General features: G+C 64.2%; 32 protein-coding genes and 2 tRNA genes (1 of these 34 cut by a window edge). 24 read left to right on the top strand and 10 right to left on the bottom strand.

Features of this window, described 5'->3' with window-relative positions; translation table 11 throughout:
* From MTX34_RS11005 to MTX34_RS11035, 7 genes are all read left to right on the top strand, one after another.
* On the top strand, positions 1-1,937 hold the 3' portion of the coding sequence (locus MTX34_RS11005) for a glycoprotein (protein WP_374639353.1). Its footprint begins 469 nt before the window's first position; only the last 1,937 of its 2,406 coding nucleotides appear in the window; its start codon lies off the left edge, out of view; it ends in the stop codon at positions 1,935-1,937.
* Positions 1,934-6,073: a lipid II flippase MurJ gene (locus MTX34_RS11010; protein WP_243609472.1), complete on the top strand. Its 4,140-nt coding sequence runs from the start codon at positions 1,934-1,936 to the stop codon at positions 6,071-6,073. The genes MTX34_RS11005 and MTX34_RS11010 overlap by 4 nt, the downstream gene beginning before the upstream one ends.
* 99 nt (positions 6,074-6,172) lie before the next feature.
* A complete protein-coding gene (sigM, locus tag MTX34_RS11015; protein ID WP_243595680.1) occupies positions 6,173-6,754 on the top strand; it encodes an RNA polymerase sigma factor SigM in 582 nt (193 codons plus the stop codon).
* A 59-nt stretch (positions 6,755-6,813) separates the two neighbouring features.
* On the top strand, positions 6,814-7,545 hold the full coding sequence (locus tag MTX34_RS11020) for a hypothetical protein (protein WP_243609473.1): 732 nt from the start codon (positions 6,814-6,816) through the stop codon (positions 7,543-7,545).
* 125 nt (positions 7,546-7,670) lie between these two features.
* Complete coding sequence (trxB, locus tag MTX34_RS11025; protein WP_243609474.1) at positions 7,671-8,660, top strand: thioredoxin-disulfide reductase; 990 nt, start codon at positions 7,671-7,673, stop codon at positions 8,658-8,660.
* Between the two features lie 34 nt (positions 8,661-8,694).
* On the top strand, positions 8,695-9,027 hold the full coding sequence (gene trxA, locus MTX34_RS11030) for a thioredoxin (protein WP_008711582.1): 333 nt from the start codon (positions 8,695-8,697) through the stop codon (positions 9,025-9,027).
* A gap of 137 nt (positions 9,028-9,164) precedes the next feature.
* Positions 9,165-10,358 carry an N-acetylmuramoyl-L-alanine amidase gene (locus MTX34_RS11035; RefSeq protein ID WP_243595684.1) on the top strand — a complete coding sequence of 398 codons (1,194 nt, stop codon included), beginning with the start codon at positions 9,165-9,167 and terminating at the stop codon, positions 10,356-10,358.
* A 34-nt stretch (positions 10,359-10,392) separates the two neighbouring features.
* Here the strand turns inward: MTX34_RS11035 and MTX34_RS11040 are convergent, their stop codons facing one another.
* From MTX34_RS11040 to rpmH, 9 genes are all read right to left on the bottom strand, one after another.
* On the bottom strand, positions 10,393-11,073 hold the full coding sequence (locus MTX34_RS11040) for a GNAT family N-acetyltransferase (RefSeq protein WP_243595737.1): 681 nt from the start codon (positions 11,071-11,073) through the stop codon (positions 10,393-10,395).
* Positions 11,074-11,337: 264 nt separating this feature from the next.
* Positions 11,338-12,414 (bottom strand): ParB/RepB/Spo0J family partition protein, encoded by a 1,077-nt coding sequence (locus MTX34_RS11045; RefSeq protein WP_243609475.1) that lies wholly within the window; start codon positions 12,412-12,414, stop codon positions 11,338-11,340.
* Positions 12,415-12,418: 4 nt separating this feature from the next.
* Complete coding sequence (locus MTX34_RS11050; protein WP_243609476.1) at positions 12,419-13,429, bottom strand: ParA family protein; 1,011 nt, start codon at positions 13,427-13,429, stop codon at positions 12,419-12,421.
* A 90-nt stretch (positions 13,430-13,519) separates the two neighbouring features.
* A complete protein-coding gene (rsmG, locus tag MTX34_RS11055; RefSeq protein WP_243609508.1) occupies positions 13,520-14,197 on the bottom strand; it encodes a 16S rRNA (guanine(527)-N(7))-methyltransferase RsmG in 678 nt (225 codons plus the stop codon).
* 1,600 nt (positions 14,198-15,797) lie between these two features.
* The gene (locus tag MTX34_RS11060; RefSeq protein ID WP_243609477.1) at positions 15,798-16,475 is read right to left on the bottom strand and encodes a R3H domain-containing nucleic acid-binding protein; all 678 of its coding nucleotides are present in this window, start codon (positions 16,473-16,475) and stop codon (positions 15,798-15,800) included.
* Between the two features lie 25 nt (positions 16,476-16,500).
* Positions 16,501-17,592 carry a membrane protein insertase YidC gene (gene yidC / locus MTX34_RS11065; protein ID WP_243609478.1) on the bottom strand — a complete coding sequence of 364 codons (1,092 nt, stop codon included), beginning with the start codon at positions 17,590-17,592 and terminating at the stop codon, positions 16,501-16,503.
* A 4-nt stretch (positions 17,593-17,596) separates the two neighbouring features.
* A complete protein-coding gene (gene yidD, locus MTX34_RS11070; RefSeq protein WP_243595689.1) occupies positions 17,597-17,926 on the bottom strand; it encodes a membrane protein insertion efficiency factor YidD in 330 nt (109 codons plus the stop codon).
* Positions 17,923-18,303 (bottom strand): ribonuclease P protein component, encoded by a 381-nt coding sequence (gene rnpA / locus MTX34_RS11075; protein WP_243609479.1) that lies wholly within the window; start codon positions 18,301-18,303, stop codon positions 17,923-17,925. The genes yidD and rnpA overlap by 4 nt, the downstream gene beginning before the upstream one ends.
* Before the next feature lie 30 nt (positions 18,304-18,333).
* Complete coding sequence (gene rpmH / locus MTX34_RS11080; RefSeq protein ID WP_026347786.1) at positions 18,334-18,477, bottom strand: 50S ribosomal protein L34; 144 nt, start codon at positions 18,475-18,477, stop codon at positions 18,334-18,336.
* Positions 18,478-19,097: 620 nt separating this feature from the next.
* On the opposite strand from rpmH, the gene dnaA reads away from it, so the two are divergent.
* The 15 genes from dnaA (at position 19,098) to MTX34_RS11155 (ending at position 38,566) form a co-directional block, all read left to right on the top strand.
* On the top strand, positions 19,098-20,630 hold the full coding sequence (gene dnaA, locus MTX34_RS11085; protein WP_243595691.1) for a chromosomal replication initiator protein DnaA: 1,533 nt from the start codon (positions 19,098-19,100) through the stop codon (positions 20,628-20,630).
* A gap of 583 nt (positions 20,631-21,213) precedes the next feature.
* Positions 21,214-22,398, top strand: a complete 1,185-nt coding sequence (gene dnaN / locus MTX34_RS11090) for a DNA polymerase III subunit beta (RefSeq protein WP_243609480.1) — start codon at positions 21,214-21,216, stop codon at positions 22,396-22,398.
* A 114-nt stretch (positions 22,399-22,512) separates the two neighbouring features.
* On the top strand, positions 22,513-23,439 hold the full coding sequence (gene gnd, locus MTX34_RS11095) for a phosphogluconate dehydrogenase (NAD(+)-dependent, decarboxylating) (protein ID WP_243609481.1): 927 nt from the start codon (positions 22,513-22,515) through the stop codon (positions 23,437-23,439).
* Positions 23,440-24,672, top strand: a complete 1,233-nt coding sequence (recF, locus tag MTX34_RS11100; RefSeq protein ID WP_243609482.1) for a DNA replication/repair protein RecF — start codon at positions 23,440-23,442, stop codon at positions 24,670-24,672.
* Positions 24,669-25,229 (top strand): DUF721 family protein, encoded by a 561-nt coding sequence (locus MTX34_RS11105; protein WP_243609483.1) that lies wholly within the window; start codon positions 24,669-24,671, stop codon positions 25,227-25,229. Before recF ends, MTX34_RS11105 begins: the two co-directional genes overlap by 4 nt.
* Positions 25,230-25,396: 167 nt before the next feature.
* On the top strand, positions 25,397-26,314 hold the full coding sequence (locus MTX34_RS11110; protein ID WP_243609484.1) for a metal-dependent hydrolase: 918 nt from the start codon (positions 25,397-25,399) through the stop codon (positions 26,312-26,314).
* The gene (locus tag MTX34_RS11115) at positions 26,311-27,444 is read left to right on the top strand and encodes a PDR/VanB family oxidoreductase (protein WP_243609485.1); all 1,134 of its coding nucleotides are present in this window, start codon (positions 26,311-26,313) and stop codon (positions 27,442-27,444) included. Before MTX34_RS11110 ends, MTX34_RS11115 begins: the two co-directional genes overlap by 4 nt.
* A 255-nt stretch (positions 27,445-27,699) precedes the next feature.
* Positions 27,700-29,742 carry a DNA topoisomerase (ATP-hydrolyzing) subunit B gene (gene gyrB / locus MTX34_RS11120; RefSeq protein WP_243595697.1) on the top strand — a complete coding sequence of 681 codons (2,043 nt, stop codon included), beginning with the start codon at positions 27,700-27,702 and terminating at the stop codon, positions 29,740-29,742.
* 68 nt (positions 29,743-29,810) lie between these two features.
* Complete coding sequence (gene gyrA / locus MTX34_RS11125) at positions 29,811-32,354, top strand: DNA gyrase subunit A (RefSeq protein WP_243595698.1); 2,544 nt, start codon at positions 29,811-29,813, stop codon at positions 32,352-32,354.
* Entirely contained in the window at positions 32,355-33,764 is a 1,410-nt protein-coding gene (locus MTX34_RS25995; protein ID WP_243609486.1) for a DUF3566 domain-containing protein, read from the top strand.
* A 109-nt stretch (positions 33,765-33,873) separates the two neighbouring features.
* Positions 33,874-33,947: transfer RNA gene (locus MTX34_RS11135), tRNA-Ile, on the top strand.
* A gap of 190 nt (positions 33,948-34,137) precedes the next feature.
* Positions 34,138-34,210, top strand: a tRNA-Ala gene (locus MTX34_RS11140).
* Positions 34,211-34,662: 452 nt separating this feature from the next.
* Positions 34,663-35,613, top strand: coding sequence for an acyl-ACP desaturase (locus MTX34_RS11145; protein WP_243609487.1), 951 nt, complete (start codon positions 34,663-34,665; stop codon positions 35,611-35,613).
* A gap of 205 nt (positions 35,614-35,818) precedes the next feature.
* Entirely contained in the window at positions 35,819-36,817 is a 999-nt protein-coding gene (locus MTX34_RS11150; RefSeq protein WP_243609488.1) for a diguanylate cyclase, read from the top strand.
* Between the two features lie 120 nt (positions 36,818-36,937).
* Positions 36,938-38,566, top strand: coding sequence for an alpha/beta hydrolase (locus MTX34_RS11155; protein WP_243609489.1), 1,629 nt, complete (start codon positions 36,938-36,940; stop codon positions 38,564-38,566).
* On the opposite strand, the gene MTX34_RS11160 is transcribed toward MTX34_RS11155, so the two are convergent.
* Positions 38,561-38,977 carry a hypothetical protein gene (locus MTX34_RS11160; RefSeq protein WP_243609490.1) on the bottom strand — a complete coding sequence of 139 codons (417 nt, stop codon included), beginning with the start codon at positions 38,975-38,977 and terminating at the stop codon, positions 38,561-38,563. The two genes, MTX34_RS11155 and MTX34_RS11160, sit on opposite strands and share 6 nt — an antisense overlap.
* Before the next feature lie 94 nt (positions 38,978-39,071).
* On the opposite strand from MTX34_RS11160, the gene MTX34_RS11165 reads away from it, so the two are divergent.
* On the top strand, positions 39,072-39,608 hold the full coding sequence (locus tag MTX34_RS11165; protein WP_094632154.1) for a peptidylprolyl isomerase: 537 nt from the start codon (positions 39,072-39,074) through the stop codon (positions 39,606-39,608).
* A gap of 25 nt (positions 39,609-39,633) precedes the next feature.
* Complete coding sequence (locus MTX34_RS11170; protein ID WP_243609491.1) at positions 39,634-40,563, top strand: rhomboid family intramembrane serine protease; 930 nt, start codon at positions 39,634-39,636, stop codon at positions 40,561-40,563.
* The last annotated feature ends 228 nt before the right edge of the window (positions 40,564-40,791 follow it).

The following is a 40,791-nucleotide window of genomic DNA, read 5'->3' on the forward strand; positions in this document are numbered from 1 at the left end:
TGCGCAGCACAACCGAGCCCTCACTGGGAATCGAGGCACCCGGCGTCTACCCGCTGTTGCTCAACGTCAACGGCACGCCCGAATACGGCGGAACCGCACGGCTCGACGACGCCCGCTTTCTCCTCCCGGTCGTCGGACTACCTCGCAACCCCGGCGAACTGGACCCCACCGCTCCCGACGCGATGCCGCTGCCTCCCAACACTCGCAATCCTGTCGCCATGACGGTGCTGTGGCCGCTGGCCGACATCCCTCGTCTGGCTGCCGGAATTCCCGGCTCGGTCGACGAACGCGTTCGGCTGATCGACGACGAACTCGCCGGTGAACTCGCCGATGGCGGACGTCTCGACACCCTGCTCAAAGCCGTCGAATTCGCGACGCAACCGGGCCTGGATCCCGACGGCAAGTTGGCGTCGAGCCTGTGTATCGGCATCGATCCCGATCTACTCGTCACCGTCTCGAACATGACCCGCGGCTACCTCGTCGTCGACAACCCGGCCGATCCCGCAGGCACGACCCGGGAGGGCACGGGAAGCGCAGCGGCAGCTCAATGGCTGTCCCGACTCGAAACGGTCGCGTCGAGCAGCTGCGTGACGGCGATGCCGTTCGCCCAGACCGATCTGGGGGCGGTGGCCGACATCGGCGATTCCACCCTGCTGAACAGCGCCGTGAGCGCCCCGGCAGACATCGTCGACGGCATCCTCGGCATCAGCTCGACCCGAGGTTTCACCTGGAGCACCACCGGTGGGGTCGACGCCGGCACCGCCGATGCCCTGCGATCGGCCGGCACCGACACCGTGCTGGTCGCCGACAACAGCATCAGCCCGCCCACCTCGGCACCCACGTCACTACTGGTGTCGACCGACACCCAGCCGTCGGAAACCCAGCCGACCGAAACCTTGGCCGCCACCCACTACGACTCGGCCACTGCGGCGGCGTTGGCCGGAGTCGGAGACATCCCGTCCACGCCCGCTCTGACCCCTGCCGAGCAACGCTTCGACCTGGCCGCCGACTCGCGCACCGCACGCCTGCAGGACGCGCTCGGAGCCGTCAACTTCCATGCACTCGTCGGGGCGGATCGCCCTGGACGCAGCGTCACCGTCGCGCCCCCGCAGTACTGGACCGCCGGGGGAGACGAGCCGTCGGCCATTCTGTCGACGGTGTCCTCGCTGCTGCGTTCCGGTCTGGCGACGCCGCGCCCACTGGCCGATCTGCTCGCCGAGCCGACCTCCGGACTACCGGTGACCAGCATCGACGCGGCCACCGAGCTCGACGCCGGAACCATCGACCTGGTGCGATCGCAGAGCTCCCGGATAGACACGCTGATGCAATCGCTCGTCGAGGATCCCCAGTCGGCGCTGACCCCGCGCCTGTACACCGCCCCGCTGCGCGAGGACATGCTGCGCGCACTGTCGACGGCGGGTCGCGCCAGCGCCGTCAGCGAGGAGACCGGAGCCATGGCGCGCGATCGACTGACCGCCACCCGCATCGGACTGGACACCATCTACGGCTCGGTGACCGTGCTGGCACCTGGCGGTGTCTACACCCTCGCCTCTGAACAGAGCCCACTGCTCCTCGTCGCGCGCAACGACCTTCCCGTCCCGGTCAACGTGCTGCTTCGAGTCGATGCGCCGCCGGAGATGACGATCAGTGACGTCGGCGTGAACCAACTTCCGGCCCGCGGATCGCGCACCATCACCGTGCCGGCCGAGGTGGACGACACCCGCAACCTGTCCGTCGACTTCTCGGTCACGACCCTCGACGGTTCCCGGCTCGGTGAAGTGTCGACGGTGTCCGTGCGATCGAACGCATACGGCCAGGCGCTGGCCGTCATTACCGCCTGCGCCGGCGCTCTCCTACTGTTACTTGCAGGTCGACGCCTCTGGCATCGATTCAGAGGTCAACCCGACCCGGCCGACGAAGGGTACGAGAGACCATGACAGGCAACGTCCCGTACGACGGCGACCTGCCGCGGTCGCGGATGCCCGCATCGCAGGTGTTCCGACGCACGACGCCACCGCGGTCCGCACCCTGGGAACGGCAGTCGCGGCCGGAGCTGCGGTCGTACCCGGCACCGCCGCCGCTGGACGGTCAGCCCGCCGCCGACGACGCCGTCACCCAGCTCATTCCGCGGTTCCGCGAGGAGGACTACCCGCAGCAACCGTCCGGCACGGTTCCGCCGACGGAGATTCCGCCGAGCGGACCCGAGTCCGCACCGCGACCGGAACCGAAACCGCAGAAGTCACTGCTGGCCGCGTCGGGCTCGATCGCGGTGGCGACCCTGATCAGCCGCATCACCGGCTTCGCCAAGCAAGTAGCCATGACGGCTACCCTCGGCGCGGCGCTGGCCAGTGCATTCACCGTCTCGACGATTCTGCCGAACATGATCTCCGAGCTCGTTCTCGGCGCGGTATTGGGAGCGATCGTCGTTCCGGTGCTGGTGAGGGCGGAGCAGGAGGACGCCGACGGCGGACGGGCGTTCGTACGACGCCTCTTCACCATCGCGGTGGCGCTGCTCGGAACCGTGGCGCTCGCCGCAACGATCGCAGCCCCGCTGTTGGCGCGACTGATGCTCGACGGCGATCCGAAGGTCAACGAGAACCTGACCATCGCGTTCACCTATCTGGTGCTGCCCGCGCTGATGTTCTACGGGCTCTCCGGCCTACTCACGGCCGTGCTCAACACCCGGCAGAACTTCAAGCCCGGTGCCTGGGCACCGGTGTTCAACAACCTGGTCGTGCTCGCCGTCTTCGCCCTGTACCCCTTCGTGCCGGGCGAGATCACCCTGAACACGATCGAAATGAGCAACCCCAAAATTCTCGTTCTCGGCCTCGGCGTCACCGCCGGTGTCATCACCCAGGTCGTGGCGCTGATCCCGGCGCTGCGCCGTGAACGCATCGACCTGCGTCCTCTGTGGGGATTCGACGAGCGCCTGAAGAAGTTCGGCGCGATGGCCGCGGCGATCGTGCTCTACGTCGTCATCAGCCAGATCGGGCTGATCGTGGCCACCAGGATCGCGTCGGGCACCGACGATGCGAGCAACGTGATCTATTCGCAGGCGTGGATCGTGCTGCAGTTGCCCTACGGCATCCTCGGCGTGACGGTTCTGACGGCCATCATGCCCAGGCTCAGCCGCAACGCCGCCAACGGCGACACCCCGTCCGTCGTCGACGATCTCTCGGTCGCCACCCGCCTGACGATGGTCGCACTGGTGCCGATCGTCGTGTTCCTGACGTTCGCGGGGCCGTGGGTGGGCGAGGCGCTGTACGGCTTCGGCCGGTTCGCCGAGGTCGCACCCAGACTCGGCGAAGCCGTCAGCTGGTCGGCGTTCTCCCTCATCCCGTACGCCCTGGTGCTCATTCACCTCCGGGTCTTCTACGCCCGGGAGAAGGCCTGGACGCCGACGTGGATCATCCTCGGCATCACCGCCGTCAAGATCGGGCTGTCTCTGCTCGCCCCGATCGTTGCGTCCGAACCGGATCAGGTGGTGCTGCTCCTCGGAACGGCCACCGGTCTCGGATACACCGTCGGCGCGATCATCGGCGGATATCTGCTGCACAAGAGCCTGGGCAACCTGCGGATGGCCAACGTCGGCAAGACCATCTGGCTGGTCCTCATCGCCTCGCTCGCCGGTGGTGCGGCCATGCTCGCGATCGACCGGATCCTGGGTCTCGACGCCCTGATGAACGGCTGGGTCGGCAACTTCGCCCGCGTCGCGATCGACGCCGTCATCATGCTCGGCATCACGTTCTCGATCCTCTGGTTCGGCAAGATTCCCGAGGTTCTGGCAGTCACCGTGGCCCTGAGCCGGCTCGTTCGCAGATTCCGCGGGGGGACGGCACCACAGGAGGCGGATCTCGCCGCTGCAGAAACGGGCGTGATTCCGGTTATTCGAACCGAGCCCACATGGGACACTGCGCGGGATCGGCTCCCGTACCCTGGTCATCGGCACCCGGGGGCACAAGCCTCCGCAGGTCGACCGTTCGCAGAACGACACGGGGCATATTCGCCTGAAGGAGTAACAGTGACCGACGACGATGTTGCTGGGGGGCCGGCACAGTCTCCAGCAAACGAAGCCGACCGAACGAGCGGCGGAGTCGAAGTCGACACCCAGGACCGCAGCGAACCCGTGAAGACCCCTGCGTCGACATCACCTGCGTCGAAGTCACCGGCACAGAATGCAGCCACGACTCCCGAGCAGGACGACGAGAAGTCGGCCGACAAGGCGACTCCCGCCGAGGCCACCGAGTCCGCTGACAGCAAGCCTGCTCCGAAGCCGGCCGACAAGACGATTTCCATCTCCAAGGCCGCCCTCGCGGCGCGTCCGACCGACAAGACCGTGTCCATCTCGAAGGCGAAACTGCCGGTCGAAGGCCCCATCGAGAAGAAGGGGACGCAGGAGTCCGAGCCCGAGCCGAAGTCCGAGTCGGACGCCGATTCCGAGAAGACCACGGTGACACCCGCGACGGCGACCGACGCATCCAGCGCGGACAAGTCCGCTGCGGCCGCTCCCGCGAGCGTTCCCGGACGCACCCTCCGCGGCCCCACGCTCATTCCCGGTGCCTCGGTTGCGGGCGGACGATACCGACTGCTGACCCCGCACGGTGGCGCGCGCGGGCTCAAATTCTGGCAGGCCCACGACGTCAAACTCGACCGCGAGGTCGCGCTGACATTCGTCGACGCCGATCAACAGTCCACCGCGTCGACCGACGACCGCACGCAGGGACCGCAGGCCATTCTCTCGCGCACGCTTCGTCTGGGTCGGATCAACTCGCCCGGCCTCGCACGTGTGCTCGACGTGGTGCGCGGCAGCTCCGGCGGCATCGTCGTCGCCGAATGGACGCCCGGCCGATCACTGCGCGAAATGGCCGACACCGTCCCTGCCCCCACCGGCGCTGCTCGCGCGATCAAGGTTCTCGCTGCAGCCGCCGAAGCGGCGCACCGCAGCGGTGGTGCACTGTCGATCGACCACCCGGATCGCGTCCGCATCAGCACCAGCGGCAATGCCGTCCTCGCGTTCCCCGCGACACTGGCCGACGCAGACCCCAGCTCGGACGTCCGCGGACTCGGCGCGATGCTCTACGCCCTGATCACCGCCAGGTGGCCGCTGTCCGAGACCACCGGCGGTGCCGTCGTATCCGGCGATGCAGCTCCGGCCCGCAGCGTCGGCGGTATGCGTCCGGCCGACCGTGACGACAAGGGTGCGCCGCTCGAACCGCGGCAGATCCGTCCGGACGTGCCGTTCGAGATCTCCGCCGTCGCAGTGCGGGCGCTGGAACAGAACAGCGGAATCCGCACCGCTGCCACCGTGCAGCACGTCCTCGATCAAGCAGCCGTCGTCAACGACAAGACCGATCTGATGCCGGCTCTACGGCTGGGCCAGCGGGCACCCGGTGCCAGTGGGCACTCGCTCGCAGATCCCGAGGAAATTGCCGCCGAGAAGGCCAAGTCGATGCGCACCAACATCGCCATCGCGGTACTCGGTGCCCTGACGGTGATCGTTCTCGCGTTCGCCGGCTTCTGGCTGTTCACCTCGATTGCCGGTAACGACACCGACACCCCCCTCGACAGCCAGGAATTCGGCCTGACGACTCCGGCCGAGGCACCGCCCGCGGCCGATCCCGCGGCACCCCCGGCTCCGACCGGTGGACCGGTGGCGATGAACGACGTCGGTGTGTTCTCCCCCCAGGGTTCCGCCGACAACCCGGGCACCGCCTCCAACGTCATCGACAACGACCCCGGTACCGAGTGGACGACCGACTCGTACTTCCAGCAGTTCCCGGCTCTGAAGAACGGCGTCGGGCTGCTCGTGTCCATCCCGTCGTCGACACTGCAGAATGCGTGGATCGAATCGACGTCTCCGGGAACCGTCGTCGAGATCAGGTCGGCCCCCAGCGACTCTCCCAGCCTCAGCGACACCACGCTGCTCGGTGAAGCCACCCTGCAGAACGGTAGAACCGACATCCCTCTCACCGATGCGGAGCCCACCGGAAACGTGCTTGTCTGGATCACGACGCTGTCGGAGCAGGGCGGCCGGATCGCGTCATCGATCTCCGAGATCGGTTTCGACTCCTGAATCCAACTTTCGGTAGCTGAAACGGGTTCGTTTCGTACTTCACGGTCTCGATGGCCTAGGCTCCCCCCAATGCGTTAACACGGGGGGAGCCGTTTTCGTATGACTGAACGTGCCGATTCGGTGCCGGGGGGGCGCACGGATGCGGAACTTCTCGCTGCCCACGCGGCCGGGGAGCCGAACGCCTTCGCCACGCTGATCTACCGACACCACGAACATCTGTGGCTGACGGCCCGCCGCACCAGCTACACGCCGGAGGACGCCTCCGATGCTCTGCAGGAGGCGTTGCTCTCTGCGCACCGCACGGCCGGGTCGTTTCGCGCCGACGCCGCCGTCCGCAGCTGGTTGCACAAGATCGTCGTCAACGCGTGCCTCGACCGGATCCGCCGAAACAAGGCACGGCCCTCGGTTCCTCTGAGCGAGAACGAAAGTCACGAGCCGGTGTCGCCGAGGGACCGAATCTCGGAGACGGAGACGAGCATTCTCGTTCGACAGGCTCTGATGACCTTGCCGCCGGATCAGCGCGCGGCCGTCGTCATCGTGGACATGGAGGGCTACTCGGTGGCCGACGCTGCCGAATTGCTCGGCGTTCCCACCGGTACCGTCAAGAGTCGATGCGCCCGCGGCCGACTCAAACTGTCGACGCAGCTCGCCTACTTGAAAGACGCGGGGAACCGAATCTAGACCCCTCGCGTCTATATCGTGTGAGAGAGAAAGCAGATTCGGCGAAGGGAGGCAGGAACGTGTCGTCGAGCACCGACTCGCTACCCGATGCCCCGTTCTCGCCGGAGCTGCTGGCCGAGCTGCATGCGGACGCGCTTCCCGAGGACGTCAGCGAACGTCTGTGGCCGCTGGTTCGACTCGACGAGGAATCGATGCGCGTACTTGCCGGTCTCGACGCGGTGTCGGCCCGACTGCACGAGATGGGCGAGGATCCGAACGGAACGTTGGCAATTCCGGCCGAGGTCGCTCGGCAGATCGATCGCACGATTCACACGGTCGAACAGTCGACGCCCCCGGTGGGCGTCGTCGTCCCACTCCGTCCGCGACGGCACCGTACGGTACTCCGAATCGCCGCTGCGGCAACACTTCTCGCGGCCGGATCGCTCGCGGCCGTAACGGTCTGGCACACCCCCGAGGAACCCGAGTCGATCGCTGCCGACCCGTCACCGGGTCCGGATTCCGCTCTGGTTCTCGATTCCGCCGATCTCGATTCCGGTGTCGCATTCGGCATCATCGGCAAGCGCGATCCCGGCGCACTGGCCGATCCGGTCGATCTCGCGGCCTGTCTGCGGTCCAACGATGTGGATCCGGCCACCACCGTTCTGGGATCGAGTCAGGTACGGGTCGACGGCCGAGACGGCACTCTGCTGGTCCTCGCCGGAGCGCAGCCCGCACAGTTCATCGCCCTCGCCGTGGGCAACGAGTGTGGCGTGGCCAACCCCGATGTCCTGACGCGCCGCGATATCGGCTGACACATCTCTCACCGGGGAACAACTGCCTCTAGGGTGGTGTTGATCAGATGTACGTCGACCGTCGTGTGCACTGTGCACTCGGGTGTCGACGGCCGTACACGCCGCACAAGATCGGAAGGTCTGCATTGAGTACCCCCAAGGTTCACGATCTCATCATCGTCGGCTCCGGACCGGCCGGTTACACCGCAGGCGTCTACGCCGCACGCGCAGAACTGGAACCGATCCTGTTCGAGGGAACGCAGTTCGGCGGCGCGCTGATGACGACCACCGAGGTCGAGAACTTCCCCGGCTTCCGCGAGGGCATCATGGGCCCCGATCTGATGGAGCAGATGCGCGAGCAGGCCGGCCGATTCGGTGCCGACATCCGCACCGAGGACGTCGAGGAGCTGGACCTGACGGGTCCGATCAAGACGGCCTCCGCAGGCGGTGAGACCTACCGCGCACGCGCGATCATTCTCGCCATGGGCGCAGCAGCTCGCTACCTGTCCATCCCGGGCGAGGAGAAGTTGCTCGGCCGCGGCGTCAGCGCCTGCGCCACCTGCGACGGATTCTTCTTCCGCGATCAGGACATCGCCGTCATCGGTGGTGGCGATTCCGCCATGGAGGAAGCGACCTTCCTCACCCGTTTCGCGCGCAGCGTCACCATCGTGCACCGCCGCAGCGAGTTCCGGGCGTCGCGCATCATGCTCGAGCGCGCCAAGAACAACGACAAGATTCGCTTCCTCACCGACACCAAGGTGCTCGAGGTCCTCGGCGACACCAGCGTCACCGGGATTGCACTCGAGCACGCCGTGACCGGCGAGAAGACGACCCTGGACGTGACCGGGATGTTCGTGGCGATCGGCCACGATCCCCGCAACGAACTGGTCAAGGGCCAGGTCGAGCTGGACGACGGCGGCTACGTCAAGGTCGCCTCGCCGTCCTCGGCCACCTCCATCGAGGGCGTGTTCGCTGCCGGCGACCTCGTCGACCACGTGTATCAGCAGGCCATCACCGCTGCGGGTACGGGTTGCACCGCCTCGATCGACGCCGAGCGCTGGTTGGCCGAGCAAGGCGACATCACCAGCAACACGCTCGAGCACGCCGACCAGCCGGTCGACGCCGTCAACGCCTGACCACCACCGAGTTTCACACATCGAGGAGATACACATGTCCGACGACAAGAGCACAGTCACCATCACCGACGCATCGTTCGTCGACGATGTGCTGACCAGCGAAAAGCCCGTTCTGGTCGACTTCTGGGCCACCTGGTGCGGCCCGTGCAAGATGGTCGCTCCGGTCCTCGAGGAGATCGCGGCCGAGCACAAGGACAAGCTCACCATCGCCAAGCTCGATATCGACGCCAACCCGCAGGCTGCGCGCGACTTCAAGGTCATGTCGATTCCGACGCTCATCCTCTTCCAGGGTGGCAAGCCGGTCAAGCAGATCGTCGGTGCCAAGGGCAAGGCCGCACTGCTCAAGGACCTCGAAGGCGTTATCTGACTCACCCTCGATTGGTGTGGATTGCCGAAGAAGCGCGTCTTTCTGCGACAATCATCTGATGTGCCGATGCTTGGCGTCGGCACATCAGTGCACCGAACCGCGGTAGCCGTCAGGACGATCGAGAGGGTCTTTCCAGCATGCAGGAGCTCAGTCACGGCGATTCCGGACCCGCCGTCGCCGAGGTCCGCGGCACTCTCTCGGCTCTCGGTTTCCTCCACGAGGCCGTGGTCCCGCCCGGCCCGATGGACGACGGCCACTGGACGGCTCCGGGCTCCGTGTTCGACCGAGCTCTCGACGGTGCTGTTCGCGCCTTCCAGCAACACCGCGGCCTCCTGGTCGACGGCGTCGTCGGCCCGGCTACCTACCGCGCGCTGAAAGAAGCGTCGTACCGCCTCGGCGCGCGAACCCTCATCTACCAGTTGTCTGCTCCGCTGTACGGCGATGATGTCGCCTCTCTGCAGACGCGATTGCAGGATCTCGGTTTCTACAGCGAGCGCGTCGACGGCTTCTTCGGTCCTCGTACGCACGAGGGCCTGTCCTCGTTCCAGCGTGAGATCGGCTTGTCGCCTGACGGCATCTGTGGGCCCGCCACCCTGCGTTCGCTCGATCTTCTCGGCACGCGGGTCACGGGCGGCTCCCCGCACGCCATGAGCGAGGAAGAACTCGTCCGCAAGTCCGGACCACAGCTGACCGGCAAGCGCATCGTCATCGATCCCGATCTGGGTGGAGCCGACACCGGCCGTATCGTCGACGGTCCGCTGGGCCGAGTGTCGGAGTCGGAGATTCTGTGGGACCTGGCCAGTCGCCTCGAAGGCCGCATGGCTGCGACCGGAATGGAGACCTTCCTTTCTCGTGCGCGCGGCACCAATCCTTCTGTCGCCGATCGCGCGGAGACGGCCAACGCCTGGGGCGCCGATCTGATGATCTCGTTGCGATGCGCGTCGAGCACCAGTCCGGTGGCCAACGGCGTCGCAAGTTTCCACTTCGGCAATTCGCACGGTTCGACGTCCATGATCGGCCAGGTACTGACCAGTTATGTGCAGCGTGAAATCGTAGCTCGCACACCGCTTCTCGATTGCCGCAGCCACGGCCGGACGTGGGATCTGTTGCGGCTGACCAACATGCCGACCATACAGATCGACCTCGGCTACCTCACCAACGAATCCGACGTCGATGTTCTCAGCGACCCTCGGTACCGCGACATCATCGCCGAGGCAATTCTGATCGCCGTGAAGCGGCTGTACCTGCTGGGTCAGGACGATCAGCCGACCGGAACGTTCACGTTCGCCGAACTTCTGGCCGAAGAGCTCGCCGCAGCCGATCGTCCCTGACCTCGACCCGGTCGACGCGTACGACCGAGTTCTGTCAGCGCGCTCCGACCGTCGACTTCTGCTCGATGTCGACGACGGAGATACTGGCTGCGATCAGCAGTTGTTCGAGCGCCGATTCGACGTCCTGCTTCCATCCGTGATCGCGATCGAGCTCCAGCCTCAGTCTCGGGAATCTGTGATGGGGAGCGATCACCTCGAAGCCGACCTTCTCGAGGAAGTCCGCTTCGATCATGCACGTCGAAGCCGAACACGTCAGCTGTGCGGTGGCGTTCGGAACCACCGACGCAGCATCGTCGGCGTTGCGCCGAATACCGAACGCCTCGAGTGCTCGGACTCCACGATTGACGAGATCACCGACCACTGCCTGAATCAACGTGGCCGAGTGTAGGTCGGCGTCGTCCGGTGAATCGATCCTCAGTTGGGTCAACAGAACGGCGTCGTGGCTGACCGGAGATGTCGGGAACGTCGTTGCGCGAGGGACTGCGCGGGGTGGGCAGTAGAGGGCGCATCCGATCGTGGTGCCGTCGACGGACAGCAACTGCCCACACGACCCCCATTCGAGCATGATGGTCGACAGCCACACTTCGTTCTCGAATTCGAGGTCGACCGAGGAACTCTCCGACGCGGGATCGAGAACCCAGAAGCTGCACCGCCGCGAATGCGTCGGCAAGTGCTCGAACGAACCGAGCGTCACTCCGGTCACCATCGCCGACACCACTTACCTCAGCCTTCGTGCTCTCGTTCTCCGCGAGAATTCTCGATCGGAGCCGATCCGCTCCTCGACCAGGATGTCACACGGGTCGTTCCGCAGGCTACAGTCCTGCGATGCGATCACCTGTCCCGTCGGGTGGAGCCGATCATTCAAATGTGTTGCATCACAATATTTTTCGGTCGAATTGCGAGTTTTCGGGACTGTCTTCGACCGAGCTACGTCACAGTGACGTTTCGACCGCGTATGTCTGGTCCTGAAAATTCGCGGCTACTTTTTCTTCTGAGCTTCCATCATCTCGACGATCCTCTGAAGGTCGTCGACCGACCCGAACTCGACCACGATCTTGCCTTTTCGCTTGCCGAGACTGACCGTCACGCGGGTGTCGAACGAATCCGAGAGCCGATCTGCGACGTCTTGAAGGCCCGGCATCTGGATCGGCTTGCGCCGGGGCGCCGGTTCCGGGCTCGTACCGTCCTCGCGATTGGCGAGTGTGACGGCCTCTTCGGTGGCACGAACGGACAGGCCCTCGGCGACGATGCGCGCCGCCAACGACTCCTGCGCATCCGAACCCGCGTCGAGCGAGAGCAATGCGCGGGCATGTCCGGCCGACAGAACCCCTGCCGCGACTCGTCGCTGAACGGGAATCGGCAGCTTCAACAGACGGATCATGTTGGTGACGACCGGACGTGATCGCCCGATTTTCGCAGCGAGTTCCTCGTGTGTGACGTCGAATTCTTCGAGCAACTGTTGGTACGCGGCCGCTTCTTCGAGCGGATTGAGCTGCACTCGATGGATGTTCTCGAGCAGTGCGTCCCGCAACATCGCGTCGTCTGCAGTCTCCCGAACGATCGCCGGGATCGTTTCGAGGCCGGCTTCTTGGCTTGCACGCCATCGGCGCTCGCCCATGACGAGCTGATATTTCGCGTCTCCGGCAGCAGCGGAACCCGACACGAGACGGACGACGATGGGCTGCATGAGCCCGAATTCGCGGATCGAGTGAACCAGTTCGGCGAGCGATTCGTCGTCGAAGACGTGTCTCGGCTGCTTCGGGTTCGCCTCGATTCGATCCGGTGAGATCTCGCGATAGACGGCACCGACGGGGGAGAGGTCGTCGCCATTGAGCACCGGCGGGGTGGGTGTAGGTGCTGTCGCGACCTCGGTGAGGTCCTCTGCCGGAGCGGTTCGCTTCGGCTTGGTGGATGTATCCGGACGGTCTGGGGCGTTTCGGTCCGCGCCGATTATCACGTCTGCCGCAGCGCTGCCGAGGCGTGGCCCGGCATCGGGTCCGGTGGGGATCAGTGAGGCCAGGCCGCGACCCAGACCACCCTTACGTGTTTGACTCATCTGGCTACTTCTTTCGTGCTTCGTCGATGCCGGCCGAACGTGCAGCGAGCTCTCGTCCGGCGTCCAGGTAGCTCATCGCACCGCGTGAACCGGGGTCGTAGTCGAGCACCGTCATTCCGTATCCGGGTGCCTCCGAGACCTTCACACTCCGAGGAATGACGGCGCGTAGGACGGCGTCCCCGAAGTGCTTGCGTACCTCTTCCGCGACCTGGTCTGCCAACTTCGTGCGCCCGTCGTACATCGTCAGGATCACCGTGGAGACGTGCAGTTCGGGATTGAGATGAGACTGCACCAGTTCGATATTGCGGAGGAGCTGACCGACGCCTTCGAGCGCGTAGTACTCGCACTGAATAGGGATGAGAACCTCGGTCGCAGCCACGAGCGCGTTGACGGTCAACAGACCGAGCGACGGGGGGCAGTCGATCAGGATGAAGTCGGCGTCGATCCCGGCGAGCTCCTCCACCGACAGCGCCGTCTTGAGACGGCCTTCGCGAGCGACCATCGACACCAGTTCGATCTCGGCTCCGGCGAGGTCGATGGTTGCTGGAATGCAGAACAACCTCTCGCTGTGCGGACTCTGCTGAACCGCGTCTTTCGCGCTCACCTCACCGATGAGCACCTCGTAGCTCGACGGCACACCCGAATGATGCTCGACGCCCAAAGCGGTGCTGGCGTTGCCCTGAGGGTCGAGATCGACCACCAGCACGGTCAGTCCCTGCAGCGCGAGTGCGGCAGCCAGATTCACAGCGGTAGTGGTCTTACCGACACCGCCTTTCTGATTGGCGATCGTCAGCATGCGTCGCTTCGCCGGCTTCGGAAGGGACACCGATCCCGGATGCAGAACCTGGCTGGCTCGATGCGCGGCCGCACCGATCGGAGTGTCGTTCGGTGAGATCGCGTTCGTGTACTCGAACCCGGAGCCGGTCTTCACTCCCGACTCCCTGCCCGAACTACTCGACGCGTTTTTCTTGGACGCTGTTTCACGTGAAACAGCGGGATCGGACCCACCCGACATATGTGCTCCTTAGTGCGGAACTGACTGTGTTCAATACGTTCGCTACGTTCGATCGGATCGAGCGCGGGACTTGCGAGCCCACAATCGACATCAGTGACGACTCAGTCTCCGCGGCTCACGCACCGCTCTGACCACGATGGTGGGGGTGGGCAACAGACCCACTCCGCACTCCACTACCTCCAGCTTGCCAGCACCCATCCGAGTGAGGGAAGTCCGGTCACGTTCGATCTCTTCCGCAGCGCTCGACCCCTTCAGAGCGAGCATCCGGCCACGCTCGTGAACCAGGGGGAGCGACCACTTCGCAAGCTTCTCGAGCGGGGCAACGGCCCTCGACGTCACCACGTCGGCACCGCCTGCTTCCTTCTTGACGCCGGGCTGTTCTGCTCGTCCGCGTACGACCAAGATGTTCAGGTCCAGTTCGTCGATGAACTCCGCAAGATAGACGGTGCGTCGTAGAAGCGGTTCGACAAGTGTCACGCGGAGATCAGGGCGGGCGATTGCCAACGGAATGCCAGGCAGTCCGGCGCCGCTCCCAACATCGACGACGGTCTCGCCTTCGTCGATCAGCTCTCCGATCGCGGCGCAATTGAGGATGTGTCGCTCCCACAACCGCGGGACTTCTCGCGGTCCGATGAGGCCACGCTCCACGCCCGCCGTCGCCAGCGAGTCGTGATATCGCTGTGCCATCTCGAGACGATCACCGAAGATCTGCTCTGCGACGGCCATCAACCGGGTGCTGTCCACGCCTTCTTGTTCCACGTGAAACATCTTCCCGTGCCTGGGCACCGAACGCCAAACGATAGCGACACAACTCCTCGAAACGGCGCTTCCAGGTCACATTCGTCGAACATGGATGCGACGCGTAACCGTGTGCACGGAGAAGTCCGCCGTCCGATGAAGACATGTCGGCCGTCCGGCGCGACACCCCAGAATCATCCACTCACAACACAGCGAGCCGCGCGGCAAGGCGTCGCTCGGATCGCTCCCGTCGTACCCCAGAAGCAGTCCCGCTCCAACGGACACTGCTGCCATGTTTCACGTGAAACTGCAGCGGCGATGGAAGACGCCATCAGGCGGTCGTTGTCGCTCGATCAACTCGATCCATGCGCCGACCCCCGGGAGACGTAGCCCGCACAATCAGTCCGTGACGTCCGTCCCTCCGTGCCTCGACGTTGAAGCAATCCGGTCACGAACGCATCCGTGATCGACGCGTGTCGGTAGGGATCTCTGGCGGTACTCGATGATGCCGAGTCATTCGATGTTTCACGTGAAACTCAACCAGCGGAGACCGGAGGGGGTCCGTGAAGCGTCAGCGTGCAACATCCTCTTGCGGACCCAGATGCCCGCCCTCCAGTCGGTGGTCGATTCTCCGTATTGCCACGGGCAGCCCAGGACGGGGCGCGGGACCGACGTCGCGTCCGCACATGTCGGACCACCCTCCTTCGGTACGACGGGATACGCCTCTCACACGCAGAGGGAGTCCGCGGCGCCGTCGTTCCATCGATCACGTCGAACACCGAACGGTAGCTATACGAGTTCCTCGAATCCACGTCGGTCGTACACCGATCCAGCGACGTGTGCCGGATCCATTCCGCGATTCGAGATGGGTGGGTACCGCTCACCCACAACCGCGTAGCAGGCGCAGCCGACTACGGCCGCGACAGACGGCGGGAAGCCACAACGAGTCCAGCGTCCGAGTAGCTCGGCCGACCGTGTGCGTCTGTTGGAAGAGAACTGTCAGTAGTCATCGGGCTGCGCTCGTCATCGTTCGTGAGCCCTCGGATCCACACCGCTGATGCCCGAGGGTTGTCCTTTCTCGAGGGCGACGCTGTTCGGTCCGTGCCGCCGGACCACGACACTCGGCCACACCGCTTGATCGATGGCATAACGATTCCGACTCCGCACGGCCGCCCCATCGCCGGGGGAGTGTTCGATCATCGTCCGGTCTGCCCTCCGATGTTTCACGTGAAACTGCGACGGATGGATCCGACCTCGATATGCCGGCATCGTAGACATGGCTCTCCGAGTACATGCAGGGCACAGATCTCGACGACAGCGGAGCGAAGTGCTCGGATCAGCTGACGGCATCTGCGATCGTCGGTAGAGCGTAGACACCGTCGTTTCACGTGAAACAATCATTAACAAACCGGGCCAAGCGCACTCGATGCCCGTCGCACACGCCGTCACAGTGACGAAAGCGCTGCGTCTCCCTGGATCTTACGAAACCGACGAGAAAATCGATCTCCGAGCATGCCCGCCGAGTATGCAGACAGCTAATTACATTGATGACATTCACCATCCGATCGACACCATCCGGATACGACAATGGCCCCCACCGAAGTGGGGGCCATAGAATCGAAAAGCTCGGTTACGCCTTGACGACAACGACCCGTCGCGCGGGTTCGACGCCGGTGCTTTCGCTCGCCACGCCATCGATCTTGGCGACCGCGTCGTGCACGATCTTTCGCTCGAACGGAGTCATCGGGGTCAGCTCTTCACGTTCACCGGATTCGAGAACGCGACGGGCAGCCTCGGCTCCGAGATTGCCGAGTTCGGTGCGCCGATTGGCGCGCCAGCCCGCGACGTCGAGCATCAGCTTGCTTCGCTCACCGGTCGACTGCTGAACGGCCAGACGCGTCAGCTCCTGCAGTGCATCGAGAACTTCACCCTTGCGCCCGACGAGCTTGGCGAGATCGTCGCCGCCGTCGATGCTGACGATGGCGCGATCGCCTTCGACATCGAGGTCGATGTCGCCGTCGAAGTCCAGAACGTCGAGCAGCTGCTCGAGGTAATCACCGGCGATCTCGCCTTCCTCGACCAGGTAGTCCTCGTCATCATCCTCGTCGTCGTCCGACCCGTCGACGGTCTTGTCCTCGACGGCACTCTCGTTGCCGGACTCTTCGACGACAGGAGTCGCGTCTGCATCCACGCCGACTGCACTCACCTGATCGGTCTCGACCACCACGTCACTTGCTCCATCTCCGGATACCGCACCGACTGTGTTCTGTACTTCGTCGTTCTGAGCTTCTTCTACGTCCGCTGCCATGTTCGTCCTTCTCTCGACGTGTCGGTCAGCGCCGCTTGCGCTTGGTCGACTTGTTCCGGTTCGCCTGCGGTCTCGGTTTGGCCGGCGATGCGGCACCGGTTGTCGAACCCGACGTGCCGTCGCCGGTCTCGACCGTCGACTGATCGCTCGTCGGTGACATCTTCGAGAGCTTGGGACGAGCACCGGGCTTCGGCTTGGTGGTCGACACCGGCTTCACTCCGGGCTTCGGAGCGTTCTCGGAACGCTTCTCCACCGCGGCCGCTGCCTTCGCGGCTTCCTCCTTGTCGATCTTTCCGAACACCAGGTGCTGCTGCGCGTAGGTCCAGGTGTTGTTGCTGACCCAGTACAGCAGGATCGCGACGGGCAGCAAGGCACCGAAGACCAGGACTCCGAGCGGGAAGACGTAGAGGGCGAGCTTGTTCATGATCGCCGACTGCGGGTTCGCCGCTGCCGCCTCACTCTGACGCGCCACCGAGGCACGCGAATTCAGGTGCGTCATGATCGCCGCGATGATCATCAGTGGGATGGAGACCGCCGCAATGACCCAGGTCGACGGGATGGTTGCGTCGGGGCCGACGGCGAATGCGTTGAGCTGGTCCTGCGGCATCGTGATCCATGCCGAAATAGGGGCACCGAACAGGCGGGCGTCGAGGAACGACTGCACGTCGGCCACGTTGAACGCGTAGTTCGACAGCTCCCGGTTCTCCTCGGGAGTCAAGCCGAGCTGACCGAACCCGGTACCGGTGCGGTTGAACGAGCGCAACACGTGGAACAGGCCGATGAACACCGGGGCCTGTGCCAACACCGGCAGACAGCCCATCAGCGGATTGAAGCCGTGCTCCTTCTGGAGCTTCTGCATCTCGACGGCCATCTTCTGCTTGTCTTTGCCGTACTTCTTCTGCAGAGCCTTGATCTGCGGCTGTAGCTCCTGCATCTGCCGCGTGGTGCGGACCTGCTTGACGAAGGGCTTGTACAGGATCAGGCGGAGGGTGAAGACCAGGAATACGACGGACAGTGCCCAGGCGAACCCATTGCTGGGATCCTGGAACACAAAGCCGAACACCTTGTGCCATACCCAGAGAATCCAGGCAACCGGGTAGTAAATGAAGTCGAGCACGGCTCTATGTACTCCTCTGTTCTTCCACTCGCGCGAGATCGTGGTGTTCTTCGGTTTCGGTCGGCTCGGTGACGATTGCGCGCCACTTACCGGGTTCGGGCACCGGGTCCCAGCCTCCAGAGTGCCAGGGAGCACATTTGAGGAGGCGGACGACTGCCAGCAACGAGCCCTTCGACATCCCGTGCACCTGGAGCGCCTCGATGGCGTACTCACTGCAGGTGGGGGAGAAGCGACAGGTGGGAGGTCTCATCGGGGACACGTATGTCCGGTACAACCCGATGAAGTAGACGAGCGTGCGAGCAGGAATGGAACGAAGGTTGCCCATGAACGTCATGACGGCGGACCCTTCGGAGCTTCGAGAAGACCGAGCTTCTTCAATCCTGAACGCAGTTGAATCGATAGATCTGCCGAGGTCGCACCCGCGGCTCCGGGCAGTGCACGGATCACCACGTCGGTGGTTTCGGTGAGCTCACCGAGGACGTCGGTACAAATATGCCGAAGCCGGCGCGCAACTCGATGACGAGTTACGGCCGGCCCGACTGCCTTACTGACTATCAATCCGAAACGTGGCCCGTGAACGGTGGATGCGATGCCCTGCTCGCCACGCGCAACGGCGTGTACGACCAGGTTCGATCTACCCATTCGGCGTCCTCGACGCATCACCACGGAAAAATCACGTGCGCGGTGCAATCGATTCGGCTCAGGAAGCATCCCGAGCTCCAAGCTTCGGACGAACGACTATCAGGCTGTGAGTTCTTTGCGGCCCTTGCCGCGACGTGCGGAAACGATTGCACGACCCGCACGGGTACGCATACGAAGACGGAAGCCATGAACGCGCGCGCGGCGGCGATTGTTCGGCTGGAACGTCCGCTTGCCCTTGGCCACGGTCAACACTCCTCGAGATTCGACGACGCCGATCTGTCGGCGCCTGCTGTAAAGGTTCAGCGAGTTCGGATGAAGTCGCTTGCCTCCCGAGCGAGAAATCCGAGTGAAGACAGACTGTGAGCAGCCAGCAAGCATCGGCCACCTCGCTATTGGGTGACTGTTCGAGAGTACTGATCGAGTCACCGGTGGTCAAACTCGGTCCGTACCGGTGGGCGCAGGCGTTCATCCACAGGCGACACTCACCGGCGGCGACTCACGCTGTGATGGAGGCCGAACAGCTCCTCGCTGCCACGAGCAACGCGACACAATTCGTCCGATCGCAGTACAGACAGTTGCAACGGTGCAGGTCAGACTGGCGCAGTCGCCATACCACGAAACGAAACGTGTTCTGGGGTCACATCGGTGTCGTTTATCCACACCTGTGGATAATTGTGTGGAAACACAGTTCAGGTGGCATATTCGTACCTTGCGGGGTCCACCCATGGACCCTGGTCTCGGCCGCCGCGACGCACGAACGACGACGCTATCCGACGATGTCGCCGCGTGAGCGCGAAACGACGTACGAATTCAGGCGTCGGACACACCGCCCGAGACGAATGCTCGACGACGGAGGGCCCAACGTGAACGACGATCCGGATGCGCTGGCGCGCATCTGGCCCGAGGTGGTCGCGGAGCTCACATCCGACCGACACAGTGGGTCGCCGCTGACCAAGGGCCAGAAGGCCTGGCTCGCGCTGGTCAAACCGCTGACATTGACTCAAGGGTTCGCGCTTCTGGCAGTTCCGTCGACCTTCGCTCAGGAAGCGATCGAACGAGATCTTCGCGAACCCATTCTCGGCGCCCTCGGGCGTCACCTGGGACAGGGTGTCGAGGGACTCGGAGTGCGCATCTCCGCTCCCGAGGACGAGAAGATCGACTCCGAGCGTTCGACGTACCCCGATGCCCCAAGTTCCCCGACCTACCGGCGCCGCGTGCTGACCAGCAGGGACGACGAGCCGTCGGACTCCGAGACCGCCGACTACGAGGAGGTCGACGACGAACGCGAAGCACTGGCCAGCGTCCAGAACTCGTGGCCGACGTACTTCACGAAACCTCCCGATTCGACGCCGCCGTCCTCGGGTGCCAACAGCCTCAACTCGAAGTACACCTTCGACACCTTCGTCATCGGCGCCTCCAATCGATTTGCACACGCCGCTGCGGTGGCCATTGCCGAGGCACCTGCTCGCGCCTACAACCCACTGTTCGTGTGGGGGGCGTCGGGCCTGGGCAAGACTCACCTCCTGCACGCGGCCGGTCACTACGCGCAGCGCCTGTTCCCGGGCATGCGCGTCAAGTACGTCTCGACCGAGGAATTCACCAACGACTTCATCAACAGTCTTCGTGACGACCGCAAAGTGGCGTTCAAGCGCCGCTACCGCGAGACCGACGTGCTGCTCGTCGACGACATCCAGTTCATCGAGGGCAAGGAAGGCATCCAGGAGGAGTTCTTCCACACCTTCAACACCTTGCACAACGCGAACAAACAGATCGTCGTCTCGTCCGACCGGCCACCGAAGCAGTTGGCCACGCTCGAGGAACGGCTTCGTACCCGCTTCGAGTGGGGCCTGATCACCGATGTGCAGCCGCCCGAGCTCGAGACGCGTATCGCCATTCTGAGCAAGAAGGCTCGGATGGACCGGCTCGATGTGCCGCACGACGTGCTCGAGCTCATCGCCAGTCGAATCGAGCGCAATATCCGTGAGCTCGAAGGCGCCCTCATTCGCGTGACGGCTTTCGCATCGCTCAACGGACAGGCACTCGACCTCACTCTGGCCGAGGTGGTTCTGCGCGATCTGATCCCCGATTCGTCGAGTCTGGAGATCAATGCGGCCACGATCATGGCCGTCACGGCGGAGTACTTCAACACGTCCATCGAGGACCTGTGCGGGCCGGGCAAGGCGCGAGCACTGGCCATGGCCAGGCAGATAGCGATGTATCTCTGCCGCGAGCTCACCGACCTGTCGTTGCCCAAGATCGGCCAGACGTTCGGGCGCGACCACACGACGGTGATGTACGCGGACAAGAAGATCCGCAAGGAGATGACCGAGCGTCGCAAGGTGTACGACCAGGTCCAGGAGCTGACCGCGCGGATCAAGCAGCGCTCGAAGCGGTAGACGACCGAGCACTGACGAACACGGAGAACGGCACCGAATCCCAACGCGGGTTCGGTGCCGTTGCTGTTTTCCGGTCGTTCGTCGAACCGATTCTCGACCCCGATTCCGCGAGTTTTCGAGGCGCCGACCATTGATTCACACCTGTGGATAACCATGTGGACAACATCGAAGTTCTGGGGATGGAGTGTGGGCGCCTGTGCACCGATGGGATTCGTCCACAGGGCGCCGAGCATCAACCTCGCATTGGTCCCGAGTTCATCCCCACGACACCACGCTCGGCCACCAGCGCTTCGATGGGTCCGTGCACAGATTCCACAGGACCTATTAATACTTCTGTTTTCTCCTTGAAAGAACTTCTTTGAAAACAGGTGTTGGGGAACGATCCGTTCACAGGCCCTCCGAGATGGCTCGAATCCCACGTTGACGCCGAAGCTCGCGCTTTCGTCTTCGCTTCGGAGGGCATACGGTGTGCTTGCGCTGGATGTGCCAGACTCGTCGTTGCATCGGTTCGAGCCGCAACGATCGAGGTTGCGTCGCCGGACCGTGAAGACGAACGCCACCGAACGAGAGGAAATGCCGAGCGATGGAGCTTGGAAGTTTGAAGTTTCGCGTTGCTCGTGAAGATTTTTCCGATTCCGTCGCGTGGGTGGCCCGCAGCCTGCCGTCGCGACCGCCCGTGCCCGTTCTCGGTGGAGTTCTCCTCGCCGCCGACGAGCAGGGTCTGACGGTCTCCGGATTCGACTACGAGGTCTCCGCTCAGGTGAAAGTCTCTGCCGAGGTTGCCACCGCAGGCCGAGTTCTGGTGTCGGGCAAGCTACTTGCCGATATCACGAAGTCGCTGTCGAACAAGCCGGTCGACGTCACGGTCGACGGAACCCGCGTTCTGATCAACTGCGGCAGCGCCAAGTTCTCGCTGCCCACGATGCCCGTCGAGGACTACCCGCAACTGCCCGAGCTGCCCAGCCAGACCGGTTCTCTGGCCGGGGACGTGTTCTCCGAAGCCATCGCCCAGGTCGCCATCGCGGCGGGCAAGGACGACACCCTGCCCATGCTGACCGGCATCCGCGTCGAGATCGACGGCACCAATGTCGTTCTGGCGGCTACCGACCGTTTTCGACTGGCCGTCCGTCAGGTCGATTGGACGCCGGCCGGTGCCGACACCACCACAGCGGTGCTCATCCCGGCCAAGACCCTCTCGGAGTCTGCCAAGACCTTGGGCGGCAACGCCGGCTCGCCGGTCGAGCTCGCTCTCGGTTCCGGTTCGTCGATCGGTAGCGATGGCTTGCTCGGCATCGTCAGCGACGGGCGCCGCACCACCACGCGACTGCTCGACGCCGAATTCCCGAAGTTCCGTCAGCTGCTGCCGGCCGAACACACCGCGGTGGCCACCCTCGAGATCGCGTCGCTCGTCGAGGCCATCAAGCGTGTGGCGCTCGTGGCCGAGCGCGGTGCGCAGGTGCGTCTCGAGTTCAACGCCGATGGTGTGCTCCTGTCTGCAGGTGGCGACGACGCAGGCCGAGCCGAGGAGGCACTGCCTGCCGATTTCCAGGGCGAGGCGCTGACCATCGCCTTCAATCCCGGCTATCTGATCGACGGTTTGTCTTCGCTGCACAGCGAGAAGGTCACGTTCGGGTTCACGACCCCGAGCCGGCCCGCAGTGCTGCGTCCGACGTCCGACGAGGAGTTGGTGGCCGACGATGCAGGTAAGTTCGCGGCGCCGCAGTCGGAGTACACGTACCTGTTGATGCCGGTCAGGCTGCCGGGCTGATCCTGCCTGGTTACTGTGGAACCTGCGGGTCTTCGCCGCGATCGGTCGGTCGCTGCGCTTGCTCCACTGACCTTCTACCGGATCTACACCTGACACAGACAAGGACACCTCATCATGCAGCTGGGCTTGGTCGGTCTCGGAAAAATGGGCTTCAACATGCGCGAGAGACTGCGCGAGCACGGCCATGAGGTGATCGGTTACGACCCCCGACCGGAGGTGACGGATACGCCGTCACTGGCCGGTCTGGCAGAGTCGTTGACGGCTCCGCGCGTGGTGTGGGTGATGGTTCCGTCCGGCAAGATAACCCGCGATACCGTCACCGGTCTGGCGGATGTGCTAGAGCCCGGCGATCTGGTCATCGACGGCGGAAACTCACGATTCACCGATGACAAGCCGAACGCAGAGTTGTTGGACGCCAAGGGAATCAGCTACATCGATGCCGGCGTATCCGGTGGTGTCTGGGGTCTGAAGAACGGCTACGGCCTGATGGTGGGCGGACAGGACGAGCACGTCGACCGGGCGATGCCGATCTTCGACGCGTTGCGTCCGGAAGGCGAGCGTGCGGACGGTTTTGTGCATGCCGGTCCGGTCGGTGCCGGTCACTACTCGAAGATGGTGCACAACGGCATCGAATACGGGTTGATGCAGGCATACGCCGAGGGCTACGAGATCCTCGAAGCGGAGGAACTCGTACAGGATGTGCAGGGCGTACTGCGGGCCTGGAGCAAGGGCACCGTCGTGCGGTCGTGGCTACTCGATCTGTTGGTCGAAGCGCTGGCTCAGGACCCGGAATTCAGTGAGATCTCCGGGTACACCGAGGATTCGGGTGAGGGCCGCTGGACCGTCGAAGAAGCCATCAGGCACGCTGTGCCTGCACCGGTCATCTCCGCTGCACTGTTCGCGAGATTTGCTTCACGGCAGGAGGATTCGCCGGCCATGAAGGCTGTCTCGGCTCTGCGCAATCAATTCGGCGGGCACGCGGTCAAGAAGGCCGATGCCGACGAGACCCTGCGCGCCCCGGCGCCGAAGAACACCGAGTAAGTGTTCGTCCGGTCTCTGCAGCTACACGATTTCCGATCCTGGGACGACGTGACCGTCGACCTCGGACCGGGATCGACCGTGTTCGTGGGGCCGAACGGTCACGGCAAGACCAATCTGCTCGAATCACTGAACTATCTGTCGACGCTGTCCTCACACCGTGTGTCGTCGGACGCTCCCATGATCCGGGCCGGTGCTGCCAAGGCATTCGTGGGCAGTGCCGTGGTCAATCACGGACGTGAATTGATCATCGATGTGGAGCTTCTCGACGGCAGGGCCAACAAGGCTCGGATGAACAGGTCCCCGCTGCGGCGCCCACGCGAGATCCTCGGCGTGTTGCAGAGCGTGCTGTTCGCTCCCGAGGATCTCTCGCTCGTCCGCGGCGATCCCGGCGAACGACGACGCTATCTCGACGAGCTGCTCACCACTCGCATTCCTCGAATGGCCACCGTCCGTGCCGATTACGACAAGGTCCTGCGGCAACGGTCGGCTCTGCTCAAGACGGCGAGTGGATCTTTGCGTCGCGGATCGTCGTCGGGCGACGGCGCGAGTGCGCTTGCCACCCTCGACGTCTGGGACGGTCACCTCGCCGCACACGGAGCTCGATTGCTCGCTGCCAGAATAGGTTTGGTGCACGAGCTGATGCCCTTCGTGCAGCAGGCCTACAGTTCGATCGCGCCGGAATCACGATTGGCGTCCGTTGCCTACCGGTGCAGTCTCGCCGATGCGTTGCCGCCGGAGTTCTCCGATGCCGATCGGGCACCCGAACACGACGATATCGATGTCTTGGAAGCTGCTTTCCTGCATCAGCTTTCGGTGATGCGACAGCGGGAGATCGAACGCGGGGTTTGTCTGGTCGGTCCTCATCGGGACGATCTGGAACTGATGTTGGGGGATCAACCGACGAAAGGCTTTGCCAGCCACGGTGAATCGTGGTCGTATGCACTCTCCCTCAGGCTCGGATCGTTTGCGTTGCTGCGTGAGGACGGGACCGACCCGGTTCTGATGCTCGACGACGTGTTCGCCGAACTCGATCGAAAGAGACGCGCCGCGTTGGCGGCAGTGGCCGCCGACGCGGAACAGGTACTGATCACCGCGGCGGTTCCCGAGGACGTGCCACCCGAGCTCTACGCCAGACGGTACGGCGTGGAGGCTCGTCAGGAAGTCGATTCCGGTGCGGCCGGACGTATTTCGACCATCACCGACCTGTCGGTGTCGGAGAGTGAGGTGTCGTGAGCGACGAGACGAACCCACCCGCGTCCGATGACCAGCCCGAATTGAAGGGGGTCGACCTCGCGCGTCGAGCACTGGAGGACGCGCGGGCCGCGGCCAAAGCCAGTGGTAAGTCGGTGGGGCAAGGACGGTCGTCGCCGACCGGCGGAGTTCGAGCACTGCGGGGGCGTCGTCGACGTGGATGGTCGGGAGCAGGGCCCGACGACCGAGATCCGCAGGCTTTCGGTGCGCTGGCGAATTCGATCGCGTCCAAGCGCGGATGGTCGGCCAAGGTATCCGAGGGAGCGGTGCTGGGCCGGTGGCCGCACGTCGTCGGGGAGGACATTGCGGCGCACGCCGACCCCACCGGTCTCAAGGACGGAGTCCTGAGTATTTCCGCCGAGTCCACGGCATGGGCGACGCAACTGAGGCTGATGCAGTCGCAGATACTGGCCAAGATCGCTGCCGCCGTCGGTCATGGTGTGGTGACGTCCCTTCGGATCACCGGTCCGACGACGCAGAGTTGGAGGAAGGGCGAGCGTCACGTTCGCGGACGAGGTCCGCGCGATACGTACGGATAGTGAGACGTCCCAACGATCGCTTTCCGAACAAACTGGTCCAGGTGATCCTCAACAGATGTTGGGGTCAGTGTTGCTGTGACACGATGCATGTGCGTAGCGTGATTCCAGACACGCACACGGTCGGGGGACCGAATAACTGTTCTGCGCGCATCGGACGAGGAGAAGTTGTGTCTGCACCAACGAAGAAGACATCGACAGCGGCCGTCGATGTCGACGGAACCCCCGAAGATCGAGTCATCCTTCATGCCCGGAACGTGGAATTCGACTGGAACTCCCTACCGCTGCACTACATGGACGGTAACCCGCTCGCGACGCACTTGATCAACGTGATGCACCTGCTTCTGCCCGAGGGCGAGGAGTGGTTCGTGCGCACGTTCAAGGAGGCGTTGCCTCTCATCCACGACGACCAACTGCGCGACGACGTGATCGGGTTCATCGGCCAGGAAGCCATGCATGCGCAGGCTCACACCGAAGTCCACGATCAGCTTCGGGCACACGGCATCGATGTCGATCCGTACGTCGACCAGATGAAGTTCCTGTTCGGTCGGGCGCTCGGCAACAGGTCCGGCCACGGTCAGAACAGTCTGGTCGAGCGTCTGGCGCTCATCGCTGCGGCCGAGCACCTGACTGCGTTCCTGGGTGATTGGGTTCTGAATGCTTCGGAGTTGGACGAGGCCGACGTCGATCCGATCATGTTGGATCTGTTGCGGTGGCACGGTGCCGAGGAGGTCGAACATCGTTCGGTCGCCTACGAGGTGATGCGGTACTTCGACGTGCGCCCCGCCCGCCGGATTCGTACGTACGTCGTCATCGCGCCCACCCTGGTGTGGTTCTGGACCCGTGGCGTTCGTTTCCTGATGAGCCAGGACCCGACGCTGGCGCACCTGACCCCCAAGCAGCGCACGCCGTCGTTCCGGGAATTCAGGAAGGTCGCGAAGTCCGGCCTGTTTCCGACGCCGATGTCGATGGTGAAGGCGTCGCTGCGCTACTTCAAGAGCACGTACCACCCTTCGCAGGAAGGGTCGACTGCGCAGGCAGTGCGGTATCTGGCCACCTCACCGGCAGCTCGGTCCGCCGATCGATGACCAAACGCACGTTGCGGAGCAAGCTCGGCGCAATGGCACAGATGGTGGACTCGTTCCGGATGGGACGCACCATCCCGAAGAATCTGTACGGCCGCGACGAGCCCGATCAGACGGTGTCTCTGGTGACCGATGCGCTCGACAAATGGTTCGCGCTGCTCGACGGTGACGGTTACGACGCGTCGTTCGCTGCACCGCCCGTCGCACGCACCCAACTGCTGACGTTGGTCTCACGAGAGCCTCTGTGTGTCGACGAGGACGTCGTCCAACTGACCTTCGCCGTGGCCGACGGCTCGATGTTGCCTGCGTGGGCACCGGGGATGCACCTGGACTTCTACCTCCCGTCGGGACGCCGCCGGCAGTACTCGCTGTGTGGACGGCCCGATGACGACTCGTACTCCATCGCAGTACGTCTGGTGCCCGACGGCGGTGGCGGCTCTCGCGAGATGCACGATCTTCGGATCGGAAGCGAAGTCGCAATTCGTGGGCCGCGCAACGGATTTCCGTTCGTGCAGTCCGAACATGCGGTGTTCGTGGCCGGAGGAATCGGCATCACCGCCATCATCTCGATGGTGCGTCGCGCCCGTGAGACGGGCATGGACTGGCATCTCGTCTACTGCGGCCGCTCGCGTGAGTCGATGCCGTTCCTCGACGAGATCGCGGGCTGGGACGCCGATCGCGTGACCGTGCGCACCGACGACGTGGACGGCATGCCGTCGAGCATGGACCTGTTGGGAGCGGCGGCTCCCGGCGGATCGGTCTACGTGTGCGGACCTCCGCCGATGATCGACCTGGTTCGGGCCTCGTTCGATTCGCTGCCCGCGACACATCTGCACTTCGAGCGGTTCTCGCCGCCGCCGGTGAAGAACGGCACCGAGTTCGAGGTGCAGCTCGTCGATTCCGGCGAGGTCATCGCGGTCGGTCCGAACGAGACTGCCCTGCATGCCATTCGGCGTCTGCGGCCCGACGTGGCGTACTCCTGTCAGCAAGGGTTCTGCGGAACGTGTCGGGTTCGAGTGCTCAGTGGAACACCGCAACATCGGGAGAATCGGCTCACTGCCGAGGAGCAGCGCCACGAGATGTTGATCTGCGTCTCGCGTTCCGAGGGCGAACGGATCGTGCTCGATCTGTAGTGGTGCCGCTGCTTTCACCCTTCATATTTGTCGTACGGCACCGAGAAAATGCGCCTGCGGCGCAATCAGGGGCCTTTTAGGGGTGTCATCGAGCCCATGCTGTCGCAGCCACCCAGTACTATGGACCGGTACGACATCAAGCCCGGAACAAACGCATGGACCGAGCACGGTCGAAAAGACCGTGCCGACCCTGCGGTAGCACCTACGTCAGGTGTGAGCGGGGTAGTGGACGCGTAGAAGGAGAACCAGCTAACCGTGGCTGCCCAGAAGTCAGGTAACAGTGAGAACAGCAAGGATTACGGCGCATCTTCCATCACGGTCCTCGAGGGCCTGGAAGCAGTTCGTAAGAGGCCCGGTATGTACATCGGTTCCACCGGTGAACGAGGCCTGCACCACCTGATCTGGGAGGTCGTCGACAACTCCGTCGACGAGGCCATGGCCGGTTATGCCTCCACCGTCGACGTCACCATCCACGAGGACGGCAGCGTCGAGGTCAAGGACGACGGGCGAGGAATTCCCGTCGCCATGCACTCCTCCGGTGTCCCCACCGTCGAGGTCGTCATGACGCAGCTGCACGCAGGCGGCAAGTTCGACTCCGACTCGTACGCGGTGTCCGGTGGACTGCACGGCGTCGGCATCTCGGTGGTGAACGCGCTCTCCACCAAGGTCGAACTGCAGATCGCCCGCGACGGTCATCGCTACAAGCAGACCTACGACTACGCCAAGCCCAGTCCTCTCGAGACCGTCGGCGACACCAAGGAGACCGGTACCACCGTGCGCTTCTGGGCGGACGGCAAGATCTTCGAGACCCTCGACTACAGCTTCGAGACCGTGCACCGCCGCCTGCAGGAGATGGCGTTCCTGAACAAGGGACTGACCATCAACTTCACCGACGAGCGGGTGGCGGCCACCGACGCGACCGAGGAAGAACTCGGCGAGACCGCCGAGGCGCCCAAGACTGCCGAGGAAGAGCAGGCCGACGCCGCAGCTGCGAAGCCTGCCAAGGTCCGCAAGCGGACGTACCACTACCCCGACGGCCTGGTGGACTTCGTCAAGCACATCAACCGCACCAAGACCGCGATTCACAATTCCGTCGTCGGCTTCACCGGTAAAGGTGAGGGCCACGAGGTCGAGATCGCCATGCAGTGGAATGCCGGCTACTCCGAATCGGTGCACACCTTCGCCAACACGATCAACACGCACGAGGGCGGCACCCACGAAGAGGGCTTCCGTACCGCATTGACGTCCACGGTGAACAAGTACGCGATCGAGAAGAAGCTGGTCAAGGAGAAGGACGTCAAGCTCACCGGCGACGACATCCGAGAGGGGCTGGCCGCGGTCATCTCGGTGCGGGTCGGGGAGCCGCAGTTCGAGGGCCAGACCAAGACCAAGCTCGGCAACACCGAGATTCGGTCGTTCGTGCAGAAGGCATGCAACGAGCACCTGGCGCACTGGTTCGAATCGAACCCGGCCGACGCCAAGACCATCATCAACAAGGCGGTCTCGTCCGCGCAGGCCCGGATGGCTGCGCGTAAGGCGCGAGAGTTGGTGCGCCGCAAGAGTGCAACCGATATCGGAGGTCTTCCCGGCAAGCTCGCCGACTGCCGCTCGAACGATCCGAGCAAGTCCGAGATCTACATCGTGGAGGGCGACTCCGCCGGCGGCTCGGCCAAATCGGGGCGAGACTCGATGTTCCAGGCGATCCTGCCGCTGCGCGGAAAGATCATCAACGTCGAGAAGGCTCGGATCGACCGCGTCCTCAAGAACAACGAGGTCCAGTCGATCATCACCGCGTTCGGCACCGGTATTCACGACGAGTTCGACATCACCAAGTTGCGTTACCACAAGATCGTGCTGATGGCCGACGCCGACGTCGACGGCCAGCACATCTCCACCCTGCTGATGACGCTGTTGTTCCGCTTCATGCGTCCGCTGATCGAGCACGGTCACGTGTATCTGGCCATGCCGCCGCTGTACAAGCTCAAGTGGAGTCGCGGCGAACCGGACTTCGCCTACTCCGATCGCGAGCGCGACGGTCTGCTGGAGGCCGGAATCGCCAACAAGCGCAAGATCAACGTCGAGGACGGCGTCCAGCGCTACAAGGGCCTCGGCGAGATGAACGCCAAGGAACTGTGGGAGACCACGATGGATCCGACGGTTCGCGTCCTGCGTCTGGTGACTCTGGACGACGCGGCCGCCGCCGACGAACTGTTCAGCGTTCTGATGGGCGAGGACGTCTCCGCGCGTCGTAGCTTCATCGCCCGCAACGCGAAAGATGTTCGCTTTCTTGACGTTTAGTCACTTCCCTGCACGCATCGATGAGTTCTCTCGGTGCGTGCAGGTGACCGTTTCTCGAGGAGATTTGCATGTCTGACATCACCGAACCGCCGGTAGGACCCCCGCCGGGTTCGACCACCAACGCCGAGGGCGGCGACCGAATCGACCCGGTCGACATCCAGCAGGAAATGCAGCGTAGCTACATCGACTACGCCATGAGCGTCATCGTCGGTCGCGCCCTGCCCGAGGTCCGTGACGGCCTCAAGCCGGTGCACCGCCGCGTGCTGTACGCGATGTACGACTCCGGCTTCCGGCCCGACCGCAGCTACGTCAAATCCGCACGCCCCGTTGCCGAGACGATGGGTAACTACCACCCCCACGGCGACACCTCGATCTACGACGCGCTGGTGCGTCTGGCCCAGCCGTGGTCGATGCGGTACCCGCTGGTCGACGGTCAGGGCAACTTCGGTTCCCGCGGCAACGACGGTGCCGCAGCCATGCGTTACACCGAGGCACGGCTGACTCCGCTCGCGATGGAGATGCTGCGCGACATCGACGAGGAAACCGTCGACTTCATCCCCAACTACGACGGCAAAACCCAAGAGCCGACAGTACTTCCGTCGCGCGTGCCGAACCTGTTGATGAACGGCTCCAACGGCATCGCCGTCGGTATGGCCACCAACATCCCTCCGCACAACCTGCGTGAACTGGGCGACGCGGTGTTCTGGGCCCTGGACAACTTCGAGGCCGACGAAGAAGCCACGCTCGCGGCCTGCATGGAACGCGTCAAGGGTCCGGACTTCCCGACGCACGGTCTCATCGTCGGTGGCCAGGGCATCCAGGATGCGTACTCCACCGGTCGCGGCTCCATCCGCATGCGCGGCGTCGTCGAGATCGAGGAAGATTCCAACGGTCGCACCACGATCGTGATCACCGAGCTGCCGTACCAGGTCAACCCGGACAACCTGATCACCTCCATCGCCGAGCAGGTCCGAGACGGCAAGCTCTCGGGGATCTCCAAGATCGACGACGAGTCCTCCGATCGTGTCGGTATGCGCATCGTCGTGACGATCAAGCGTGACGCGGTCGCGAAGGTCGTGCTCAACAACCTCTACAAGCATTCGCAGCTGCAGACGAGCTTCGGTGCGAACATGCTCTCGATCGTCGACGGCGTTCCGCGTACCTTGCGCCTGGACCAGATGATCAGGTTCTACGTCACTCACCAACTCGACGTGATCGTCCGCCGCACACGCTATCGGCTGCGCAAGGCCGAAGAGCGCGCCCACATTCTGCGCGGACTGGTCAAGGCACTCGATGCTCTCGACGAGGTCATCGCGCTCATCCGTGCCTCGCAGACCGTCGATCTCGCCAAGCAGGGTTTGATCGACCTGCTCGACATCGACGAGATCCAGGCCCAGGCGATCCTCGACATGCAGCTGCGACGCCTCGCAGCACTCGAGCGTCAGAAGATCATCGACGAGTTGGCAGAACTCGAACGAACCATCGCCGACCTGCAGGACATCCTGGCGAAGCCCGAGCGGCAGCGACAGATCGTGCGTGACGAGCTCGCCGAGATCGTGGAGAAGTTCGGCGACGACCGTCGTACGCGCATCATCGCCGCCGACGGGGACGTCAACGACGAGGATCTCATCGCGCGGGAGAACGTGGTCGTCACGATCACCGAGACCGGTTACGCCAAGCGCACCAGAACCGACCTCTACCGTTCGCAGAAGCGCGGCGGCAAGGGCGTGATGGGCGCAGGGCTCAAGCAGGACGACATCGTCAGCAAGTTCTTCGTCTGCTCGACGCACGACTGGATCCTGTTCTTCACCACCAAGGGCCGCGTCTACCGGGCCAAGGCCTACGAGCTGCCCGAGGCGAACCGAACCGCACGCGGTCAGCACGTTGCGAACCTGCTCGCCTTCCAGCCGGACGAACGCATCGCCCAGGTCATCCAGATCAAGACCTACGAGGACGCTCCGTACCTGGTGCTCGCCACCAAGGGCGGTCTCGTCAAGAAGTCGCGACTGACCGACTTCGATTCCAACCGCAGCGGCGGCATCGTCGCGGTCAACCTGCGCGGCGACGACGAGTTGGTCGGGGCCGTTCTCGCGTCCTCGGACGACGATCTGCTGTTGGTCTCGGCGCAGGGCCAGTCCATCCGGTTCTCCGCGACCGACGAGGTGCTGCGCCCGATGGGCCGCGCCACCTCCGGTGTGCAGGGCATGCGATTCAACGGCGAGGACGCGTTGCTCTCCCTCAACGTCGTCAGCGAGAACAAGTTCTTGCTGGTCGCTACGTCGGGTGGCTACTCCAAGCGCACCGCGATGGAGGACTACCCCCAGCAGGGTCGTGGCGGAAAGGGAGTGCTGACAATCCAGTACGACCCGAAGCGTGGCACGCTGGTGGGAGCTCTCATCGTCGACGACGAGGACGAGCTGTACGCCATCACGTCGAGTGGTGGCGTAATTCGGACCGCTGCCAAGCAGGTTCGGAAAGCCGGCCGACAGACCAAGGGCGTGCGGTTGATGAATCTCGGTGAAGGCGACACATTGCTCGCGATCGCGCGCAACGCCGACGAGATCGAACCGGATGCTCTGGGCACCGAAGACGATGCAGCGAAGGAGTCGTAAGTGAGCACTCCCAACCGGCCTGGTAGCAGGCCCGGCCCCAACGGTGGCCCGGACAGCCGGGATTCCGCGCGGGCCGAGCAGCCCGCGCGTCCCGCGCCGCCCGAGGGAGCTCGCCCGGGCAGCAGGCCGCAGCCGGCCGCTCGTCCTGCGCCCGCAGCCGGCCGCGGACCTGCCCCGCAGGGTGGTGCTCGCCCTCCGGCACGTCCGGCTCAGGCTGCGCCGAACGGCCCGGCCCGACCGGCTCAGGGACCCCCGCCTTCGCAGCGACCGCCTGCACCGCAGGGACCGCCTCCGCAGGCTCCGGGGTCGGGTGCTCCGGGGTCGCCCGCACCCAGGCAGGGCCAGGCTCCGGCCGGTCCCGCGCAGGGTCAGCCGCCCCAGGCCCCCAACCAGCAGCCCGCCTCGGGTCAGCCGGCTTCCGGGCGGCCGCACAACGGTCAGCCGGCAAACGGCCAGCCTCCGCAGCGGCAGGCCCCTGTCGGTCCACCTCCCCGACCGGTCGGCTCACAGCCCTCGGGATCGCAGCCGTCGGGATCGCCGTCCTCCACGCCCACCGAGGCGTCGCGCGCAACGGAGGGTCCGGCTACCGGTGGAGCCGATCGTCAACCCGGTCGCGGGCAGGATCAGCCCGGTCCGGCCGCGACGCAGGCGATGCCCGCTCAGCAGAACGACGGCCAGCAGGGAACTCCGCCGTGGCAGCGAGGTGCGGGTCAGCGTCCCGCTCCCCAGGGAGCAGACGACAGGCAGCAGCCGCAGAATCAGCCGCAGACCAACCTGTCCGGTCGCGGGGCTGCGCTACCCCCGACCGGGGAGTCCGAGCGGGCTGCCCGTACGACCGCCGACCCCGTCCAGCGCGAGTCGACCGAGGACAAGACCGAACGCCGGGAAGCAGCCCGGTCGAAGGCCGCGGTCATCGACGGGCCGACCCGGCACATCGAACGCAAGGATCTGGCGAAGGACATGCCGGATCTGTCCGCCGTCCGGCATCCGGAGCCGTCCCAGTCCGAGCGAGCAGCACCCACGGCCATCACCGCGGTGTCCAGCGTGGACGGTGATCCGCTGCGGGCGACCATCCAGATTCGCAAGATCGATCCGTGGTCGACACTCAAGATCGCCCTTGTGATCGCGGTGTCACTGTTCTTCGTGTGGATGGTGGCCGTCGGTTTGCTGTACGCGGTGCTCGACGGCATGGGCGTCTGGGAGCGTCTCAACAGTGCCTTCACCGAGATTGTGAACGAATCCGGCGACGGCGGTCTCGTCAGTGCGGGGCAGGTGTTCGGCTACGCGGCAGTGATCGGTGTGATCAATGTCGTACTGTTCACCGCACTCACCACCATCGGTGCTTTCATCTACAACCTGTCTTCGGACCTGGTGGGTGGCGTCGAAGTGACACTGGCAGACCGCGACTGACCTGCACCATCGAGAGCCGTATCGGGCCGTTTTGGAAGACAGCGGCCCGATACGGTAATCTCATCCCTCGGTTCGAGGAGAGGTTTTCTTCGGACCGAATCAGTGATGAGGGCCTATAGCTCAGGCGGTTAGAGCGCTTCCCTGATAAGGAAGAGGTCGGAGGTTCAAGTCCTCCTAGGCCCACACCGAACGAACGAAAAGAGGCGGGACGTGAAAATCCTTCTTCTCGTCGTATCGGCGGTGATCGCAGTGCTGACACTATCGAAGGTGCGCTCGCAACGCAGCTCGGACGGCGTCTGGCACAGCATCCCCACCGTGTGACAATCGCTCGGAGTGGACGTGTAAAGTTCGTCTACGATTACCGGCAACACCCGGGGCCTTAGCTCAGTTGGTAGAGCGCTGCCTTTGCAAGGCAGATGTCAGGAGTTCGAATCTCCTAGGCTCCACAAAGAATAGGACGTCCACTTCGGTGGGCGTCCTTTTTCGTTTCTCCGGCCCTGCGGCCCCTGCGGCCCCAGCGGCCCCAGCGGCCCAACCGCCCCACCGCACCTCCCCGAGTCCACTCGATGTGCCATTGACCCCCGAAAAGTCCACCGGATGTGCCATTGAGTGCCCACGGGCAACGGGCGAGCTCACCGGAATGGTTGTGATCGAACCCAAGGTGGTCTTCGGTTGGGCGCCCATATGTCCAGACAGTCGATCGTTCTGTTTCGCAAGCACGAGTCGGTCCATAGCGTTGTCGGTGTTCAAGAGCGTCGGTTCTCGAATCGATGTGAGTGATCGCGGCGGCGCACCGCAGGGGGGTGTGCCGTCGTTCGATCTCGGCGAAAGGTGTTCGCCACAGTCTCGAATCGATCGGCGATTTCAGACATTTGGGATTTCTAAGGAGCCCCGGCCAATGACGCGCGTTCTCGATCACGAAGAGCTGTTGACCGAACTCGACGGCACGCTGGAAGCCAATTTGAATCGTCATCTGTCGATGGCGAAGGAGTGGCATCCCCATGACTACGTTCCGTGGGATCTTGGTCGGAACTTCGCGGCCATGGGTGGGGAGGACTGGTCGCTCGAGCAATCCTCGTTGTCGGAGTTGGCCCGCACCGCGATGATCACGAACTTGCTCACCGAGGACAATTTGCCGTCGTATCACCGGGGGTTGGCGGATAATTTCTCGCTCGACGGTGCGTGGGGCACGTGGGTGGGTCGGTGGACGGCAGAGGAGAACCGTCACGGCATCGTGATGCGCGATTATCTGGTGGTGACGCGTGCGGTCGACCCTGTGGGGTTGGAGCGGGCTCGGATGCATCACATGACGGTGGGTGTCGATGCACCCATGGATGGCGCGAACTTCTTGCATTCGGTGGCGTACGTGACGTTCCAGGAGTTGGCGACGCGTGTCTCGCACCGGAACACGGGATTGGCGTGCGGGGATCCGGTAGCCGATCGAATGCTGGCTCGGGTGGCGGCGGACGAGAATCTGCACATGATCTTCTACCGCAACTTGGGTGAGGCGTCGCTGGATCTGGTGCCGGATCAGATGGTTCGCGCCATCACCGACGTCGCTACCGACTTTCAGATGCCCGGCCTGAACATGCCCAATTTCCGAAAGAACGCGATGATCCTGGCCAAGAACGGGATCTACGATCTCCGCCAGCATCTGGACGAGGTATTGATGCCGGTGTTGCGTAAGTGGAGGATTTTCGAGCGGAACGATTTCACCGGTGAGGGCGAGCGCGATCGCGATCGTCTGGCGGCGTTCGTGGAGGATCTGGCGGCCAAGGCAACCAAGTTCGAGGAGTCACGCGACCGCCTGCTCGCCAGGGAGGCTGCGCGCGCCGAGAAGGCGTCCTGACCTGCTGCGCTTTCCCTGTCCGGAGTCGTGGTCGAGGCACGGGGATGTTAGAGTCCGGGCATCGTTGGGTCATGTGAGGCGATGGCCGTAGTGCGTGGGGAGGGCCGATGGTGCCTGGGGGGTATCGGATGAGCGGTGGGGCACGCTTCTGTGTGTCCTGTCCGCAACCGGCAGAGCAAGGGCCTTGCGTGGCTGGGATCGGCTGGTGAGCAGGCTCAGGTTCGACGAGTCGGGCCGCATGCTCGCGGTGTTCGCGGCAGTCACCACGGTTCTCTACGCCGCCAGCGCCATTGCGTCGTGGTCGAACCTGTCCGGTGCCCAGCAGGTTCTGGCGGCGTTGGCGCTGCTGCTGGGCCCGCTGGCGATCGTGGTGCTGGCGAGGGCGGCTGTGCCGAGCCCCAAACACGCAGTGGGATTCGCGACCGCATTGTCGGTGGTGGCCCTGGCGTGCGCGCTGGGCAGTAGCGACACCATGCCTGCGTTCTTGATCTGTGTACAGGCGGCCATGTTTCTCGGCATGCACATCGGTGCGTTCTGGTCCGAGCGCAATGCCGGCATTTGGGTTGCAGTGCTTGCTGTTTCGGCAGTCATCGGTGCCGCGATCGCGCCGTACGGTACGCCCTTCATCAGTTACATCCTCGTTGCTCTCGGAATCGTCGGCGCGACCGAGGTATTCGGTGTGTTCGCGCGTCGAATGCGCTACTCCGCGACGCACGACGCGCTGACAGGGCTGCTCAATCGCTTCGGCTTCGAGTCCAAGATCGACAAGATGTTGCCGGCATGCGCTGCGCGTGGCTTGTCGGTCAGCCTTGCCGTACTCGATCTGGACAACTTCAAGGAGATCAACGACGAGTACGGCCACATCGCCGGTGACGTTCTGCTCACCAGAGTCTCGAAAGCCTGGAAGGGCCAGCTGACCAGACGCGATGTGCTCGGTCGGCTCGGTGGCGACGAATTCGTGCTGTTCATGCCGGGGGTTCTGGAAAAGGAAGCCTGGCAGATCATCGAGAGATTGCGTCGCGCGCATCGCGCCGAATGGAGCGTCGGCCTCGCGTGCATGCCCGCGGATCGCCGTTGGGGCGAGATCTACCGTGCAGCAGACGCCGATCTGTACCGGGCGAAGCGAAGCAGGCCACCGAGGACCAGTCGGCAGGCCGATCCCGACGCCGGCTACAGCGGCCCAGTTCGCAGAATTGCGCAGTAGCATCCGCACTTTCCATCGTTGATCCCCAGATTTCGTCCACAGGCTGTGGATAGATTTCCCGTTTCGGTTCACCCTTCGCGTTGACTCGTCGGAAACGACGATGCTGCGGGGGGATACGCGATGGTCACTCTCGACCAGTTCAGATCGTGGGACAGCCGCGTGCTGGCTACCGTGTCCGAGCACCTCATGCGTCGGTGGCGCGACATGACCGGCCTGCACGATTCGGCTACGGACGAGATCATGTTCGACGGGTGGCGCGGCCCTGCGGCCGATGCGGCGCGGGAGGCACTCGGACGCATCCGACTCGAACTGTCGGACGCCACCGACGAGTTGCTCCGGATCGCGACGTGCACCGCGGATGCCGCCATCGATATGGCGAGTGTGGTTGCAGCCCTGCGCGCAGTGGAGCAAGCGGCCACGGACGAGCGATTCACAGTCGGATCCGACGGCACGGTGACCGACACCGCGTCGTACTCGGTTGCGTCGGCCGACCTGTGGTCGACGAGGCGAGAGCGACGCCGTCGCTGCGAGGACTTGACCGACCGCATCTCGCAGCTGGTGCGAAGTGCCACCGACTTCGACGACGCCCTTGCCCGACGCCTTGCCGGGCGAGCCTCGGCCGATGCGATCGCAACCGTGGTGGCGGCTTCGGTGCCACACGATGCAACGCCGGCTGCCAATGCCGCCTTCTGGAGCGCGCTCTCGCCCGCGGCGCGCACCCGGCTGCTCGTCGAGCAGCCCGCCCTGATCGGCAATCTGGACGGTCTGCCCGGACGTGTCCGCGACAGCGCGAACCGTCGGGTGCTGGTCGCCGAGCGCATTCGCCTGCGTGCTACCGAGTCGAAACTGCGTAAAGAGCTGGAGGGCAACACCTTCGGCGGCTTGTTCACGGACGCCGATGCCGGCTTGGAGCAGACTCGAGCGCGGCTGGCGTCGCTCGATGCAATCGAGGCGGCCTTGGAGCGGGGAGGACGGCAGCTTCTGGTGCTCGACAATTCCTCGTACGAGGAAACGATGGCAGCTGTCGCGGTGGGCGATGTCGATACGGCAACCCATGTGGCCGTCTTCGTACCCGGCCTCGACTCGACCGTGCACGGAAACGGGCTCCGGTACGACGAAGACATGGAGAACTTGAAACAAGCTGTGCAACAGCTACTTCCGGGAGATTCGTCGCAGACTGCGGCCGCGGTGACCTGGCTCGACTACCAGGCCCCTCAGCTCGGGTGGAGCATGCTCGATCCCGACCGGACGGTGGTGTCCGGCGCGGCGGCCAGGGTAGGGGCCGATCGACTGGCACCGTTTCTGGACGGACTCGACGCCGCACGCGCGAGCGATCCTCACTTGTCGGTACTGGCCCACTCGTACGGATCCCTCACTGCGGCAGCGGCTTTCCGGAACGACACCGGGGTCGACGACTTCGTGGCTCTGGGATCACCGGGACTGGGCACCCACAGCGTGGAGGAGCTTCGGCTTCCGACGGGGCACGTGTTCGCAGCCGAGGCAGGCGCGGATATCGTGGCCGACCTCGGTGCGTTCGGCCGTGACCCGGGCGTGCTGGACGGCATCACGCTTCTCGCCACCGACGGATCCGATGGACTCATCGGCTCGCGCGGACACAGCGACTATCTGACCGATGGGACGACCAGTGCTCACAACGCTGCACTGGTCGTCGCCGACCGTAGCGAGGAGGCCGCGATGCGGACCAGGCCCGGCCTGTTCGATCTGGTGCAGAGAATTCTGTATCTATGACGACGCTTCGTCGTAGTCGGCCAGACTCGGCGGAACATCGGCAGGTGGCGGTACCTCGTTGCGACGGCGACCGAGCAGGAACACGGCACCTCCCACAACGGCCGCCGCGGCACCGAGGAGCAGGAACTTTCGGGTCCGACGCGATCCCGACTCGGCCGTGACCAACGCTGTGGTGCGGTTCGCGCGCGCGATGTGCTCCGCGGTGGCTGCCCGCCTCTGGGCGGCTTGCTTGCGAGCCAGGCCGTAGCCTTTCTTGGCCAGCAGCAGACCGACTCCGGCCGGGCCCCTGCTTGCGGCGGAGGCCGCGCCGAGCAGCGCAGACGCAGCCGCTCGCCTCGGTCGTTCCGCAGGCTCCGCTCCTGCGGTACCGGTGGTCGACCGAATCTGATCGGACTTCGTTGTGCTCGTCATACCTTCACTGTTCCACAACAGGCCCCTGTCGAACCGTCCTGATGCACCCGTCTCGATGCCCGTTGTGAACTGCCCGGTCACTCGGGATGGCACGATGGAGGGCGTGACTTCACCAAACAAGACCCAAACGGCCACGTTGCACACCAACCGGGGCGATATCGTCATCGAACTGTTCGGCAATCACGCCCCCAAGACCGTCGCGAACTTCGTCGGTCTCGCGGACGGATCCAAGGAGTACACGACGCAGAACGCGTCGGGTGCCAAGACCGGACCGTTCTACGACGGCGCAGTCTTCCACCGCGTCATCGACGGCTTCATGATCCAGGGCGGCGACCCCACCGGCACCGGTACAGGCGGACCGGGCTACAAGTTCGAGGACGAGTTCCACCCCGAACTCTCCTTCGATCGCCCGTACCTGCTGGCCATGGCCAACGCCGGCCCCGGCACCAACGGCTCGCAGTTCTTCATCACCACCGGCAAGACCCCCCATCTGAACCGCAAGCACTCGATCTTCGGTGAGGTCACCGACGAGGCGTCGAAGAAGGTCGTCGACGCGATCTCCAGCACGCCGGTCGGCCGCGGCGATCGTCCGGTGGACGAGGTCGTCATCAACAACATCACCATCGCCTGATCTGCCCGAAGGACTTGAAGAGAACATGACGAACCCCGGCTGGGGTGGCGCGTACGGCGACCAACCCAACCCACCTCAGTCGGTGTGCGTCCGACATCCCGATCGCCCCACCGGCCTGGCCTGTTCGCGTTGCGGGCGGCCGGCATGCCCACAGTGTTTGCAAGCCGCAGCTGTCGGCCAGCACTGCGTCGACTGTGTACGCGAGGGCAACAAGAACGTGCGGACGGCGCAGACCATTGCCGGCGCGCCGATGACGCGATCGGCCAAGACCCCACTGACATTCGCGCTCATCGCCGTCAACGTCATCGTCTACGCCATCACGGTTGCGCAGTCCGGCGATCCGATGAACAACACCTCCGGCTCCGGGCTGGCCCGTAGCTGGGCTCTCAACAGCCTGCTGGTTGCCGACGGCGACGTGTTCCGGCTGGTCGGCAGTGGCTTCGTCCACTACGGGCCGATTCATCTGCTCGTGAATATGTTCGCGCTGTACATCATCGGTCGCGACGTCGAACTCGTGCTCGGTCGAACTCGCTATCTGGCCGTCTACTTCCTCTCGCTCCTGGGCGGAAGCGCGTCGGTGATGCTGCTGGAGAATCCGCTCGTCTCCACCGTCGGCGCGTCCGGCGCAGTCTTCGGCCTCCTGGGCGCCCAAGCCGTCATCCTGCTGCGGCTCAAGCGCAGCCCGGCTCCGATCCTCATCGTCATCGCGGTGAACATCTTCATCAGCATCTCCATCCCCAGCATCTCGCTCTGGGGCCATATGGGTGGCCTCGTCGCCGGTGCAGCAGCCACCGCCGGTTTGGTGTTCCTCTCCAACCGAACTGGTGGGACGGGAGCACCGAGAACCCTGGCCGGCCTGTCCATGGCGTGGTTGTCGGTGATCGCCGTTGCTGTGGTGTCCCTCGGAATCATCGCGATACGAGTGCTCGACCTCCGCGCGCAGTTGGGCATCTGACAGTCAGCTGCCCGGACTCCACCGCTCGCCTCACGGGGTCCACTGAATGTGACATCGACCCCCCGAAAGGCCACTGAACGATGCTCCTATGTTTGTCAAGTGGTCTGGGGCGGCTTGAGTAGGCCGTAGATTTCGCGGGCGATGGCGCGTTTGAGGCATCGGGTGATCTCGCGTGGGGTCTTGCCTTCTGTCAGTCGCCGGTCCCGATACTGCTGGGTTCGTTCGTCG

The organism is Rhodococcus sp. ARC_M5 (genome assembly GCF_022810405.1).
In the GTDB taxonomy this organism is placed as follows: domain Bacteria; phylum Actinomycetota; class Actinomycetes; order Mycobacteriales; family Mycobacteriaceae; genus Rhodococcoides; species Rhodococcoides navarretei.

What these genes read in the sequence shown, in the direction of transcription:
- MTX34_RS11160 (WP_243609490.1), bottom strand. Translation starts at nt 38,977, where the DNA reads ATGACGAGCACAACGAAGTCCGATCAGATTCGGTCGACCACCGGTACC.
- sigM (WP_243595680.1), top strand. Translation starts at nt 6,173, where the DNA reads ATGACTGAACGTGCCGATTCGGTGCCGGGGGGGCGCACGGATGCGGAA.
- gyrA (WP_243595698.1), top strand. Translation starts at nt 29,811, where the DNA reads ATGTCTGACATCACCGAACCGCCGGTAGGACCCCCGCCGGGTTCGACC.
- MTX34_RS11165 (WP_094632154.1), top strand. Translation starts at nt 39,072, where the DNA reads ATGGAGGGCGTGACTTCACCAAACAAGACCCAAACGGCCACGTTGCAC.
- gnd (WP_243609481.1), top strand. Translation starts at nt 22,513, where the DNA reads ATGCAGCTGGGCTTGGTCGGTCTCGGAAAAATGGGCTTCAACATGCGC.
- MTX34_RS11010 (WP_243609472.1), top strand. Translation starts at nt 1,934, where the DNA reads ATGACAGGCAACGTCCCGTACGACGGCGACCTGCCGCGGTCGCGGATG.
- dnaN (WP_243609480.1), top strand. Translation starts at nt 21,214, where the DNA reads ATGGAGCTTGGAAGTTTGAAGTTTCGCGTTGCTCGTGAAGATTTTTCC.
- rsmG (WP_243609508.1), bottom strand. Translation starts at nt 14,197, where the DNA reads ATGTTTCACGTGGAACAAGAAGGCGTGGACAGCACCCGGTTGATGGCC.
- MTX34_RS11170 (WP_243609491.1), top strand. Translation starts at nt 39,634, where the DNA reads ATGACGAACCCCGGCTGGGGTGGCGCGTACGGCGACCAACCCAACCCA.
- MTX34_RS11115 (WP_243609485.1), top strand. Translation starts at nt 26,311, where the DNA reads ATGACCAAACGCACGTTGCGGAGCAAGCTCGGCGCAATGGCACAGATG.
- MTX34_RS11045 (WP_243609475.1), bottom strand. Translation starts at nt 12,414, where the DNA reads ATGAGTCAAACACGTAAGGGTGGTCTGGGTCGCGGCCTGGCCTCACTG.
- yidD (WP_243595689.1), bottom strand. Translation starts at nt 17,926, where the DNA reads ATGACGTTCATGGGCAACCTTCGTTCCATTCCTGCTCGCACGCTCGTC.
- trxA (WP_008711582.1), top strand. Translation starts at nt 8,695, where the DNA reads ATGTCCGACGACAAGAGCACAGTCACCATCACCGACGCATCGTTCGTC.
- MTX34_RS11035 (WP_243595684.1), top strand. Translation starts at nt 9,165, where the DNA reads ATGCAGGAGCTCAGTCACGGCGATTCCGGACCCGCCGTCGCCGAGGTC.
- MTX34_RS11155 (WP_243609489.1), top strand. Translation starts at nt 36,938, where the DNA reads ATGGTCACTCTCGACCAGTTCAGATCGTGGGACAGCCGCGTGCTGGCT.
- rnpA (WP_243609479.1), bottom strand. Translation starts at nt 18,303, where the DNA reads ATGCTTCCTGAGCCGAATCGATTGCACCGCGCACGTGATTTTTCCGTG.
- MTX34_RS11060 (WP_243609477.1), bottom strand. Translation starts at nt 16,475, where the DNA reads ATGGCAGCGGACGTAGAAGAAGCTCAGAACGACGAAGTACAGAACACA.
- MTX34_RS11145 (WP_243609487.1), top strand. Translation starts at nt 34,663, where the DNA reads ATGACGCGCGTTCTCGATCACGAAGAGCTGTTGACCGAACTCGACGGC.
- MTX34_RS11050 (WP_243609476.1), bottom strand. Translation starts at nt 13,429, where the DNA reads ATGTCGGGTGGGTCCGATCCCGCTGTTTCACGTGAAACAGCGTCCAAG.